The sequence below is a fragment of the Microcoleus sp. EPA2 genome, from assembly GCA_020882975.1.
Lineage (GTDB): Bacteria > Cyanobacteriota > Cyanobacteriia > Cyanobacteriales > Microcoleaceae > Microcoleus.
Map to the genome: position 1 here is coordinate 1 of JAHRFD010000030.1, position 54952 is coordinate 54952.

Here is a 54952-nt window from a genome sequence, read left to right on the forward strand (position 1 = left end):
GGTGATGTGGTTGGGGATGGGGATGTGGTTGGGGATGGGGATGTGGTTGGGGATGGGGATGTGGTTGGGGATGGGGATGTGGTTGGGGATGGTGATGTGGTGGGTGATGGGGTGGATGGAGTTGTAGCCGTTTCCGATCGCACTAAAGCTACACCTAATAATAGCGGGCCTTGTCGATCGGTCTTGGGATCGAATTCCAATTTCCGGGTTGTCAAATCACTTTCGGCCCAACTTTCCTGACTGGTCCAAATCAGGGGTTTTTCCTCGATTCCTTCTACGGCTTGGACTTCCAAAGGACGGGCAAAAGGATAAAATGAAATACCAGTGGCGAAACTTTGAGTAATGGGATGTTGGCCGTAACGTCGGACTGTAGGAACCGTCGGTCCCAGGCCGAATCTTTGGCCAGTCCCGGAAGCATCGATAGCCAAACGACTGTCTAATTTTACGCCCCATTCTTGCAGAAATTTGTCCAATCCGATATTAATGGCTGGGTCTACCATTAAAAATAAACTGCCGCCGCGATCGAGATAAGCTTTAAGTGCTGTAATTTCTGTATCTGAAAATGGTTTGTCTGGACCTGCAACTACTAAAGCATCTGCATCTTCTGGTATCTGTTTGCTTTCTGCCAAGTTTAGCGTTTTGGTGTTATAGTATTTGTCTTTCAGAGCTTTTTCAGCTTGCTGAATTCCACCTTGACCTTCTTTTGGCTGGCGTTCTCCTTTACCTTGTAAAAAGTAAACTGTAGGAATGCGAGTGCTGAGTATTTCTTCTAAGCCATTGGTAAGTTTGATTTCAGAAAGCCCTTGATTTGGGTCACTACCAAAAGTAGTACCACCTTTTTGCAACAACTGTTTTCGGTCTCCTGATTGCAGGTAAACTTCTCCGATGGTAGAAATGTTAAATTCCCTGGCTTTTCCCGGTTGGGCGAGGGGGTCTACAAACTCGTATTCAAAATTTTTGCCTCCCTGACGTTTATAGGTTTGCAGCAATTCTTTGGTTTGGGGGTTTTGGGTTGGGTCAAATACCCAAACTTTGACTGGTTTTTGCAGATTTTGCAATATTTGTTGAGTCTGGGGTGCGAGGGTAAATTGTTTGCTTTCGGTTAAGTCGATGCGGGTTGGATACCGAAAGGCTACGAAGTTAATTACTCCGAGAATGAGGAAGACAGCTATGGTGGAAATCAGGGCGTTGGTGCTGGCTTGAGTAGAACGCCGTCCCCAAAAGCCTTGTTCGTAAGTTAAATATAGCAGCCATAGTGCGATCGTCACTGTTCCGCTAATCACCAGACCAACTGTCAGGGGTTCCCAGGCTGCGGAGACAAAGGCTGCTGTTAATCCCGCTGCTATCAGGAGAGGGCCAAGCCAAAAAATGTATTTGAAATTGTTTTTTCTGGTTTTCATAAAATTGATATTGAAGAATGTTATTTTATCCTAAATAAGTAGGCAACCAATCGGTTAAATCTGACATTTTTTTGAACTCAAGCACAGCCTCTCCTAACTTTTCTAAGTCTTCTAGGGATAATTGACGAATCCGGTTTTCGGTTTCGGGTTCAATTGTTCCTAAACCTTTCACTATTTGACGCAAAATCAACGAAAGTTGAGCATTTTTTGTCGCCTCTTCTCTTGCCACATTTACTGCACCATGTAGGTTTTGAATCCACATTTCCTGTTTTTCTAATTCTTTTAATTCTTGAGTATCAAAATTGTCCTCTATTGCTAATTCAAAAGCTTTATAAATTTCGCTATTTTTGTTTATATCTTCAGGTAATCTATCCAGGCTGCTGCTGTTTTTTATGAAGTATATCCATTGGTCTGCTGCTGTTGTTAATTCCGACCACTGTTTGTTGAATTTTGGCATTTCGACAAATACTAACTCTATTTCTGTATCGGGATCGTCGGTTTTTTGTTCTTTTTGTTTGAATACAAATCGTGAAATGACTTCTGTTTGATTGGCAAACATTTCAAAATCGGCAATTTTTAAAGAAATTACTGTTTTTAGTCTTTCGTGGCGTTCTTCTCCTGTTAATTCCCGGCTGTAAGTTTTGCCACCATTGTACAAAACTCTGTTTCCGAAGGAGGATAAGTGGAGTAATTGAAGTTCGATGAGAGCGATTTTGTCGCCCTTAATTTTAGCTTTGATATCTAGGTAGGTGTCTGTGACTCCCAAGGTTGCGACTCCTTCCTGGGGGTGGATGATGTCTAAATCTTGGATGACTGGCTGTGCTTCATAGAGAATTGCGTTTAAAAAATTAATCAGAATGTCTTTGTTTTCGGTGGTCCCGAATATTTTTTTGAATGCCAAGTCTATTTTGGGATTGATGAATTTCATGGCTTGAGGTAATTGGTAGAATGAACTCGGAAAAAAAATCACCTTTAAGTAACTATACTACTTGGGAAATAGTGCCTGTTTTAAATTCTGGCAATCCTATGTTTGCTGGCTATTTTGTTTTTTTTAAGAACGCTGATAGCGCAAGGTATCGATGGATTGGGCGGTGAGAAATACTCCTAAAATAATGTATGTGGCAAACATGATTAAACTACTGGTATCGAAAACTCCCTTGACAAGATTGGTGTAATGTGTTAGGAGCGAAAGTTGTCCTAATGCTGCTCCAAAGGGCCCACCGATACCGACTGCTGCTGCATCAATCACCCAGAGAAATAATACTAGAGCGAAGGTGAGGATGGCGGATAAAATTGTGCTGTCTGTGAGGGAGGAAATAAACATTCCTAGGGACAATACTCCGGCTGCTAGCAAGATTAAGCCGCCGTGTCCTAGGAGAAGAACGGCGGGGGGTACGGGAGGGGTTGAGGAACTGAGGGCGATCGCCTCGCAAGAGAGCAGGGGCAGCAACATGGTGGTATAAAATGTTAAAACGCCGAGGAGTTTGCCCGTAGCAACGGCCCAGTTGGTTAAGGGTGATGTGGCTAATAGTTCTAAGGTGCCTCGTTTGCGTTCTTCGGCGTAAAGTCCCATGGAGAGTGCGGGTAATACGAATAATGAAAGGGAACCCATGATTCGCAGAAATAGTTGCAGGAATTCGTAAGCTACATCTATGGGAGGTTCGGTAATTCCCATTTGATCTCGCTGGGTGACTTGGGGAATTAATCCGTCGGGGGCGAGGAGGATTGCTATTAAAAAATAGCCGGTGATTAACCAAAAGACGGCGGCGATGGCATAAGCTAATGGCGATGCAAAGTAGCTTTGTAGTTCCTTGCGGTAAATCGCGACAATATTACTAATCATTACTAACATTGGGAATGGGGAATGGGTAATTGGGAATTGGGAATTGGGAATGGGTAATTGGGAATTGGGAATGGGGAATTGGGAATTGGGAATGGGTTTATTCTGTGTCACTAGCGGGGGGTGTTTCGCTGTTGTCACTAGCTTTTTGTTTTTTTTCTATTTGTCGTTTTTTGGTAAGTGGTGGTTGTTCGGGTGAAGCATCCCTAGGGGGTTGCTTTTTTTTCAATTGTCGATTTGTGACAACTGGTTTCGATTCAGATTGAGGGTGTGAACTAGATTTTTCGGTGTCTATAACAGATTCTCTTTCTACAACTGGTTTAGGTTCATCATGTTCTAGGGATTCTTCTGTCTCTCTAATAGGTTCATGATGGGCGATCGCATTTTCTGTCTGTTTAATAGGTTCATCATGTTCTAGGGATTCTTCTGTCTCTCTAATAGGTTCATGATGGGCGATCGCATTTTCTGTCTGTTTAATAGGTTCATCATGTTCTAGGGATTCTTCTGTCTCTCTAATAGGTTCATGATGGGCGATCGCATTTTCTGTCTGTTTAATAGGTTCATCATGTTCTAGGGATTCTTCTGTCTCTCTAATAGGTTCGTGATGGGCGATCGCATTTTCTGTCTGTTTAATAGGTTCATCATGTTCTAGGGATTCTTCTGTCTCTCTAATAGGTTCATGATGGGCGATCGCATTTTCTGTCTCTCTAACTGATTCTGGTTCAGAATCTGCGATTAATTCTTGCTTTTCTACAATTTCCAGAAAATCTGCTACTGATTGCAGTTCGGGTTCCACATCACTATCACTTATCGACTCTTCTGTTGCTAAAACAGGTTCAGAATCTACGATTAATTCTGAGGTTTCTCTAACAGGTTCAGAATCTACGATTAATTCTGAGGTTTCTACCACAGGTTCAGTCTCTGGGATTAATTCTGAGGTTTCTCTAACAGGTTCAGAATCTACGATTAATTCTGAGGTTTCTACCACAGGTTCAGTCTCTGGGATTAATTCTGAGGTTTCTACCACAGGTTCAGTCTCTGGGATTAATTCTGAGGTTTCTACCACAGGTTCAGTCTCTGGGATTAATTCTGAGGTTTCTACCACAGGTTCAGTCTCTGGGATTAATTCTGAGGTTTCTACAACAGGTTCAGTCTCTGGGATTAATTCTGAGGTTTCTACAACAGGTTCAGAATCTACGATTAATTCTGAGGTTTCTACCACAGGTTCAGAATCTACGATTAATGCTGAGGTTTCTCTAACAGGTTCAGAATCTACGATTAATTCTGAGGTTTCTCTAACAGGTTCAGAATCTACGATTAATTCTGAGGTTTCTACAACAGGTTCAGTCTCTGGGATTAATTCTGAGGTTTCTCTAACAGGTTCAGTCTCTGGGATTAATTCTGAGGTTTCTACCACAGGTTCAGTCTCTGGGATTAATTCTGAGGTTTCTACCACAGGTTCAGTCTCTGGGATTAATTCTGAGGTTTCTCTAACAGGTTCAGTCTCTGGGATTAATGCTGAGGTTTCTCTAACAGGTTCAGAATCTACGATTAATGCTGAGGTTTCTCTAACAGGTTCAGAATCTACGATTAATTCTGAGGTTTCTACAACAGGTTCAGTCTCTGGGATTAATTCTGAGGTTTCTACAACAGGTTCAGTCTCTGGGATTAATTGTGAGGTTTCTACAACAGGTTCAGAATCTACGATTAATTGTGAGGTTTCTCTAACAGGTTCAGAATCTGGGATTAATTGTGAGGTTTCTACAACAGGTTCAGTCTCTGGGATTAATTGTGAGGTTTCTACAACAGGTTCAGAATCTGGGATTAATTGTGAGGTTTCTACACTCGATTCCGATGCAGATTGAGAATCAGTTATTTCCTGTAATGTTTCTGCAACTGCCAAAGTTTTCGCTACTTCCGGTTCAGTTTCAATTAAAACATCTCCCTGCTTCTTTTGGGCCGTTGTCAGCTTTAAAAACACATCTTCCAAACTAGCGCGATTGCGACGCATTTCGCAGAGTCCAAAACCAGAGGCGATGATAGCTGCGGCAATTTCTCGTCCCGGTTCTCGATCGGGTTCGCACAGTGCCCGTAGGCGATAACGACCGGCTAAAGACTCTTGATTGGAGATTAATTCGATCGCTCGAACACCGGGTAAATTTTCTACCGCAGGTAACAACAGACTGTTCAATAACTCTGGTTCCCCTTCCACTTCCATTTCATAGCCAGAATTAGCCGCCAATTCACCAGTCAAATTTTCGGGACTACCTGCTGCGACAATTTGACCGCCATTGATGATGGTAACGCGGTTACAAGTCATACTGACTTCCGGCAAAATGTGGGTAGAAAGAATGATTGTGTGTTGTCCCCCAAGGCTTTTGATTAAATTGCGAACTTCGATGATTTGTCGGGGGTCAAGACCGACGGTTGGTTCGTCTAGGATAATTACCGGGGGGTCGTGGACGATCGCCTGAGCGATGCCTACTCGTTGCTTAAAGCCCTTGGAAAGTTTGCGGATTAAAACTTTCCGTTTTTCGACCAAGCCACAGCGTTCGATGGCTGAGGTGACGGAGCGCGCGCGATCGCCCGCGGGTACTTGTTTAATTCGGGCCACAAAAAACAGAAATCCTTCCACTGTCATTTCTGGATAGAGTGGGGGATTTTCTGGTAAATAGCCGATGCGCTGTCTGACAGCCATCGAATTTTCGTGAACATCGAGACCGGCGATACGGGCTGTACCGCTGGATGCTGGCAAATATCCCGACAAAATCCGCATGGTTGTGGTTTTGCCGGCACCATTAGGTCCCAAAAAACCCAGAATTTCCCCTGATTCGACCGAGAAAGACACATCCGCGATCGCTGCGGTGGAACCGTAAGTTTTGCTTAAGTGTTCTACTTCAATCATTTTTCAGAAGTCAAGCGATGTTAGATTTGAGATTTTCCAAGTTACCCCACGGACTAATCCGGGGGATTGTGAGTTTAGTCCAGTCAGAACCAAATCTATCACAACAGGCGATCGTACTCGGAAGTGGGAGGATGGTTTTAGGCATCTCCCAGAAGTATAATGCCTAAGTCCTGACAAAAAAACTCAACTCCGTTTCCAAATCTTAATCTCCCCCAACCAACCAGCACTCACAATCATCTTCCCATCCCCACTAATCGCCACAGCACTAACATAGCCAGAATGCCCGGTCAAAGTACCCCTCAAATCCCCCGATCGCACATCCCAAAGCCTAATACTCTTATCCCAACTCCCACTAAGGAGTGTACTACCATCGCGACTAATTGCCACCGACCAAACCCCATCCGTATGGCCACTCAAACGCCGAATTAACTGCCCATTCCCCACATTCCACAAACCAATTGTACCGTTGCCATTTCCCGCAGCCAAACTCTTGCCATCGGGACTAAAAGCTACGGACAAAACCGATAAATTCTTGCCGCTAATCGTGCGAATTAATTGACCAGTAGCTAAATCCCATAACTTAATCGAACCATCTTTGCTACCGCTAGCTAATACCCCCCCTAGCCCCCCCTTGCTAAGGGGGGGGATTTGAGCAGTCGGACTGAGGGCAACAGTATTTACTAAGCCAGAATGCCCGGTCAAAGTCCGTAGCAACTCCCCGGTTTTGAGATTCCAAATTTTAATCGTTTTGTCCCAACTACCGCTAACTAAAAACTCACCATTGGCACTAATTGTCACACTCGAAACCGCATCGGAATGCCCGCTAAAAGTTTGTAAAATAGCACCATTTGCTAAATTCCAAATCTTGACAGTTTTGTCATCGCTACCACTAGCTAAAATCTTGCGATCGGGACTGATAGCTACGGCATTTACTGCTTCCCGGTGACTCCGCAGGGTAGTTTTCAATTCCCCACCGGGAAAATTCCAAACAGAGATAGTGCCGTTACTATTTCCCGTGGCAAAATAATCAGTTGCCAAGGAAACGGAACTGACTACTTCCGCAGGGGCTTTGAGAGTATTTGTAGCAGCAAAGGCGATCGCACTTGCAGACTTGCGGGGCGAATTATTAATGGGATTTGAGGGTGTTCTGGCCGTGGGAGATTCAGGGACTACTGGCAGCGAAATAGTCGATCGCCATTTCATGAAAGTATTTATTTCTATCCCCGCCGCCACGATTTTATCAGAATTATTCTCAAGCTTCACAATGCCATTAATTGCGATCAATTTCCCCCCATCGTCGAGCACCGGACCGCCACTCATCCCCGCTCTCACCAAGTTATTGTATACTAATGTATAACCGTTCCAGGCAGTCTGACGGCCAGTCAGCAAGCCTTCTGTGGCAATGAAAATCGGCTGTTGGAGGGAACCACCAGATCTCGGCCAGCCCGCCACAATCGCCTTTTTTCCCGCAGTTGCTGGGGAATTGGCTAATTGAGCCAGGGGATAGCTTTCAGGGCTGCTGAAGGGGACGATCGCCAAATCCGCACCGGGCATTCGCCGGATTAAAGTATAATATATAGAGTGAGATTTACCATCGGGAGTAATCACCCGATAATCACCGGCTTTGTCTACAACGTGCCAGTTAGTCAGAATATAGTAGGTGTTACCTTTTTTTTCTAGGATGACTCCCGAACCGCCTTTTGGCCCTTCAATGCGGACAGTGACAGCTTTAGCAACGGTTTTAACTTGGTCGGCGGTTAAGGCTAGGGCGATTTGAGGTAAGGTGAAGGGGAGAAGAGAGATGGTGCTTAGGGCGATCGTCGCACTCAAAACAGCCGGGATTGTTTTGCTGTAATTCATTTTTTTTTAAATTTAACATACCAATATCTCAACTGACGAAAAAGTTTTCCGGGTTGTGCTATATTTTGACACAAATTGCAGGTATGGGAATCCTAGTTATTTACTAAACGCTGTTAAGCAAATGGAAATAAATACATGGCATTTAAAAACTGGGACAAAGAATTAAGCGAGGAAAATCTCCGAGAGCAAATAGTCCAAGCAAAAGAAGCATGGAAACAAGCCAAAGCTACAGAGCCTCGCGCCGAATCTGTGTATTATAATCAGTCTGAAGATTTAATTACTATCAAACTGAAAAATGGCGCCATTTTTTCTTTTCCTCCAAAGCTGGGACAAGGCTTAGAAGGCGCTTCACCAGAACAACTTGCTGATGTTTGGCTACCCCCTTCTGGTAGCAGCGTACACTGGGAAAGTTTAGATGTTGATTTTGGTATTCCCGAACTTATCCCAGGTATTTTTGGGACAAAATCTTGGATGGCTGAATTAGGTCGGAAGGGAGGAAAGGCAACTTCAACCTCTAAATCTGCCGCAGCAAGGCAAAATGGCAAAAAAGGCGGGCGACCTAAAAAGAATATTTCCGTTAATTCTTGAAATCAATTTTTAGCAGTCAGATGTCATCGACTAAAATCCCCGACTTCTCAAAGAAGTCGGGGATTTCGCATTCAATTTCATGCCAAATCAAACAGCAAAAATTCAGCATCTGCTGTAGCTTCAATCACCAACTCAGACTCATCACTAACCGCAGCACCATCCCCCTGTTCCAAAGCCAAACCATTTAGCAAAACTGAGCCTCGCGCTACTTGCACCCAACCATGCCGATTTGACTGTAAAACATGACAAACCCGCGCATCCTTATCCAAAACAGCCGCATACAAATCCACATCTTGATGAATTTTCACAGCGCCATCTCTAGCATCTCGCGCCGCCACTAACCGCAACCTTCCCTGTCTTTCCGCTAAGGGAAAATCCCGCTGTTCGTAACTTGGTGTCAATCCATTCCTATCGGGTAACAGCCAAATTTGCAGTAAATGAACCGGGTCAGTTGGCGAGTGATTGAACTCGCTATGCTTGATACCCGTACCAGCACTCATCCGCTGCACTTCACCAGGTTTAATCACCGCACCAGTACCCAAACTGTCCTTATGTTCTAATGCTCCTTCCAACACATAAGTAATAATTTCCATGTCCGTGTGACCGTGAGTACCGAAACCTTTGCCACCGTTAATGACATCCTCATTAATCACCCGCAAAGAGCGAAAATTCATATACTTGGGGTCGTAATAATTGGCAAAGGAAAATGTGTGATAACTGTCCAGCCAACCGTGATTTGCGTGTCCTCTTGCTTCACTTTTGCGAATAGCAATCATTTTCCGAATCCTCTGTGAAACCTATAGGGGTGTTTTTGTTATATTTCAAGTTTAGACCAAGTAAAGCTATTATGGGAAGTACGCACTTTTAAGTTAGGTACTACCCAAAAAGTTACTACCAAAAAATACTCTGCAACTGAAAGCAAGTATCTAGCTCCCGACAGATTTCAATATTTCCACCGAATTCAACAATCATAAAATGAACTACACAGAGCGTCTTGCCACTCTCAACCGCATCCGCAAATTCAGCCGTTTGATGGATACCGCCATTGGCATCCCTGGCACCAAATTTCGCATTGGCTTAGATCCGATTATCGGTTTAGTACCAGGTGCGGGCGACTTAGTAGATACCGCATTTTCCGCTTACTTAATTTATTTAGCAACTAGATTCAAACTGCCACCCAAAACTCTCGGAAAAATGATTTATAATATAAGTCTAGAAGCAGTCATCGGCTCCATACCTTTAATCGGAGATATCTTCGATGCTTTTTATAAATCCAACATCAGAAATCTGGCTCTTTTAGAAGAACACCTCGCAGTAGTTGAACCGGAATTAACCGCAGTTGCAGAACCGATTTCTGAATCGATCAAAATGTAGCAGCGGGTTCCACCAATAAAAATTGCCAGGAATCATCCCGATTTTGTAAGGGCGAAGCATGACCGCCGACAATTTATGAGTAATAACCAGAGATTTACAGCGGTCATGTTTCGCCCCATAGGTATCAATTTAAGCCTGAAAGCCTTGATAAATCTCGTTTTTCCCTAAGTCTAGATCCCCCTCGCATCCCCAAGGGGGACGAAAGAGAAGACTCCTGTCCCCCCCTTCTTAAGGGGGGCTAGGGGGGATCTGGGCCTAGTCGTCAAACAACAGTCTCTGACAGAGTTTGACGTTAAGTTGACACAAATGGCTTCGCCCCTACGAATATATTTGCCAAACAAAGATGCACCCAATTGCCAATAACCAACAATCTCTCAAACCCGCCCAACCCAATTGTCGTGTCCTGATTTCGGGTTATATTAATTCCGATGCCATCGGAATTAATCTTAGATATTATTAAAACCGCCCCTATCAAATAATTACAGATAGCGCTTAACAGCTTCCACCAAAGCAATAACATCTTCTTCTTTAGTATTAAAAGCCGTGACCAGTCTCACAGTAGATTTATCCCAGCGATAAAACTGGAATCCTTCAGCTAAAACCGCCACAATTACCGACTCAGGAAGTTGAATAAAAATTTCATTCGCTTCTACCGGATGACAAAAAATTACTCCCTCAACTCCCGCCAAACCTTGCGCTAACTTAGCCGCCATCTGATTTGCACGAGCAGCATTTTTTAGCCACAAATCATCAGTTATATAGGCTGACAACTGGGCAGACAAAAAGCGCATTTTAGAGAACAAATGCCCACTACGCTTGCGGTAAAAAGGGAAATTATTGGCCAATTTTTCATTAAAAAAAACCACTGCTTCCACCGCCATTGCACCATTTTTAGTCGCTCCAAAAGAGAGAATATCGACCCCAGCCCGCCAAGTCACATCTGCTGGAGAACAGCCAAGACTGGCGACAGCATTAGCAAAGCGAGCTCCATCCATATGCAGGTGTAAATTATGGTGGCGAACCACTTCTGAAATCTGGGAAATTTCCACCGGAGTGTAGATAGTTCCAGCTTCCGTTGCTTGAGTGATGCTGACGGCGGCTGGCTGTACGTGGTGGACGACTCCTACACCCGCGCGCGCGAGACTTTTTTCTAAAGTTCCTGCATCAATTTTAGCATGATTTCCTGTTATTGTCACCAACTTTGCACCACCGCTAAAAAACTCCGGCGCGCCACATTCATCCAGATTAATATGAGATTCCCCATGACAATAAACAGCACCGTAAGGAGGTGTCACAACCGCAAGACTCAGAGCATTAGCAGCGGAACCAGTGGCTACGGGAAAAACCGTCACCGATGTCTCAAATAGTTCAGAAAACTTAACTTGCAAACCTTTTGTATATTCATCATCCCCATAGGATGAAACACTACCATAATTAGCTGCTGCGATCGCAGCCATGATTTCTGGGGAAACACCCGTTGCATTGTCGCTACAAAAATTCATAAGAATATTCGGTAAACACAATCTATAATATAACTCAAACACCACCTAGTTGTCGTCATAAATTTTTTATATTAAACTTTTAAAGTTAGTGAAATTAAATTTATTTAAATATGAAAAAACAGCAAAACAAATTCAGTCACCTCACGGCGATGGAAAGAATTTACCTATCATTTCCGGCGAAATATTTATGGGAGCAAAACCTGCTGCAAGGTAAACTTTTAGACTTTGGTTGTGGCTTTGGCAACGATGTGAAATTATTGCATCAAAAAGGATTTGATATTGCAGGGTATGACCCTTACTATTTTCCAGTATATCCCGAAAACAAATTCGATACAATCCTTTGTTTTTATGTTTTGAATGTTTTGTTTCCTGAAGAACAAGCTAAGGTCATCATGGAAGTATCGCATTTGCTGAAACCAGGAGGTAAAGCATATTTTGCTGTGAGAAGAGACCTCAAAAAAGAAGGTTTTAGAGAACATTATATCCACAAAAAGCCTACCTATCAGTGTATAGTAAAACTTCCCTTTAAGTCAGCACATTTAGACGAGTCTTGTGAAATATATGAATACGTCCATTATAATCATCAAAGAAATTCAACTAATCATTGTATTTTTTGCAATCCACATAAACAGCTCACTTTACTAACTGAATCAGCAACAGCCTATGCCATGTTTGATGGTTATCCTGCCAGCAAAGGTCATGTTTTAATTATCCCGAAGCGTCATGTGGCTAATTATTTTGAACTGCCGTTTCGAGAACAATCAGCTTGTTGGTTCATGGCTAATATAGTGCAAGATATTTTAAATAAAGAATTTCAGCCTGACGGTTTTAATGTGGGAATAAATATTCATAAAGATGCTGGTCAAAGTAGAAGTCATGCTGCGATTCATATTATTCCCCGCTACCGAGGTGATGCGAAGGGACATAAAGGCGGGATTAGATATGTGATTCCCAAGAGGGAAAAATAAAAGTTAGTAAATTGTGACAGGGATTTTTTTTTAAACCGCAGAGGCGCAGAGAACACAGAGGAATGGAGAAGAGTGGGAGTTATAATTTTTGTAAGGATTGTTATCTTGGAGTAAAGGGGGAACAAAAAAGGGTTAAAATGTGTTTACTAAGTCTGATACTACACCTTAGCAGCAGTTTTGTATTCTGTTTATGTCTAAGCGCAAAAAGCAAGAATGGCTCAAGGAAACCCTAGAGCTCAAGGAAAATCATAACTGGAAATCAAAACCGGGAACTCGCATCTTTGTCGCCGGAAGAGGTGCTGTCCGTTTTGATGTACCCAATAATTGGCATTTTGAACCTGATGTAAATTCGTTCCGGTTTACGGATAAAAAACCGCCGGATAATGATTGTGGTTTGGAAGTATCGTTTAATTTACTTCCCCCTGGAGAATGGTCGGAATTTCCGTTGATTCCGCTATTAAAGCAAGTGGTAGATGAGGACAGTCGAAACCCTATAGATAAGGGAGAAATCATCCAATTGAAGCGACAAACTGCCCGAATTGTCTGGACTGAATTCAACTTTATCGACCCTCAAGAACAGCGGGAAGCTTATTCGCGGATTTGTATTGGATTGGGTTCTAACGTTCAGTGTTTGATTACTTTTGAATATTGGGCGGATGATGGAGAGCGTTTTACTCCTGTGTGGGACACGGTGATGGAAACGTTGGTTTTAGGGTTGTTTATTAGCGACCCTCGAACTGGATTTGCACGGCCAGATTAGATGTATGCAGAGTTGGAAAGTACGGGTTTTATGGGTCTATACTCCCGACTTCTTCATGAAGTCGGGGTTCTAATTTGATATCGGGTACGGGCGCTCCCTCTGCTGCGGAAATAGTTGACGATCGCACTTTTTGCTAGATTTGAGTCGATCGGGCGATCGTGAAAATGCTATAATTATTAACAAGTTGTGCTTAGGGAGACTACGGAAATGCAGCTTGCACCATTTGAACAAAAAATGTGGGAGAGTTCGCCACAAAACACACCTGAACATCGCAGATTCGATCGCGATATCCACCAGCTCTACGACTTCAAAGAAACACCAATCGTTACCGAAATTAACCGTGAAAAGCTTCCTCGGTTTGTCGAATCATTAAGGATGTCTGATTATATAGAAAGGCAATCGAGCTACCAAAGAAGAGGTCGTTGGACGGCAACGATGAAATCCAGATTAATTGAGTCATTTATACTCAATATTCCAGTTCCTCCAATAACTTTGTACAAACAAGATTTAGCTCGTTATGAAATCTTAGATGGTCAGCAACGAATCTCTGCTATTCAAGAGTTTTATAAGAACAATCTCGAACTAACAGGGCTGGAAATTTTGCCTCAATTTAACGGACATATCTACAATAAACTACCTCAAAAAATTAGGGCTACTATCGATAGACGCTCTATATCATCAGTAGCAATTCTTGCCGAATCAACCTCTAATGCCGAATCAGCTAAGTTTCTCAAACAGAAAGCATTTGAACGTCTGAATACGGGAAGAATAGAGTTCAGCCAGCAGGAAGTGAGAAATATTTTTTATGGTGGAAAGTTCAATGAACTCTTGCTAAAATTAGTGCGCCATCCTATATTTGCTGAGGCTTGGAGAATTCCGACAGACGATAGCAGTGCAGAATTAAAAGAAAATGCTCTTTATAGAAACATGGAAGACGCCGAGTTAGTGCTGCGTTTTTTTGCTTTGAGGAATGTCGAGCATTTCCGGCTGGAAATGAAAGGTTTTTTAGATTTGTACATGATGAAAAGTTTGGATTTCACTGATGGAGAACTCAATTACTTAAAAGAGCTTTTCGTCAAAACACTTGCAATAGCTCACCAAATTTACGGAGAACATTTATTTAAACCATTTGACCCTAAATCTCAAAATTGGTCTAAAAATCCTGATAAAGCATATTATGATGCCATTATGGTTGGTTTGAGTAGGTACTTGGCAGATGAACCAAAAATAATTGCTAGAAAAGATCAGATTTTTGAAGAAACAAAAAACCTCTTTAACAAACCGGAATATCGTTTTTCGATCGCAGGTGGAACAACTAAGGCAGAAATTCAGCAGCGGATTGGGATATTTGAAAAAATGCTTTCGCAAGTTATCGGAGAGTAACTTGCGATGTTTGAGGAGCTTCTTCAGAAAGTTAGTGTCAAAATTTCAACAGTCCGTGGGATCGTCGAGACTAGCCATCGACTTAGAATCATCGTATTTCGAGACAGTTTAAACAAACAAAAGTTGGAAGACAATCCTGAATTGGCTATATTAATAGAGATAATGCCTAGCGAAGAGGAGTGGGAAATTTACGATCGCTCTGCTGTGGTAACTAGATTGTATGCTATTTACGAGCGCTTCGTTGAGGATTTAATTTCGGATTGGCTGCGACTTCTGCCGGATTTGGTTCCGCGCTATTCAGACTTGGAAGAAAAAATCCAAAATACCCACCGAGAGGGTATAGGGCGTTTGTTGATTGATATCAAAAAGAATAGGTTTCAACATCTTAAAATTACTGAGTGGTTCAAAAAGCCGCAAGCAGGCGTAGCCAAAGTTAAGAAAGTTACATTAACTTTAGGAGAATGTGTTTTTCTAGTTTTAGTTAACGATAACTTGTCCTACTGCTACGCTGCTAAAGTTGAGAGCATTCAGCTTAATGATATTTCCCACGATCGCCTGGAAATAACCTCGGAAGCAGAAGTAGGGTTAAAGTTCGATCGCGATGCCAGAAAGGGATTGACTATTTATGTAACTAAATCAAACCAAGTTGACTGAATCTTTCGTTAACTGCGAACTGCGATCGCCATTCCCCGCAAAATACTAACACAAATGCAGTAAAATTATCCCACCATCCTGCATCTACTCACCCCTCAGCCCATGCTTTGCGATTACCTAGTACAAATCCTCACCGCCCGCGTCTACGATGTCGCCCAAGAAACACCGCTAGAAGTCGCCCCCAATCTATCAGCGCGACTCAACAATCAACTGCTGCTGAAGCGAGAGGATATGCAGTCTGTGTTTTCCTTTAAACTGCGCGGTGCCTATAACAAAATGGCGCAACTTTCGCCGGAGTTGCTAGCAAAAGGGGCGATCGCAGCTTCTGCGGGAAATCACGCCCAAGGAGTAGCCCTCGCCGCCAGCCACCTGGGAACTCGCGCCATCATAGTCATGCCCGTAACTACGCCCCAGGTCAAGGTTAATGCGGTGATAGCCCGTGGTGGAGAGGTAGTCTTGCATGGGGATACTTACGATGATGCTTACGCTTTTGCGCGCCAATTAGAGGCGGAAACAGGCATGACTTTTGTTCACCCTTTTGATGACCCCCATGTGATTGCGGGCCAGGGTACGATCGGCATGGAAATTCTCCGACAGCATCAGAAACCAATTCATGCAATTTTTGTAGCAATTGGCGGCGGTGGATTGATTTCGGGAATTAGTGCTTATGTGAAACGGTTGCGGCCGGAAATTAAAATTATTGGTGTGGAACCTGTCGATTCTGATGCGATGAATCAGTCTTTGAAAGCGGGGAAACGGGTGCGTTTGTCCCAGGTGGGTTTGTTTGCTGACGGCGTGGCGGTGCGGGAAGTTGGCGAAGAAACTTTTCGGCTTTGTCAGGAATATGTCGATGAGATTATTTTGGTGGATACGGATGATGTTTGTGCGGCGATTAAGGATGTGTTTGAGGATACGCGATCGATCTTAGAACCGGCCGGTGCATTGGCGATCGCAGGTGCGAAAGCTTACGTGGAACGGGAACAAATCGCAGGGGAAACTCTAATTGCGGTTGCTTGCGGTGCAAACATGAATTTCGATCGCCTGCGGTTTGTAGCAGAAAGGGCCGAGTTTGGCGAACGCCGGGAAGCTATTTTTGCAGTGACAATTCCCGAACAACCGGGAAGTCTCCGCAAGTTTTGCGAATGTTTGGGTAAACGCAATTTAACTGAGTTTAGCTATCGTATTGCGGATGAAAAAGCAGCGCATATTTTTATCGGCGTGCAAATTCAAAACCGCGCTGATGCGGTAAAAATAGCGGCTAGTTTTGAGGATTGTGGTTTTAAAACGTTGGATTTAACTGATGATGAATTAACTAAATTGCATTTGCGGCATATGGTGGGCGGCCGTTCGATGCTGGCGGATAATGAGTTGTTTTATCGCTTTGAATTTCCCGAACGTCCTGGTGCGTTGATGAAGTTTGTGGGTTCCATGAGTCCTAACTGGAATATTAGCGTTTTTCACTATCGAAATAATGGGGCTGATTACGGGCGAATTGTGGTGGGAATTCAAGTGCCGCCTGATGAGATGAAGGAATGGCAGGCTTTTTTGGATACGCTGGGTTATCAGTATGGGGATGAGAGTCAGAATCCGGCTTATAAGTTGTTTTTGAGGTAGTTTATCAGTTGAAACCAGGGCAACCACGGGGGGATTGCCCCTACAAAAACTTTCGTCCACTCCAAGCAGACTAAGAGATTGGACGAGAACAATGTCATGTCTGGTTTTTGACGCATCAAATTTCCGATCGCAAATTCTGCACATCCTGAACGCTAAGTCCGGTTATTTGGGCTATGGTTGCGTCATCTAGGCGATCGAGTAACTGCCGTGCGATCGCCTGTTTTTCTTCTTGTACAGCGTCTTCAACAGCTTTAATTATCGTGCCTTGCTGGTCGTAAATAAACATTTCTTGCCGTTCGATATTTGCTATTTCCTCCGCGCTTAAATTCACTCGATCGGCGATATCAAAAGCTTGATGGATTTCGGGGACGCTATCCATTACTGGCGGGATTTCCGTTATCGTTACCGCGTATTTCATGAAATAGAGCCATTTATCTGCTAGAGTTTCTAGTTGGTCTACTGTTTTGGTGAATTTCGGTAATTCTACAAATACTAACTTGAGATCGTTATCGGGATAGGATAAGTTAGAAATCTCTTCTTTGTAGACAAATTGCGAAATTAAGTTGTTCCTATTCTTAAACATCTCGAAATCAGTAATCGTCAAGGCAATCACTGGTTTGAGCATTCGATATCCTTGTCCTTTCTGCAATTGAGAGGCGTAAGTTTTGTTAGCCTTGTACAAAACTCTCTTATCAGGAGACTCTACGTTTAATATCTGGATTTCAATAATTACTATCGTACCGTCGGCAAGCTTGGCTTTGACATCTAAAGAGGAGTCTTTTAATCCTTCTACTTGTGGCGGGAGGTTGGGGTTGATAATTTATAAGTCTTGAATGGTAGGATTGCCATCGTAAATCATGGCGTTGAGAAAGCTGATGAGAATGTCTTTGCTTTCTGAGGAGCCAAATATCTTTTTGAAGGCGTAATCGGTTTTGGGGTTGATGAATGCCATGGTGGGAATCGGGAATAAAGTTTTAAACTAAATGCTAAATTAGACAATTAAAATTTATCATAAAGGGAGATACTGAATTTGTCCTGCCAATTCTCCCTCAAAGCTGCACTCCAAAAGTATCAGAATATCATCAATTACCCTACCAATTGGTGCGTCGAAGGTAACTTCAACAACTCCTGACATTGGCTTACCTGCGGCCATACGTTCATAGGCATAGCGCGTAATCGTCGCCGCATCATGAGTCAGCAAAACCCGGTCTTCTTGGGCTGCCCATTCCAGCACTATTGGGTCATCTTCACCGGATAAGCCCACATCTTGGACGCGAACAATATCAATATCTGGTTTGCGACGCATCAAACCTCTAACAATTGTATTGTCAAAGTTTTCATCAGCTAGGAATTTCATGCGATCGCTCTTGTTTGCGGGCCATTAATCTGTCGCGCAATCCCTGGGGGTCAAATCTTGCTTCATTCGTCTTGCGAATCTCTTGTGCTTGTTGCTGTCGAAGCTGCAAATATGTTTCGACTTCCTGCTGGTGATTGAGGTAAAAAGCGATCGCGGCATACACATCAGCCAACCTGAGTGAAGGATAACGATAAACTATTTCCTCTGCTGTACTTCCCTGCTTAAACACTGCAATGACGGTATCCAAAGTCACGCGAGTTTTACCCACTCGCACCACACCGTCAGCATTAGTTTCTAGGGGTGCAGGTTCAGCTACAACTACTAATGTCATGGCAACCTCAACGTTCGCTGTCTTAATTGTATTAGAAGGTCGATGGCTACGCCACGGCTTGCGCCTACGAACTTGACGGGCGATCGCGCGATTCCCAAACATCAGGTTTATGAAATGCGATCGCCCGAATCGTCAGTTGCTTCAATTCTTTTGCAACCATTTTGTCAGCACGCGCATCCACTGGCCCGTATTCGGTGCGCGCTGCAAGTCGCTCCAATCTGCCATTTGGGCAAAACCCAGTCGCACCAGCCAATTTACTACGGCGGTTATGCCTTCGCGTGAGCCAACAACCATGATACGCACGGGTTCCCGGTTTGCTCGATCGTCCGTGGGATCTGGGTATTGTTGGGTGTCGTTGGGCGGTTCGGTTAGAAAGTCTTTAGCCATTGGGAAGTCCTCATCTTCAAAATCAACCAATCACTACATATATGTAGTTACCAGTATCATAGCGCAATAACTACATATGTGTAGTGATTTACGGCTGGGACTTCCCTTGGCATCATGGGGTGCATGGGGAAAGCTGGTCGGGTTTTGAGAGATGTGCTGAACACCTATGGGATTAGCCAAAACAAATTGGCGATCGCAATGGGCGTGCGAAGTTCTGTTGTCTATCGTTGGTTTAATGAGCTCATCGATCCAACGGGAGACTCGCTTGTGAAGATAGTTGTGGCCTTAAAGTTGCTAGATATAGATGCAGCGCGGGAGTTTGTGCAGCGCTATTTGGGTGAAGTTTTGGAGGATGAGGGTGAGGCTGAGGTCGATCGATCTACAGATACAGAATCGAGTTAATGATAAAATTATGGCAGAGTGACAATGACACCGAAGTTCAAAGCGATGACAGCAGCACTTCCAATTTCTCTGACTCTCGAAGCTTTCCTCAAACTACCGGAAACTCAACCTGCGAGTGAATTTATTAACGGACGCATTCACCAAAAGATTATGCCTCAAGGCAAACATTCTCGATTGCAACTCAAGTTTTGCAATAGTGTCAATCTGGTTGCGGAAACGGAAAAAATTGCTCTGGCTTTTCCCGAATTGCGGTGTACTTTTGGCGGGCGTTCTATTGTACCTGATGCTACAGTGTTTGCTTGGGATAGAATCGCTTTTGACGCAGATGGCGAAGTTCCAAATTCCTTTGCAATTCCTCCCGACTGGACAGTAGAAATTTTATCGCCAGACCAAAAAGCAACTAAGGTGATTAGTAATATTTTACACTGCTTGAAATACGGGACTCAGATCGGATGGTTGATCGATCCAGAGGAACGGTTGATTTTAGCATTTATTCCCGGAGGAGAACCCGTTGAGTTAACGGAACAAGATCGGTTGCCCGTGCCAAGTTTTTTAACATTAGATTTGACAGTAGAGCAGGTTTTTGGGTGGTTGAAAGCAGGTAGATAACTTTGCTCTAATTTCGAGCCGATCGCAAATTCCGCACATCCTTATATACAACGTTAAATTTTGATATTTTATGCAAACACCAAAAGTCGAACAAACACCGGAAAACTTAATGCAAAGTCTTTATGAAACTGATTTTTACGCTTGGACTGAGGAACAAGCAAAACTCCTCAAACATCAAAAATGGAGTCAACTTGACCTACCTAATTTAATCGAGGAGATTGAGTCATTGGGAAAACAACAACGCGCTGAATTAAGAAATCGGTTGAGTATTTTGATTGGACATTTGCTTAAATGGGAATATCAAATATCGAAACGAAGTCGCAGTTGGGTGAATACTATTTGCATCCAGCGTATCGATATATTAGAATTACTCAAAGAAAATCCCAGTCTCAAACCTTACCTAGAAGAAGCTCTCCAGACAGCTTACAGCAAAGGAATCGCATTAGCTTCGGGAGAAACAAACCTGCCACGAAAAACCTTTCCAGAGAATTGTTCGTATACGCTAGAAGATATTTTTAGCGATCGCTTTTATCCTGGTGAACCTGTAACAGATGATGTGATGGAATGAGGCGATTGTGCAATGGATAAACTAGAATTATACCGTCAGTCAATTCGATCGCTATTAACGGAATATGCGGCAACTCCAATTTCTCATGGTGAGATCGAAACCCAAACAATTTTTGATATTCAGCAAGATCGCTATCAAGTTGTTAACGTTGGTTGGAATGGGAATCGGCGAGTGCATGGATGCGTGCTGCATTTAAATATTAAGGATGGTAAAATTTGGGTGGAGCACAATACAACGGAGATGCGAATTGCCCATGAGTTGGTAGCAATGGGTGTGGCTAAGGAGGATATTATTTTGGGTTTTCAAGCGCCTTACGTGCGCGAGTATACGGGCTTTGGAGTGGCTTAGCGCGATCGTCCAAAAATGTGGCAATATTTTTTTCAAAGTTATACAATGAAAAAAACCTAAGTTTTGATATATTTATGCAATCACCAAAAGTCGAACCAATACCGGGAGATTTAAGAGAAAGTCTGTATGAAACAGATTTTTTTGCTTGGACTTATGCTCAAGCAAAATTATTGAAAGAACGAGAATGGAATCAACTAGATTTACCGAATTTAATCGAGGAGATTGAGTCATTGGGCAAACAACAACGTGCCGAACTAAGAAATCGATTAAAGGTGTTAATTGGACATTTATTAAAATGGGAATATCAAGGAAAACGACGCAGCCGTAGTTGGTTAATGACGATTCGCATTCAGCGTCGCGATACTCAAGAATTGCTGTCAGAAAACCCTAGTCTTAAACCCTATCTTCAGGAAGCATTACAAAAGATATATGAAAGCGGTAGAGATTTGGCAACAGGAGAAACCAACTTGCCACTAAAAACTTTCCCAGAAAATTGCCCGTATACCTTAGAAGACATTTTTAGCGATCGCTTTTATCCGGGCGAACCTGCAACAGATGATGTGATGGAATGAGAGCGAACTTAGTTTTTGGGTTAGGGCGTACTTCTCACCAAAGAAACCGGGTTTTTTTACGAATACTTCGTTGTAACCCGCAGATTTGGGAAAAAACCCGGTTTCTGGGCCCCATGCGCTAGGACTAATTTCTTTAAACGGTAATGTCACCAGCAGCGATTTCCTGACGTACTATCTCAGCTAGACTATCCCACTGAGCGTCTGTTGTAGCTTCCAATTTATCGCTCCACACCTCTTCATCACTCATATCCTCTTCTTCCATGAGAATGCGGATTAATTCTCGTTTCTCGATCGCAGACAGTTGTCTAATGGTAGGGAGTAATTCTGTTAGTGTCATCGGTTGTTTTCCTACGATGCGTCTATGTTAACGGTAGCAGGTGAACGTAGTAATTGCAACTTCCACGGGAGTTTGACAAAAAATGCTCAAAAATTGCTATAATAAAAACTCTTAAAAACTTAACACTAAAGGCTGAGGTTAACGTCGTGACAATAACTTCACAAGAAACGGATGTAGAGATTCAACAATTCCCGATTCTTCTGGGACAGGGAGGGGAAATTACTATTCCCCAGTTATTACAAGATGCTCTCAAAGTCGATCGGGGAGATATGTTGGTGCTGCTCCAAATAGGTAATTTGATTGTGCTTGCTCCCAAACAACCTCAAGCTCCGCAACGAATCGATCGGATTGTCACGATTATGGAAAATGAAAATGTGGGTTTAAATGATTTATTGGCGGGTTTAGAAGCGGAAAGAGAGGCGATTTGGCAGGAGAAACAGTCTTGATGCGTAGGGTATTGAAATCGCATAATAATCAGTTTTCGTTGTGGTTCGCCAGATTCATTGCCTGCATCAAAGCTATATCAGCACCAAAAGTATTGTAGGTGGTGGGATGGCATAAAGTTCCACTGGGATATAATGGTTAATGAGGTCTAGCAAGGAGAATGTGCGATAGTGACACTCCGAGAAGAATTAATCAATGAGATCGATCGAGCATCAGATGATGTACTTCAGGTGCTATTGAGTTTTTTGCGTCAGACGCGATTGTCGCAGTCTGAGCCTTCTGTGTCGATCGATTTGGCTGAGATTTCGAGTGCTGGATTGACCGCGCAAAAGCATTATCCTCTGCGCGGGATGCCGTTGGTAATTGCCGAGGATTTTGATGAGCCGATGTCAGATTTATGGGATGCGCTGGGTACATGATTTTACTGGATACACATATTTGGCTTTGGCTGCTGCACGATCCGAGTAATTTGTCTGTGGTGGCAAATCGTGCGATCGAGGCTGAGGAAAGCCAAAGCGGTTTATTGGTTTCTGCAATTTCCGTTTGGGAAATAGCCGTGAAATCGAGTCTGGGAAAGCTTACTTTACCTTTGCCGATCGCACAGTGGTACGCACAAGCGAGAACTCATTCAGGTATAGTTATTGAGCCATTAAATCCGCTGGATGCGATCGACAGTACGCAACTTCCAGGGGATTTTCACAAAGATCCAGCAGATCGTATTTTAGTAGCGATCGCGCGGCGGTATGATATTCCTTTGGTTACTTGTGATGAAAAGATTCTGAGCTATCCTCACGTTGAAACGATTTGGTAGTTGCGGGCGATCGCACTTAGTTTTTTGGTAAGGGCGATCGCACTTCGCACACCACAATCTATTCTGGTTTCATCCAACCTTTAACTATCGCTTTCCCAACATTGACATAGGGATTGTCTAAAAACTCTTCGATCGCAGCTTCACCGCCAGCCTGCAATGCACCAACCGCACGACGCTTGAAACTGGGAGTAGTTTCATCATTAACATGAGCAATCTTTTCCTCATCAGTCGCCGTAGGATTAGTTACCTCTAACTGTTTGAGAAGTTCTTGAATTTCTTTTGCTGAAGCAGCAAGATTTTGTTTCTGTTCTGATTGCTGGACAAAAATGTTATTGTCAGAGCTGGCTTTCTCACCCATAGCTCCAACCTGACCATGATTATTATAGGAGTTTTCTGACATTAATTTACTCTCCGATACGGGTTTATACTCTACATTTCCACCGACGTTTCCTTGAACCAAATTGCCCTTAAAGCTACTGTTATTCATGTCTACAGATTTCCGCTCCATAGCTGATAGCATCCTCAATTGCTAATGTTTACTTTTAGTGTCATTTTCGCTCAATCGTCAGAAAGATACGAAGTGTCTCCTCCAGCATTTCCCTGTATAAAATTACCACTCACCTTACTATTACTAATGGATATTTGATAAGTTGCTTCTTTTTCAGTTTCAATGAAATCATATACTTGTCCAATGATTTCCTTGAGACTGTCCGTTTTATTTGTAGTAAACAGCGTCTTATCACCAGAATTGAGACTTATTAATAAACCGTAGTGTTTGGGCTTATAAAAGTTCCATATTACGCCAGCCATCCCAGGAAAAAAGTAATACCAGCCTAGGTAGTTGTTATTCATAGCGTTTAGTGATGAAAATAAAAAAGCAACTACAATAATCCACCAAGGAATCGTTCCCACATCTACCTCTCCTTCACTAAAACTTGTAATATTGTGAGTCTGGTAAACATTTTTTGAAAAGCGAACTGTTCTTTTAGTTAGAGTGATAACTCCATTCCTTACTAAAGTAATACCCTTATTACTTTTAAATGGGTTTAGTGTTGCCATTGATTATACCTATAGAATAATTGACGGTTGAGGTTATGTAGTGGCACCCTTTTCAGCTCTTAGGCGCAACTATGCACCTGTCAATCAACACTCTAGTAAGATATTTGTGTCGGACTCATCCATGCTAGACCGATCGCACAAAAACTGTCAAGGAAAAAAAAGTGGGAAAAAGTTGGAACTTCCTAAAAATTCGATCCGAAGCCAAAAAAGTGGGAAAAAGTGGGAAAAAGTTTGCTATAGTAACTAAAATTATCCCACCATCCCACCTATGGACAGTCCTCAGATAGTGCAATTTGTCGATGATGCTGTCTGCGCCAAGACAGGCAAACATCTAAACAACTTGCAGCGCAAAATTATCGCTGGAATACTGAATCGTAAAAAGTATTCTGACGTTGCAGAAACTTATGGTTATAGTTCCCAGCACGTTAAAAAAGCCAGTCACGAGCTTTTGCAAATGTTATCTGAGGTGTTTGGCGAACCAGTTAAAAAAAGTAATCTTGAATCCGTCTTAGAACGGCATATAAATCAGAATATAACAACTCTCGGTAATAAAAATAATCAAAAAATTATTGGTATTAGCTACATTAACAATTGTTCTAATCCCTCCACTCCTACCCCAGATGAAAGTCAGCAGGAAACTCCCGACTTGCAGGAGGAAAGCAAAAATCAAACTAAGATTGAAACAATAGATAAATTACGGCAGTTTGGCTTAAGCGACGAGCAAATTGCCGAAGCGCTAGATATACCTTTAGAGCAGGTTAAACAGGTGGACTTGGAGGAGTAAAGTCTGCTACAGTAATAAAGAGATAAGTTTTGAGAATAAATTAGGAGAATAAATTGAAAATCAAAATTATCATCCACGAAGCAGAAGAAGGCGGATACTGGGCAGAAGTTCCTGCTATTCCTGGCTGTGCAACTGAGGGAGAAACCTTTGAGGAACTGCTGCAAAACCTCTATGAAGCGATCGAAGGTTGCTTAAGTGTAGATATTGAATCTATCGAGACAAATGAGCGAGACAAAATTATGGAGATTGCGATATGAACTCCATGTCTGGCAAAGAGTTAGCCAAGCTGCTAGAACGTAATGACTGGATATTATTAAGAGTTCAAGGCAGTCATCATATCTACGGGAAAGCTGGAAGCTCAATCCGAATTTCTGTGCCAATTCACGGCAATAAATCTTTAAAATTTGGATTACTCAGACACTTGTTAAAACAGGCGGATTTATTGGAAAATACCCCTCAAAATACCAGCACATTTGAAGATTCAAATAGTGACAATAAGGCGGCGAATGAATCTAATTCGATCGATGAATAACAACGATATTCGACAGAAAATTCAGGGGTTGTAAGATGCTTCAAATTTCCCTGCACTTTCCTTCACTAAATGCTTGTTCTGCTTGTCGCATCAAGGTGTCAAATTTGCTTGCTTTCAAATTATCTTCAATTTGCCTATCCCAAAGAGATTCTTGGAACTCTTCAAACCATTCGACAAACTCTGCAAGTTCATTCTGTAGAAGTTGCTTTACTGCTGTCTTGAGTTCTGTAATTTTCATGGGTAAGTATTTTTTTTCCTAATATTGATTTACCCGTTTGTTTTAATTATATCGCGTCGATCGATCTTTGAAACCAGCGAGCGGCAAAATTTGGATTTCGCGATCGACACCATCGACGGTAAATTACGGCTGTTTTGCTTTTCGCGGTACTCAATTACTCACCGGCAGCAAATACCTGTTCTGCCCGCAAATTTAAATTGGGAAATGTTGGCGAAATTATAGGCTCGCTTCCTCGAAATTGTTCTCTTTGATAAACTCCTGCAATTAACTGATAAACTGTAACTACAGGCTGTTTGGGCGAACCGATATAGCGCTTGCCTCCCAGACCTAAATAATCGGCAATCCAATATTCAGGAATGCCTAAAGCTTCGTAGTCTTCCACTTTCCGCGCGTAGTCATTTTGCCAATTGGTACTGACTACTTCTACTACTAATTTAACGGAATTACCGAGAGTAATGACTGGCTCGGTTTTCCATAACGGTTCATTTATCAAAATAGCGCGATCGAGAATTGCAATATCTGGCCTAAAAGCTGAATTACCACCTAACGGTTTAATCAAGCATTTCATCGGAATGAACCAAGGTAAATTTAGCAAATCAATTGCCACGTTAAGCTTGCGATTGATTAATCCAGTAACTTGTTCGTGGGGGCCAGTCGGTTCCAAATCGATTAATTCTCCATCGATTAATTCGTAGCAGACTTCATCTAGATAGTTAGCAATGAATGCCTGAAAGCTTAGGACACCTGTATCGATCGCGGAAACCATAGATCTTTTTCCTAGCTCCGTTTGCTTTAATTATATCATATCTCTTATTGTTCAAATAAAGATGGCATATCTCGGCGACCGCATTGACTCTCGCGTGCTTGCCGCAAACGCTCCAGAATCCCTGCGATAGCTGACTAACCCATTTTTCCGAAAAAACAAATCAGATCTCTACAGTAAAGTATAAAATGTTCAGTGGGTGCTTTCCCAGCCACGGAGAAATCATGATTACATCTCACGGCTGAAGAAGAAATTTGCTATAAATTGCAAAACTCAACTCTATTGGAGCAAAACCTGTGGGCCAGTTCGATCAAATATTCAATTCCGAAGATACGTCCGAAGTAAGTTTGAGTTCCGAGGAATCTTTAGCAGCAGTAGCATTTGTTGCAGCTTTGGCCAATTCTCCTGACACTGATGCAGATATCTTAGAAAGCGTACTTTGGGAATCGGAAATCTTTGCTGAATATTCCGAAGATGATATGTCAGCCATCCTCAAAAAACTCGCAGGCATTTCTACCCAAGATGGTGTGGGAGCATTATTTAATACCGCTTGGGAGTCCATTCCAGATGAATTAGTCTTAGATGCTTTTGCTGTCACCGTAGCTATGTTTGTCGTAGATGGCGAAGTCTCTGACAAATACCAGCATTTTTTGCAGGAGTTCCAGCAAGCATTAGGTTTGGAAGATGAGGAAGCTCAAGAAATTATCGAGGAGGTAATTGTTGCTTATTCACAATCTGATGAGGAAGTTTCTGATTTTGATGCGGGATTGTACGAGTCTCCAGAAGGCAATTTTACTGTCCCTATTCCAGTTGACCCCCAACAGGGCGGTAAAATTGATGAACAAGAAGGTAGTGTTACTTTTTCTGATGACTTTGGCGTTTTGCTGAAAATTGATTATTTCCCGATTGGTGGTGAAGTGGCAGAATTCATCGAGTCTGTTGGGGAAGCAGCTTATCTTAGTTCGTTTCTCAACAATTTTATTGATGGCGCAATTCTTGGTACTTTTCCTCAGTCCAAGTTACTGCACGCCGAATCCTTAGAAAATGAAGAAGCTTATTTTGCGGTTGTTGATATACCTGGTGGTGCAACTATCAGTGTCCAGAAAAACTTGGGTTCTAGGACTCGGCTGAATGCCTATCGAGGATTTTTGTCTTTTATCGCTGAGGGTGTTTGTTATACGATCAGTTCTCAGATAGTTTATCAGGAAGCGGATGAAGACGGTTCTCTGGAATCTGAAGTAGAGGTAATTATGGACAAAATTTTAGACTTTATTGAGACTATCGAATTTGCAGAACCTGTATAAAATTGTACGATCGAGCACTGGGTAAAAAAACCAGTTCTCGATCGCACTTCCCGATTTTTCTAGTCAACCAAACTCGATCGACAGCAGCAATCAGCCACAATCTGAGGTAACATAGTCTCCTAGTTAGTAGTCTGAGCTTCCTGCAACCTTTGCTTGAGTTCTTCCAGAGCGCTTGCCCAGCGTGGATCTGGCTGCACCGAACCGGAATCAGCGCTAGAGGAAGTTGTGGTGGCTGGATTGCGACGAGACTTGTTGTTATCCCGACGGCGACTGCTTTTACCAGAACCTCCGCCACCAGTGCTAGGGGAAGCATCGCGCCGCTGTTGCTGTGGCTGACCCTGGGAAGGTGCCGAGGCTAACTGTGGCGATTGAGGTGACTGCTGTTGATCGTCATCACCCTTGTCCGATTTACCTTTAGAGCGTGGCAGTGCCTTCTCTATTTTCAGCGGGTTTTCCTTGAACATCAAGCCATTGTATTTTTCAATAACTTGGTCTGCTTGTTCATCAGTCAACACCGTTACAAAACCGAATCCTCTGCATTTACCAGTTTTACGGTCTGTAATTACCTTTGTGGTTACAGATTCACCCTCTGGTGCAAAAACATCTTGCAGTTCTTGGCGATCGAGTTCTTTTGGTAGATTGCCAACATATAGACGAATAGACATGAAAAATTCCTCCAGACTTGGATTTTAATTAGTTTGATCGAACAGCATTACCCGAAGTCAACTGAATATTGACCGCAGAGAAAGACGACTTTACCGCAGAATCTGCGCGTTCTTCCGACCAACCTTGACAGCTTCCGCCACCTTTTAGAAAAAGATAATCTACTCTCCTGAAGCCGCAACTTGGCAGCCTATGCAGAGAGATCTTAAATCTAAGGTTGTTCTGTAAACTTTTAGTCATCACTCAAATGTTGAGGCTTTTGGCTATTCTGTATTATTTGCTTCCGGTTTTGATTCAGAATGTTTATAGCCAGCGGCGTGTAGAAATTTATTTCCCAGGATGTCAATTGTAAGCGATCGGAATGCCAGTATTCAGTTTAATACGGTGATGGGTAAAATCCCTAACATTTTTTCAGCCAGTAATTTTACCTCGCTCCTAATGCTGAGGACTATTTACCCCAATCTCCCTTGAATCGGGTTGGGGAGTTTCTGACCATCATTTAAAGGTATCACAGCCTTGGCAACCCCAGCTAGTTATTTAGGAAGATTCACGATCAATTTAACCGAAACCATCTCTGAATCACTTTTGTGAATTCATCTCCTACAGCGAAAGTGGCTGTAGAAAAAAACAGCCGACAAGCGGCTGGCTCAATTTGCTGTGTTGGGAGGTTGACAACTTTTACGCAATACCTTTGCGGTTTTAGTCACTGAAGTGATTGCGATCGGTCGGCCAATCAAATTTATGTAACTAAATGTAACAGGATGTCGGTAAAAAAGCAACTTTTCTTTACACTGAAGTTCCCCTCCCACAGCTCACCCACCCCCCCCAAGGGGATGCCGCCTATCGATACATTTCTCCCTGAAAAATGATATATGCTCCCCAAATAGCACCAGCAAAGGCTAAAATCGCAGACCAGATAGGATGTCCGCTGTGGCTAACTCTGCCACCTTGACTGCGGAGGGTTTCGAGATCGATCGCCACAGTAGCTCCCCGTCGCAGCCAACCAGTCGCCACCACCGATTGTCCTACCAAATCACTAGGACGAGTAGGTTGTGGCCACAAAGAGCCGATCGGACCAAACCTCGAAACATAGTGTAACCTCACCAACCCAGTCTCCGTCTGCAAAATCAAATCCTGTCCCAGCCAATTAGCCATACCCGATCGCCCCAAAAGTTTCCCCTGCAACCCCACTGGTTGAGCATCCAAGGGCAAACTATCCGAATTTGACAAAATTTGAGGTAAACTCGGTGCAGTGACTGCTCTCGGCACAAGATCAGGGAAAAAATCATTAATCCGCATCAAAGTACCAAGACAAAAGCCGATCGGCAAACAGCCCCACAGAATAGATCGATCGCCCCAAAGCCAATCCAACCACCAGATACTCGTCCTGGACAAAATCCCCCCAATCAGCCACAGCACCCCCACAATCGCCAAACTCATGGGAATTCCAAAAAAAGGCGCACCTTGTAAAAGTAGGGGCGGTGGATGGCGCCGCCAAAATTTTGAATTAAATAGATCGGAAACCTGGAATTTGCCCTTAGTAGACTCCAAAGTTCCGAGATTCGCCAAATCCAACTCAGTTTCAAGTTGCCAGAATTGAGCATAAAGAGCCAACAACTTTAAACGTTCACCCATTAAAGGATGCGTGCTGTTAACCGTCAACCAATTGCGACAAGGATTGCTGACATCCCACAGCAAAATCTGTTCCAGAGGCGCGTGTAATCCAGCCGAACCAATAGTTACAGCTTGTCCCAGCCCCACAGGAAATAGCAGCTCGAAACCTTCGAGGAAAAAGCTAGTTTGCTGCTGCTGCTCAATATTTTTCGCCATCCCGATCGCAATTTTAGCCAGAGCCCGCGTCAAACCATTGGGATTCCCCGTAATTTCTGCCGCGGTGCGATCGCTAAAATATACTCGACGGCGCGACACCCACAACATCGGCCATCTCAGCAACTTATAAATCCCGTAACTTCCAGCAGAAATCCCAGCCGCCAAAACTTTGACAACAGAACGAAAAAACTCGATCGAAATTAAACCAGATAACCGCTCCTCCCAGTGCACCACCAGCCCATAAATCAGGTAAGGAATCTGAATTACCAAAACCGCCAAGGACAGCGGTGCAAAATCCCAGTGAGCGATGTGCGCCAATTCCCGCGCCAAAATAGTCGCAATTTCATCCTCCGTCAATTGGTCCAAAAGTCCCTGACTCACAGCAATCCGAGCAAATCTCGGCAAACAGCCATAACTGAAAGCTACTGGTACATCAATCGGTAACAATTGGAGCACTGGGGCCGGCATATTCTGCTGTTTACAAAAATTTCGCACTACCCGATTAGCTTCTTTGCTGGACTTCAATAAAGTTACCCCCCCCAGAGGTTCCATCCCACAAATCAGTTTCAACACTGCATCTATCAACCAGGGAGAGGAAGCTAGTAGCAATCCGAACATAAATTGCACAAAAGCAGTCGGATCTCGATAAAAAATCTGAATCGGCGCAAACACCGGCAGTCTAGTAAATATGTATAACTGAACCAACAGAGCATTAACATTGGTCAGCAGGAATTCCAGGATGAATCGCGCCATCAAAAATAGTGCGATCGTACAGGCGAGTGTCTCCACCCGAAAACGCGCCAATTTCAGCAGTTTGAGCTTGCGCCACCCGGAAGCAGCACGCCCCGAATTGCGCCAAATCAGTTCGTAAGTATCTCGATTTACAACTCCGGGGACATCTGTGGGAGCATCTGAGTCGGCGACGGTGGTGGTGGAGGTTTCTGGTTCTGAAGTCTTGACCAGAGGTGGTTTGGGGGGTGCAGGTACTGGCGGAATCTGTGGCGATTTAACGTTTTTTTGCCTGCTAGTCTGCTCAAAACCCACCAAATCTGTTTTTTGGTCGGTTGATGGTCGATCGCCTGTGGGCGATATTTTCGGTGGTGAATTGCCAACATCAAAGGGGACGAAGCCAGTTTTTGGGGGAGTGGCTGGAATTTTTAGTGGATTTTCCGGTGGTTTTGGGGGGCGACGATCGCTCAATGTGGTTAAAGTGCGATCGGCCCAAGTTTTGACTTGAGTATGGGGATGTTTGGTGAGGGAAGTGCACAGGGCGATGGATTTTTGAAGATTACCAGTCGCTTTATAGGCCATCACCAACCCCATTTCGGCCCGCGTACCCAGTGGCTGATTGGTGGCGGATTCAGCAACAGATTCTAAAAGGGCGATCGCCCGATCGTAATCCTGTTGTTTCAAAGCAGCCAAACCAGCATCTAGAGACTGTTTCATAGATGAATCCGATTGATTGGGATTAGGTGGAGGTACCATGACAGTGCCGGCGATCGCGTCTTGTCTAAGATAGCCTAAGCTTGAAAAATAGATAACTGGGTTTCAATGTTTAAATATTATAAATAACTGGCTCTTCTGCCATTTCCACAACCAAATAGATTCCCGTTCCACAAGAATATTGATTTTTTGCGGAACGGATTCCCAGCCTACTTAGTCTTATCCAAATTCCGCGACTCCAACCAAATAGGAATTGCAATCCAAGCCACTGCTAACAGTAAAGCCACTACCGCAAATTGAGCAGCCCAAGCTACCAATTTCTCTAAAGACACAACTTGTCCTAAAAAGTAGGATAAACTTACCATTACAGAGGCCCAACTGGCGGCACCGAGAATGTTGAACAGCGAAAATTTCCAAAAAGGCATTTCGGCTATTCCTGCTAGGGGGCTGGCAAAAATTCGCAGCAGTGCGATGAACCTGCCTAAAAAAACAGCCTTAGCTGCATTTTCGCTAAACTTTTCTTTCAAGTCAAACAGTTGTTCTTCTCGAAAACGAAAGATTTTTCCTAGCTTCAGCAACAGTGGCCAGCCACCGTATCTGCCGATCGCATAACCAAAATTCCCCCCCAATGTAGCACCGGCGATCGCACTTCCGAGTACAAACCAATAGTTCAGTTCCCCACTGCCGGCTAAAAAGCCACCAGCAATCGTAATCGTCTCCCCAGGGAGAGGAATTCCCAGATTTTCCAGTAAAATTCCCAGAAATATTGCCCAGTAGCCGTAATCCTGAGCAAATTTCTGAATAGTCTCTAGCGATAAAAACTCAAAAGACATTCGATACTGCCTTCGTAAACTTTTGCAAAGCTCAATACTTTTATATATTGGCTTGATTCAGCCAATAGTGCAATCTTTCATTGTGATGACAAACACAAGAGATTAGCGATCGATCGCTCAAAAAAAAACTATCCTTTCACAGATGATAAGTCTATCCGCCATGATTCGGATTCCATTCCGGGCGATCGCCAACCAGCCCAGAGTCTCTTGAAAGCGCTACCCCACCAATTTTTGGGTCTAAGACGGGCTAGCAGTCAAGCAAAAATAGGTATTAAAGCAGGATTTGGTATTATTCCTAGGCTCCAATCCCAAAGTAACACTTATGGCCTTTCCCAACTACCAACAACGCATCGTCCTCCAACCACAAAACTGCCTCGACTCTCAAGCCAGCACTATCCTGCAACAACAGCTAGCAGCCATAGCACCCGATCGCCACAAACTCTGGGTGATTGACATGAGCGACGTAGACTTTATTGACAGTTCCGGGCTCTGCGCCTTAGTAGGCGGACTCAATATCGCCCGCCAGCGGGGATGTCGCCTCGTCATCTGTAACTTATCAGCCACAGTCAGGCTGATCTTTGAAATCACTCAACTAGACCAACTTTTTGAAATCTTCGACTCTTTTGATTGACATATCCAGAGCTAATTTGAATATCATAAATTGGCATATTTGTCAAGCACAACCAATGACAAACAAATAAATCCGGCAGTTGAACCCCCACAGAAGCGATCGCCGGTGCAGCGGGAAAAGGCCAAAGTCGATCGAAACAAATCCTGTCCCCAGCCAACCCGAACTGCATCAAATAAGTGGCTGGCGGTGCATTTAACAGAGCCAGCAAACGGTAAGCCAAGTCATACAACTCTTGTCGCCAAACATCGGACAAATGCAGGGGTTGAAAATAGCTCAACTCCCCAGACTGCTGGTTGGCCTCAACAGCGATCGCCTCAGCATACAGAGGGCCCTTCGCCGTCCACACCACAGGCAACCAGAAATCGCCCTCCCCAGTCGGAACTTGCAACTCCTGTTGTGCCCGCACCCGCGCCGCGGAGACATCGCGACAAAATTTAAACAAATCTTGAGCGGGAAACACCAGATGGGACGGCACATCCAGTGTCAAAGCACAAATCATGGCATCTTTGTGAGCGATCGCCCCACCGTCTAGGTCCGCAACTCCACAGATCTTCACATCAGTGGCAGAATTAACATTGGCGATCGCAGCCGACAGAGCCAAGGCTGCTGTCCTATTGGCATCCGCCACAATCAAAACCCTAGACATTGCCAAAGCTCGGCATCTGAATGCCCCGATTGTCATCAGACTCTACAGTTGGCAAATCCAAACCTTTAGCCTTGCGGCTGCGCACGGCGAGACGGTAAGTTACGCTCTGCAATTCAGTATGCAGTTGGCGGTTTTCCTTTTGTAGTTGTTCCAATTTTTCCTTAATCGGCTCGATCCGCTCGGCAAACTTCTGGCGGTAAACTCCGGGTAATTCCTGAACTACCTGTTCCAGCATCCGAGAGCGATCGGTCAATTCTTGCACAGACTGCCGCAGTTGGTAAACTTCAGCATCCCGCTCGGCAATTTGTTCTTGATAAAAACCGACCTGTTCTTCAACAGCTTGGAGTTGTTCCCGCATCGCCTGCATTTGAGCGATTTGGCGATCGGAAACCGACGGTGCCGGCACAAAACTGGTATTTCCCTTCACCAGTCTGAACAGCTCTTGAGACAACTGCTGCACCAATTGGTCGCGCATTTGCAGTTCTTCGTTGAGACGAGACACTTCCGATTGCAGTTCTTTGGTGCTTACAAGTTTACTGGGGTTCATCATCACCAATCCTTTTGGGCTAACATTTGCCAATAAATCAAATAGTTTACAGAATTATTTAACTAGGTACTAGCTCACTGAGACTGTGCAATGCAGCAGTCCCGCTGATTTTCTGTCACCACAGTAAACCAGACGTGAGTTTTTTTTAACAAAGTATCTAATTTTATTGTATTTTCTGCTTCCAAGATCCGATCGGCCAATCAAAACTCTACCAATCAAGCCGATCTAATTAATTACAGCCGAAAGCACCAGCCCTGCTTCATCCAAGCAGCCCCCAAAACAAATAATCCCGTCCTCATGGCCCGCCATCGCCAGAATTTTGCGATCGCCCAAATTCTCTTCCTCAAACAGCCTAAACATTTCCCATGCCATCCCAGGAGTCCCGTAAGGTATCTCTTTTCTAGTAGTCGGAATCTGGAACAGCAGTTGCTGCCACAGTTGAGGGTTATGAACGTGAATGATACCACCGACATCATCCCGATGAAGGTACAGCGCCGCGTGAGTCAGAGACTCCGAAGAAGCTGGTACCGGCCCGCGACAGCCCAGGAAATTTTTTTCCAAGTTAAATTCGGTGACAGTACAGTAGAATTCAGGCCCTAGATTTGACAAGTGTGCTGTCTGGGTACCTGAAATTATGAACTGGCAAGAATTACCGAGTCTGACGCTCACGTTACCAAAGCCGATGCCATTGTCATAGACCCCTATTAGTCCCCAAGAGTGGAGGCGATCGCGCCATGCCATCAAATCTACTATGGTCTCGACAGATACAGGTTCTGCAAAAGTCCAGTCACAGTGGTACTTAACGACTCCTTCATCCATAAATTTTTGCCAATCAAAACAGTGGATTCAAGGCTGCATTAGCCTACATTCCAGTATCGCCGTAATTGGCTATTGACATTAACAAAAAATAAAATATTACAGAACCACACAGTATTAAAAACATGATCTTTTCGCCTCAATATATGGTGACAAAATTTCCCTAGGGCTAGCCGCTGTTGGATCGCGCGATGCTGATTTCAGGATGTTGCTTCAACAGCTTGTGATGTCTAACCTGCTTAGTTAGCTGATTTATTTCTCTGTCACCAATCAAGTGTTTATACCGATTGTGCAGACTTGAGCCGCCATGTTCTCCAAGGTAATATACTTAATTTTGGCTATTTTGATAAAAAACAACCGTATTTTTACGTATTTGTCTTCATTATACATATCTGGAGCTAAACCGTCAAAAACTTAATATTTTTTAACAAATGAGGTGGCTGATGGGCTGATTCCTGTTTCCCAAGGAGCCAATCCCGATCGCAAATCCGGTGAAAGCTACCCACTTTAGGGTCGATCGCTAATTTCTCTCTCTCCTGGCCCCTCTCCTCCCCCCAGATGGGTTTTTGACGCGGATTGGCACAGGTTTCGCTGGGTCTAGATCCGATAAGCAAGCCGATCGAGCAATCCGAAAACTCGATCGGCTAAGGTATTCAATAGAGGGCGATCGCCCGCCATCCTTTAAATGTGAAAGTGATAAAAGATACTACCGTCGTCTTTAATTTCACAATGAGCATTAAAGACTTCCGCTTGTTCGTTCAAAAAACGCTGGGCGACATCCGGCGACAGTCGCGTCTCCATCGCAAATCGCACCAGAGTGATTTCCCCATTACCTTCTTTGATCAGTCGGTACAAAGCACTTTGGAGGCGATCGCTTTCTTCTCGTTGAAAAGCTGCTTTATACCTCCAATCCGCCACCGTGGGAATCAAACCACGACTGACTAAAATAGACAGCAGCAAGCCAAGTCCCAAAATCAAAGGCACTGTGGGATCGGAAGTTGGTGTCGCCACAATTTGTGGCGTTTGGGAAGGGGCCAAACTACTCACCATTTCTTTCTCCGACGCTTGCGTATCGGCCATTGCAAGCTGAGTTTTATTGTAAAAGTCTTGCTGAACCTTGATTTGTTGCAACAGGCGAGCTCGCTCTCTTTCATATTGGTCGAGCTTTTGCTGAGCTTGTTTCAGTTCTTGAGTGACTTGTGCCAAGCGTTGATTGAGGGATTGATTGACGGATTGCCACCGATATTGGTTAATCAGGCGGCTCTTTTCCACCATCCCCTTCATCAACATATCCGCTGTTTTGATGGCTTGCTGCTGATCGAGCGATCGATACCCAACAGCAATCTCTAGCGGTTGTTCCGGCTTAGAAATCTTGACGCTAGCATTTTCTCTCACCTGTTGAGGCGACAACTTCACGGCATCTGCCACTGCTTTGACAACATTATCTGCCAACAGAACATCCGGTGTCAGTTGTTCCCCTTGCTTGAGAATAGTCGTACCGGTGCTGGAAAATTTGACTGGCGGACTATTAGAAGTGAGAGTGCCTTGAGCCATGAATCCGGGAGGCGGGGCTAGACGGTAGGCAAGGGCCCCTGAAATGCCCATAATTACAGCAAAACTGCCTAAAGCAATCCATCTGTATCGATTAGCTGGTGATTTAAAACGTAAATTTGCCATTTTGATAGTCAAGTCATAACATTCGCTTGCCGCAGCTACTGGTAAACCAAATAGCGATCGTCTCTTTCTTGTGAGTTAAATTGACTGCTGAAAAAGCTCTCAGCTTGTAGCGAAAAGCTCTGAGCTTTTCAGATTTGTCAATATCCAGGAGCAGAAACAGCCGATCGCGCTTGTATTTTATCAGAGCCATAACCTCAGCTTTTGTCCTTAAGAATAAATCTGTTACCAGGATTTGGGAAGTCTATGGACTGCCAACTGGTACTTTTGACCGATCGCCTCGCAGTGTTTGTTGACATTTAAAACTGTCAGCTTTTCACCGCTTGGCGGTCATCCAATTATCTGACATCTTGGCTGGAAGCGGACGCAGTTCCACCAGGAAAAAATCTTAAATACTCTGTCCAAAAAGTTATCGAACAAAGATTATACCACTTACCTATGAGTTTGCTAGAAATTTAAAAAATTGTGGAGCCGATCGATCTGACCAACTCCACATCATCATGTTGATTAGCAATGGACACAGGAGCAACATCTCAGATGCCGATGGGTAAAATCAAGCCTTCCCGCGCCATTACCGCCTTGGGGAAAGCCACTTGCACTTCCAGAGCAATGCGATCGAGAAAATCGTCAGTATGAGCCGGATCATGGTGGAAAATCACCACACGCTTCACCCTAGCCTCCTTACCCATTCTCACCGCTTCCTGCCAAGTCGAGTGTCCCCAGCCTATCTTAGGAGACTTGGGGTTGTGATATTCCTCGTCCGTGTACATCGCGTCATAAATCAGCACATCAGCATCAAGGGCGAGATTATAAATATTTTCATCCAGTCGATCGGGAAAATGCTCGGTATCCGAACAATAAACCACGGATCTTCCCTGCCAAGTCACCCGATATCCCATAGCAGTATTGGGGTGATTCAGAGAACCAGTCCGAATCTCAATATCATCCAGCATCATAGTCTGGTTGTGAAACAGTTCGTTGAAATTCAAGTCTGCCTGCAAACCCATCAGTGGCACCGGGGAATTGGAGTGTAGCACCCGTTCCACAAAGTGCCTTTTCAGGCAATCTCCATCCGGTGGAGTCGCCCCGTAAATATCAAATCTATTCCCACGGATAAAAGCGGGAGCAAACAGAGGAAACCCTTGGATGTGATCCCAATGATAGTGAGTAAAAAACATATAAGCTTGGACCGGCATTTCTTGCAGCAACTGGTCTCCCAGCATCCGCAAACCAGTACCGCCGTCAAAAATCAGGCGTTTTCCACCCACGCGCATTTCCAAACAAGAAGTATTACCGCCATAGCGAACAGTTTCTACTCCCGGTGTCGGAACACTGCCCCGCACACCCCAGAACTGCACTACAAAATCATCTATACCTTCCATTGCTTCAGACTGTTGAGGGCAATCATCAAAGGGAGTTGCCGCTACAGAGGACAAGCTGATTTCCATTTTAAAATTCAGACTTTAAGGTTTCACATTGTCCGTGATGGCGCAGGAGATGGTCGCACAACACTAAAGCTACCATCGCTTCCACCATTGGCACTGCTCTTGGCAAAACGCAAGGGTCGTGCCGTCCTTTTGCAGCCAGCAGCGTTTCTTCTCCCTCGCGGGTTACTGTACGTTGCTGCTGACGAATGGTCGCAGTGGGCTTGAAGGCTGCCCGCAGAATTATATTTTCGCCGTTAGCAATTCCACCCTGAATTCCACCAGAACGGTTTGTTACTGTACGAATCACACCCTGTTCATCAGTATAGTATTCATCATTGTGTTGGCTGCCTGTCAGGAGAGTTCCTGCGAAGCCCGATCCAATTTCAAACCCTTTGCTAGCTGGTAACGACATGATAGCTTTTGCCAAGTCAGCTTCTAGTTTGTCGAATACCGGCATTCCCAGACCTTTGGGTACGTTGCGGGCGACACATTCAACCACACCCCCGATGGAATCACCACTATCGCGAACTTTTTCAATAAGTTCAATCATTCTTTCGGCACATTCAGCATCTGGACACCGAACTATGTTGCTTTCTACTTGTTCTAAGGTGACAGTATCCGGGTCTGTAACACCTTCTAAGTCTTTGATGCGTTTGACATAGCCGACTATTTCGACTCCGGCTACTTGTTTGAGAATTTTTTTGGCGATCGCCCCTGCTGCTACTCTACCAATAGTTTCCCTTGCCGAACTGCGACCACCGCCTTGCCAGTTACGAATTCCGTATTTAGCATCGTAGGTGGCATCAGCGTGGGAAGGGCGATAGGTAGTCGCCATTTCGCCATAGTCTTGGGGACGAGTGTCTTGATTGCGGACTAAAATGGCGATCGGCGTTCCCAGAGTTTTACCTTCAAACACCCCGGACAGGATCTCGCAACTATCAGCCTCTTTACGGGGAGTCGTAATTTTGCTTTGGCCCGGACGGCGGCGATCGAGTTCCGCTTGAATTTCCGATGCGTCAATGGACAGGAGTGGGGGGCAACCGTCAATTACCACTCCCACCCCACCGCCATGAGATTCGCCAAAGGTCGAAATCCGAAACAAATGCCCAAATATGTTGCCCATGATGCTTTAGCTTGAAACCTAATAATTTTTAACTTAAATCGAATATAGATTTACTGTATTTCTGAAAAATATACCATTGACGAGTATGCCACAGGCGATCGCCCCACAGAATCACTCCCTTCCCGGTAGAAGAATATCTACCAGGGAGAGGGGGATGGGGCATAAAAGCATTAATCTGACTGATGACTACTGACTAATGACTAATCTTCGTGTTCTTCAAAAGGATCTCTCAATTCCTTAGCGGGAGGGCCAAAGGCGGTGTATATCGAAAAGCCGGTGATTGCCACCAGACACACGCCCAGGGAAATGCCTAGAACTGCTGCAGGTTCCATAGTTTTGATCGATTATGAGTGCTCCTCCTCATAATATTACAAAAAATAACATTTTGTGTAATATTATATTGATTTGAGACGCCATAGGATATGGAGGCGACACAGGGGTAAAAACCTGGTGGGGAGAAGCAGTGTCTGCAAGCTCAATTGTATTTTTTACTTAGGTTGTGGCAAACACGTCAAATCCTCTCTAGTAAAGCATTTTTCTCATCTTTTGCCACAGACTGACTATCCCCCAATTCCGATCGCCGACTCGATCCCGAAATTGCGATCGTCATTAGCGGTGGAAATATGTCAAACTTTTCTGTAGAGATTCATTGCAGGTGACTTATGGCACAACGGACTTGGTTAGGAGATATACTCAAACCCCTTAACTCTGAATACGGCAAGGTAGCCCCCGGTTGGGGAACTACTCTATTGATGAGTACGTTTATTGGACTGTTTTTTGTGTTCTTGTTGATTATTTTGCAAATCTACAACTCTTCTCTCATTCTAGAGAATGTAGATGTAGATTGGTCGAGTCTTGGCCGCTAAAAATTGAGCCCGCAAAAGTCAGGCTACGAGTAAAAGCTGAGGGTAGAGGAGAAAGGATAAAAATTAATTTTTCCCATTTTTCCTTTTTTCCTTGCCCTTTTCGATTACTTTCTCCCTAAATAAATGGTAACTAATTAAATCGATCGCAGGAGCAACAAATGAATATTTTTGGCATTGGTTTGCCGGAAATGGCAGTAATTTTTACGATCGCCCTATTGGTATTTGGTCCGAAAAAATTGCCCGAAATTGGTCGCAGTATCGGCAAGGCACTTCGCGGATTTCAGGATGCCTCGCGGGATTTTGAGTCCGAGTTCAACCGGGAAGCCAAGCAATTAGAAGAAGCCGTCGCCAGTAGCAGCAAACCAGAAACAGAAAAACTCGCGGCCGCTAATCCCAAGGAAGATAGCACAAACAGTTAGATGAATAAGACTCAGAAGTCAGAAACACCAGCCGAGTTAGTGATTCCGCAGTTAATAGTTGGCCTAGGAAATCCCGAACCTAAATACGATCGCACCCGACACAACATCGGCTTCAATGCTGTCGATGCCTTGGCACAATCTTGGCAAATTTCTTTGTCGGAAAATCGTAAATTTCAAGGCATCTTTGGTGAAGGAAATCGGCCGCGAGGACAAAAAATTCGCTTGCTGAAACCGCTGACCTATATGAATCTTTCCGGTCAATCAATTCGTGCGGTGGCGGATTGGTACAAAATACCTGCCGAATCGGTGTTAGTAGTATACGACGATATGGATTTGCCGATCGGGAAAATCAGAATGCGACTTTCCGGTTCCGCAGGCGGGCATAATGGAATGAAATCAGCGATCGCTCATTTGGGTACAGACAAGTTTCCCCGCTTACGCATCGGCATTGGTAAACCTCAAAACGAAGTTTCTCAGAAGGAGAAAGATACCATTTCCTTCGTTTTAGGAAAATTTTCCTCAGAGGAAACCCAGTTATTAGAAAATGTGCTTAAACTGGTTAGAGAAGCTGTGGAACTTAGCCTCCATCAGGGAGTGGAAAAGTCCATGAGCCTTTACAATAGTCGCACGATCGCAGCAATAAATGCGGAAACAAAAAGGTGAGTTCGAGACGTTTACCTGAAACTACTGCATATGTCCGGGTTACTGGTCAATCTTGGCAAAAAGGCACGATTGAAGGTGAAGTAAGTGCCGGCAGTTTCGAGTGGCAGTTTCAGTGGCGTTTCAGGGAAGAAAAAACACTGATACTTGAGCCTTCTCAAGGTAGGGCTTTGATTCAAGAACCCCTACATCGTTTTCTAGAAAAGTGGGATTATCAATTAGAACCGGGTGGGGATTATTCGTTTACGGTTCGGGCTGAGTTTTAATAGTCAGAAAGCGGATTTTTTACGCAATACTTCGTTACCATACCCTAAGAGTCTCAAAAACCCGGTTTCTTTGGCGTTGATGCTACGAACTAAAAAACTGGTTTTTTTCGATATTTATGATTTTCAACAACTATTATCGTAAAAAACCAGGTTTCTGGCCCCTGATGAAATGCGGGATAGTCAATTTGTTTGTGTTGATTTCAGCAATTCTTGAATTAAAGCAGGCGGCGTTGCTTCTCGGTAAGCGCCGCAATAATACATCGTCAAAACGGCTTTGTAAGCCCAGTGATTTGATGGCACATCGGTAAAAGGATTTGGCAGAGTTTCCGCGCGATTGATCACGCAAGCATTGAGGATTTGTTCGCGGGTTGGCTGGACTTGAACTAAAGAGTTATTTTGCTTTGTTTGTGCAGGATTTTGTGCTTGTGCGGGAGATGAACAACAGGCACTAATTAGCAGTATAAATGCGGCAACGATTCTGATTTTAAGCATCTCATTACTTTTTGTGCGACAATATATCGTAACTTCCACTGCATTTCCTGAAAACTATGCCGAGTCCTATTCTCCGCAATCGTTATCAAATTATCAAAGACTTGGGACAAGGCGGTTTTGGCGACACATACCTAGCCAAAGATTTAGACTTACCCGGACATCCCCACTGCGTTGTCAAACATCTTCAGCCGAAAGACCCCAATCCTGCCATTTTACCAATTGCTAAACGCTTATTCGACTTTTTATGGGAAAATATGAGGTGACTCAGGCTCAATGGCTTGCTGTGGCAGGTTTACCAAAAGTCAAGATTGACCTCAAGGGTAATCCTTCTAATTTTAAAGGTGATGATTTGCCTGTTGAGCAAGTAAATTGGCATGATGCTAGAGAATTTTGTGCGAGGTTATCTCAACTAACTAAACGCAATTATAGATTGCCTAGTGAGGCCGAATGGGAATATGCTTGTCGTGCAGGAACGACGACACCTTTTTATTTTGGAGATACTATTACTGCGGATTTAGCTAATTATGACGGCAATTCTCGCTACGGTTCTGCACCGAAGGGAACATATCGTAAAAAAACAACTGCTGTGGGTAGTTTTCCGCCGAATAGCTTTGGACTCTACGATATGCACGGGAATGTCTGGGAATGGTGTCAAGATGTTTGGCACGGTAATTATAACGGTGCGCCGACTGATGGTAGTGCTTGGGAAAGTGGTGGAAATAGTCAAAGCCGGCTCTTGCGCGGTGGTTCGTGGCTCTACTATTCGTGGTACTGTTTTTACTTCCCGTTGTGCTAGAAGCACCCGTTCAGATTAGCCATTATTTTCCCGAACAAAGACTATTACTTCAAGTCATCAATGACCCGGAAATCCCTAACTATGTTCATCTGGTTGTCTCAATCATCTTAACAGACCTCGCTCCTGATGAAGCAATGGATAGAGAAGATGAATTGCGTAAAAATTGGTCTAGGGGATTATCCCATGAAATTCGGGAGCATTTTTATACAATTTTGGAATATAGTGATGAGTTTTGATTGGTCGCAATACCTAAATTTAGCAAAAGAACTTGCTGGTCAAGCAACTATTCCTGCTGAACAGGAGGCGCGATTGAGGGATGCTATCAGTCGTTCCTATTATGCTGCTTTTATCTTAGCGCGGAACTATTTGCGAGATAAACAAGGTCATTCCCTGCCAAAAACTAGCGATATTCACCGCTATGTTTGGCAATAATTTGATATTAATCCTGACTCAAGATATCAATTAATCGCCGATAATTTAGCAGTGTTGCGCCGATATCGAAATCAAGCAGACTATGACGATAATTTTCCCTTATTATCTGCGATTGCTAGTATTGCTATCAAGCGTTGTCAAGAAATAATTTCTAACTTAAGTAGTCTCTAAATATCAATATATTCCACAAACTATTTTGCCAATCTGCGATCGATACACTCATCCAATATCAACTTCATTTTATGCCACCATCTCAATCAATTGTTTTCTAATAACTTCCAAGAGAACAATTACTTGCTCCCTAGTTACAGTGGGAAATCCCTCTAAAAAATCATCAATTGACTCTCCGGCTTTTAAATAATAATCAAAAAGTGTTTGGACAGGAACCCTAGTGCCAATAAAAACAGGTATTCCCCCCATGATTTCACCAGAAATGCTAATTATCTGAAAATTCTGAGACATAAGCCTAAGTAGTTGTAGGGTGTGTCGCCTGCGATAAATTCCTAACTCAATCCCAACAATCTGATAGCGACGCACCTGATGGATATCTTACAAACCTTTGGACTGTTCAGAAATTTTTCGCATTCCTAAAACCAATGTACCTAAAAACAATAGCCCGATCGCACCAGCTAGCGGATTGCCGTTAACTCCCGTCACCCAATCCGGTACAGAACCCGAATATATAATTAATTTCCCGACATTAATCATATAATATCCCCAAACTAAACCTGCATGAAAGCCGATCGGCAAACCGAGTCGATTTTGGCGCGATCGCTTTCCCCCAACCAATATCAAACCCAACAGCAACAACCCCGGAAACTGCGGCCAACTCCGCAGCATGGGAACCACAGGTTTGATAAAATGGGATAGGGCAAATAAAATGCTATTCGCCCACAAAGATACTCGATCGCTGTAATCCCGTTGCAACTCCTCCAGCAACCAACCACGGAATACCAACTCCTCTGCAAAACCCACTCCTAAAGCACTTAATAGCCCTTCTGCAATGATTCTGGGCAAATTATCTGATTTTTGCCATGAGACAAAGCCGAGCAGTCCTTGCACCCCAAATAAGCTGAAAGTGAGCAAAAGCCCGATCGCCAATCCGATTAAAAACTCGAAACCATTCTGTCTAGTATTGATCAAACCATAGCTTTTGAGCACTTGGCTGTTTCCGTAAACTTTTTTTCCCCAGAGTCGCACCAAGAACAGAAACTCACTAAACAACAGCGCCATAGTTAGAATAGTGGCGAGGTTGCTGTCTTTAACTAATAAGTAAATGGGTGCTGCTAGGGGCAACCAGATGGATAATAAAGCTAACAGAAAAATCAGGATTCGCCCCAAGAATGGATAACTGGCTATTTTAATTAATTTAGTCATTAACCCTCAAATAACACGCGATTTGTTCGGAATTATTTAACCACAGAGGACACAGAGTACGCAGAGAGAGATTTGAGAGAGATTAATCATTCTGCTTTTTATCTGTTTGGAATTATTTAACCACAGAGGACACAGAGTACGCAGAGAGAAATTTGAGACAGATTAATCATTGTACGAAGCAGGCACAGAAAGCTAGAATAGCATTGTAGTGGTTGAAACTTTAAATAAAACAAAGCTATCAAATCAAGGAACAATGACTGAAGCCTCGGATTTCTCCAATGTCGATCGAGAATTAGATGACACAATTTTAAGCTTCGCAGATATTCAGGCAGAACTCAACCTCCGCCATGCTACAGATGCTCTGCGAGATATCGTAGAAAATCTCGACTTGACTCCCAGCGAGCGAACTGGACTAGAGCCGGAAATTAGGGGGTTGGAGAAAATGCTCGATAAGCTAGAGCGCGCTTGTGTCCAAATCGCTGTGTTTGGAATGGTGGGGAGGGGCAAATCTTCGGTTTTGAACGCGCTTTTGGGTCAAAATGTGTTTGAAACAGGCCCGACTCACGGCGTGACTCGCACCACAACGATTGGACAGTGGGATGTTGGTGATGGAGTTAATCAAAATTTGCCCGATGGCTTACGCCCCGCTACGCTACGATTTTCGCCGATTATTTACCGTTTGTCGCAAGTTGAATTAATCGATACTCCGGGAATAGATGAAGTTGATGGCGAAACTCGCGAACTTTTGGCTAGGCGCGTTGCTACACAAGCAGATTTGATTTTGTTTGTGGTGGCTGGCGACATTACGAAAGTGGAATATCAAGCACTTTCGCAATTGCGAGAAGCCGGAAAACCGATGTTATTAGTATTTAATAAAATTGACCAATATCCTGATGCAGACAGATTGGCAATTTATCACAAAATTCGGGACGATCGCGTGAAAGAATTGTTATCTCCTGATGAAATTGTGATGGCTGCTGCATCACCTTTGACGGCGAATGCAGTGCGCCGTCCCGATGGCAGTATGGGCGTGAAAATGACTCGCGGTTTGCCGCAAGTTGAGGATTTAAAATTAAAGATTTTGGAGATTTTAGACCGGGAAGGTAAGTCTTTGGTCGCTTTGAATACGATGCTCTGTGCAGGGGATATTAACGAGCAGTTGGTGCAGCGGAAAATGGAAATTCGAGAGGATGCTGCTAATCGGATTATCTGGAATGCGGTAATGACTAAAGCAGTGGCGATCGCCCTTAATCCAATTACTGTAATTGATATCCTCAGCGGTGCTGTAATTGATGTGGTGATGATCTTAACTCTGTCTAAAGTTTACGGCATTGCCATGACGGAAGCGGGAGCCGTGGAGTTGTTACAAAAAATTGCCATTAGTATGGGGGGAATTACAGCAGGGGAATTGGTGGCGAATTTTGGTTTGAGTTCTTTGAAAGGATTGTTGGGTTTAGCGACACCGGCAACCGGGGGTTTAGCTTTAGGACCTTATGTTTCAGTAGCTATGACGCAAGCTGCGATTGGGGGAGTTTCTTGCTACGGAATCGGTCAAGTTACCAAGGCTTATTTGGCTAATGGTGCTTCTTGGGGAGATGATGGGCCCAAGGCTGTTGTCACCAAGATTTTGTCTTCTTTGGATGATGATTCTATTTTAAATAGGATTAAGGAGGAGTTGCGGGCAAAGCTGGATTTGAGGGAAGAAGCAAGAAGGATCAAAGTTGACACTCCTGGGCCTTAAGCCATGGGGATTCTGGAATCTACCTCCCGTTATACTGAAGGTTAACGGGAGTGCTGTTGAGATGGGATGGAGTTTATTCCACCGATTCGACGATCGATACTGTCGATCGCACCACCGTCGGCAGTACAATTTTCTCCACCGCAGGAGTACAGCCTAGCCACTGCACAGACACTTCGGCAAACTGCTCTGGCTGGCCACTCACGCAAAAACGAGTAGGCAAAGCAGTACCTGAATTCCGCAGCCCTAAAAGCTCTAATTCCTGAGCAGCAGCAGCCACTACCCGCACCGCCGGATCGATTAAATTGACCCCAGCAGGTAACAGCGATCGCAACACTGGAGCCAACAGCGGATAATGAGTGCAGCCGTAAATCAGCGTATCGATACGCTGCTGAATCAAAGGAGCTAAATATTCCCGCGCTACCTCCGTAGTGTAAGGATCGTAAATGCGGTTTTGCTCCACCAGTGGCACAAAAGCCGGACAGCTAACTTGCCACACTCGGCAAGAATTTTCCATTTCCAAAATCGCATTGCGATAAGCATTGCTAGCGGCTGTAGCAGGAGTGGCGATGACTCCAATCCGCTTCCCTTGCTGTACCGCAGCTTGGGCCCCTGGCAGAATTACTCCCAGCACCGGAATATCAAATTCAGCCTGCACCATTTCCATCGCCAAAGCCGAACTGGTGTTGCAGGCCATAATCACCATTTTCACATCCTGTTCCACCAGCCAAGTCATAATTTCCCGCACAAACTGCACAATCTCCGCAGCAGTACGAGTGCCATAGGGAACCCTCGCCGTATCTCCAAAATAAAGTATTGATTCCTTGGGTAATTGTCGGTACAACTCCCTCAAGACAGTTAAACCACCTACCCCACTATCAAAAATACCGATTCTTTGTTGTCCAGAGTCTGTTGTCATTTGTTAATTATTAGTAGTTAGTTGGCACTTGGCAGTTGCTGTGCCCTGAGCGTAGTCGAAGGGTTAGTTGGCAGTTGGCAGTTGTTAGTTGTTAGTTGTTACCAATAACCAATAACCAATAACCAATTACCCTCTCTCCGGCAATATATTATCTTTGCTGAAGATACAGCAAAATGCCACGGGCGATCGAAGCAGCCATTTGACTGCGGTAAGCTGGATCGGAAAGCTTGGCAGCATCCTCCGCACCAGTTACAAACCCAACTTCCAGCAACACAGAAGGCATAGTAGTCTTTCTGAGAACATAAAACCTACCCTGTCGCACTCGGCGGTCATCTGCCCCCGTCCCCTCCAAAATACTGGCGTGAATAGTCCTGGCCAAATCTAGTCCATTGTCGAAATAGTACGTTTCAATCCCGTTGACATCCGGCCGACTCATGCTAATGGCATTGGCGTGAATGCTCACGAATAAAGTAGCATTTAGTCGCTCGGCCAAAGAAACTCTTGGTTGCAGGTCAATTTCGCTGTCGTCAGTTCTACTCATCACCGCTTGTACCCCTTGCTGTTCCAGGATGCGGGCTACTTGAAAGGAGATATCCAAAACGATATCCTTTTCCTGAATTCCGCCAATCCCTACAGCACCGGGATCGCGGCCTCCGTGGCCAGGATCGATGACTACTACTGAGCGGCGGTTAGAAACTGGGGGCAAATCGGTAGATCCGGTCATGTTTCTCGGCAACGGTTGGGGGTTGCGAGTTCCATCGACTGGTGGCTGCATACTAGGATAGGAGCGCACAGGAGGTTCTACCGTCAGCCGACGAGGGGTGGTGGGTGTCCTTGTACCCGCAGGTAGTAGGGCAATGGAGCCCAAACTGGTTACAGATGCTCCCCACTGTGTATTAGAACTATTCATCCGCAAAGTGACGCGGGTAACGGGGGGTTCCGTTGGCAGTTGCCGGACTTCAATCCGTTCTACGCCGTGTTTGCCGTTAGTCTGGGGCTGTTGGCTGTTAAGGCCGGGAGCGAGAGTTGCGCCTTCAATATCTAGGGTGGCGATGTCCCCTGCGCGACTTTGTTGAAAGTTAATTTGGGGGCGGCCACCTAGGGTGCGGACTAAAAAACCGTCTGCTGTTACCTGAACGTTCTGAACTACAGTCGTTTCAGTGGTATTGGATGCCGTTGCGGATGGATCGACGGACAATCTTTCCCCACCTAATTGGGAACTGGAATTGGGATTTTCGGCGCGTGTTGGCGTTGGCAAATCCACTGTCCACTCGCTCGGAGAAATACCTCGAAATTTTATTTGAGCAGGGTCGATCGTAAATCCGTCTTTTAACTCAACCACTATTCTGGTGGTATCGTTGTCAAACTGCCCTAAACGCACGGATTCGATCGCCCCTGAGAAGGGCTGATTTAGGGATTGACGGCCCAGACTGGTCCCTGGTAAATCGATCACCAATCGGGTTGGGTTGAATATCAGTTGAGCCTTGGGTTGTACTCCCCCATCGGTTGTAATGTAAAGCCGATTCTCAGAAGCATCAAACCGCCAAGATTGCAGTCTTGCTGCTTCGGCGGCTCCGGTGAGCAAAAATACACCTAAGAAACTCGGTAGTAGCCAGTGGAATTTCACGACAGTTTTTCCTCGTTTGCGTTGCTGCTTTTATCTGGAAGGGTGATGCTTTGCCCAAAGTATTTCAGGATTTGGCTGAAAGATGATGATTGGGGCGATCGCCGCTTCTCAGTTTTGGGCTAAATTGACTTTTTTATGCCTTAAGAGACTCACTGATGCCAGATTTTGGCACATGGTCGCCCTGTGACAGGCTGGTGGCGCATCAGTCCAAAGTTGATAGAAAGATTGCCGTACAAGGGAACATATTTATTTTTGGCAGCATAAAACGAGCTATTTCTGGAAGCTCGAAGGTAGAAGTTAGAAGGTAGAATTTTACGGTTATTCAAAGGAGCAATTTCAGGCATCGGATGCGATCTAGAGACGCGGGCTCAGTGAAATAGAATATCACCATTATTGACAACTGGCATTTTGGGCAGGTCTGGCTAGTGCCATTAGGATCTACCTTGGCAAAGTATCCACCTCGCTTAAAACTTACATGACCCAGAATATTAACTAATGACCACTGACTAATGACCACTGACTAATGACTACTGACTACTGACTTAAGTTCAAACTTCCCGGCGATCCAGTTCAAAATTTCTTGATTTACTTGTTCGGGGCATTCATCCTGGGGACAGTGACCAGCATTATCTAATTCAACTAACTCTACATAATCGGGGCTGCATTCGACAAATTGATGAGGCTTCGCAAACTGGGGGGGAATCATCCGGTCTTGCCGACCCCAAATTAATAACATCGGAATTTTTAAGTTTCGTAACACACTCTTGACACTAGGTCCGAACTGTGAACTACCCACAGCTTTAAATAAAGCACAGAAGGCTCTGGCGGCACCTCGATCGCCAGCCGGGCCCGAAAGAATGTCTACTAATTCATCGGTGATGGCATCGGGGCCCGAATAGGCAAAGGCGACCCAGCGACGCACAAAAGAAGGCTTGCGGACTAGGTAGAACAGGGGCCTGAGTATGAGGGGGGAAACAAAGATACTTTCAACGAGTTCGATCGCGGGTAACAGCCACGACGGGACGGCCTCGGCTCGCACAGAGGGGTCTGGGAGGCTAATCATCACGATGCCAGCCACCATATCGGGGTGAGCCGCCGCCGCCGCCAGACAAATCAGGGAACCGATGGAATTTCCCACCAAAATTACCGGCTTTCGGACAAAAGTCAACCAAAAGTCATAAACTTGATCGACCCATACAGATACAGAATAATTCACGGGTGCTTTTTGGGAAGCTCCAAAGCCCAACAAATCCAAGGCGTAAACTGTGTGACTTTCGGCGAGGGCAGCGAGATTGTGTCGCCAATGACCGATGGAAGCCCCAAACCCGTGCAGTAAAATTATGGGCGTGGTGAAATCGGCAATTGCGATCGTGCCTTGATTTGGCTGCGAAGAGGAACGAGAGGGACGCAAATAAGTATAGCGAGTTTGCCAACCCCGCCATACCCAGTCTCTTTGAGTGCCAACCCGTTGATGCCAGTGAAGAGAATTTGTCAATTTTGTCTACTCTCGCAACATAAATTTACAATCTACAATATCTATTCTACAGGCCTGGGGAGAAGGAATTGGGGACTTGCTCAAGCGCATGGCCAGAGAGGAGAGGTAAAGGGGTTTTAGTTAGTTCTGGAGGTTTTACCCTAAATTATTGACCATAGTGTCATGCTTCAGGGGCAAGCGGGAGTCGCGCGTGTGAAGTTAAAATAAAACTAAGCAGAAACTCAACCAGACTGAGTAGAATGGCAAGTATAATGTTTACCCCTGCCCAAAAGCAAGGGGCTTCAGGCTTTACTGCTTCTGGAGTCGTTGACGGGCCTCTTATGTTCTAGATCAATTAGATCAATGGTGTTTGCGAGATTTTTCTGCTGACATCGGTTGATACGCCTTGGTTGAGAACTGATCTCAACTAATAAATTTGTTAGCAAAAGTTAGCAAAAAAGTATCGAAAGCCTCACTATTAAACTATTGCTTGCACAACAATTCATGCCTGTGATTGAAAGAAGACAAAATCGTAACCTCCCCCAGATTAATGAAAATATTCGATACCCCAAAATCCGGGTGATCGATACCGATGGCGCGCAACTAGGGATATTGACTCCCTCAGAAGCATTGCGCCTGGCTGAGGAAAAAGAACTCGACCTCGTACTTGTCAGCGACAAAGCTGACCCGCCGGTATGCCGGGTGATGGACTACGGGAAGTACAAATTCGAGCAAGAGAAAAAAGCGCGCGAAGCAAAACGGAAGCAGCACACTGCCGACGTCAAGGAAGTGAAGATGCGCTACAAAATTGAAGAACACGACTATCAAGTGCGCCTCAAACTAGCAGACCGCTTTATCAAATCTGGAGACAAAGTAAAAGCCACGATCATGTTCAGAGGTCGGGAAATCCAACACAGTAACCTAGCAGAGGACTTGCTCAAACGCATGGCCACGGATTTGCAAGAAATTGCCGAAGTGCAGCAAGCCCCGAAAAAAGAGGGCCGCAGTATGATGATGCTGCTGTCGCCGAAGAAAGTATAGATATATAGTTAGTCATCAGTCATCAGTCTTTAGACATCTCCCAAAAAGCCTGTTCTCCACAGGCCCGATGCTTGTTCCACAATAACTATGGGAGATGTCTATTAGTCCTTAGTTCATCAACAGGTGACTGATAGCTGATGACTTCCGTAGTAACTCAGGAATAAGCTACCACACAGGAAAATCAACGCTGCATGGACAATTTTCAAATCAGCGGTTCAGGGGGTGTCAGACAAGGGATGCTACGATCGCTAAACCTGCGATCGGAAGAAGTAGAGCGAACCGCACTGATGTTCCTTGTCTACAGTTTAACTTCCGTAGGGCTAATCTGGCTGGAACTGAGCACAGTAGGTCTGTTTCTAGACGAATTTGGTGCCGACAAAATGCCCTGGATTTACATAGCCAGCGCCTTCATCGGTTCCGGTTTAGGCTTTGTCTACTCCTGGCTGCAAAAAATCCTGCCCTTGCGGCGCACCGTCGTAGTCGTTCTGGGAATGATGTCGGTACCGCTATTCCTGTTTCGATTCGGCATCGGCTACGAAGATACTAAGATAGCTGGAATCAGCATCGCCTTCATTACAATATTCCTGATGTGGCTGTGGGTGGAAGCTTGTTATGTGCTCAATGACCTCAACACTTCCATCACATCCAACCAACTCTTCAACATCAGAGAAATTAAACGCACCTATCCCCTCGTCAGCAGTGGATATTTAGTAGCTGGAGTAGTCAGCGGATTTTCTCTACCGGTGTTGCTGCACGTAGTGGGTTTGAAAAATGTGACCCTGGTATCGGGGTTAATGGTTGCCACAGGCTCGATATTGCTGTATTACCTCACGGAAAAATACCGCCAAGCATTCCCAGAAACAGCTCATTGGACAGATGACGAAGACGAAGACGACAATCAAGAATTTACCGCCCGCAAAGTTACAGGCCCGCTGCAAAAATACGCCATACCTCTAGTTAGCTTTTTCGTACTGGCAGAAGTCCTCTACGTCTTAGTAGATTTCCAATTTTATAGCCAGCTAGAATACCAAAACCCTGGGGATGGGGCTAGTTGGATAGCTAGCTTCCTGGGCATTTATGAAGGGATTCAAGGGTTGTTTCAAGTGGGGACTCAGTGGTTTGCATCCAGCCGCTTGGTGGAAAGAATTGGAGTATTCGTGACAGCGATGATTCTACCGGCGGGGATAGCGATACTGGGAGTGCTGACTTTGGGAGTTTCTTTGGGAAACTTAGTGCCAGTTTTTATCGGACTGGTATTTCTGAGGTTTCTAGACGAACTGCTGCACTACACGCTGTTGGAAACGGTGAGTCCGGTGTTGTTCCAACCAATCCCGGATAATATTCGATCGGGAATCCAAACTTTGGTCAACGGTGTTGGCGAACCTTTGTCCTGCGGAGTCACTGGTGTCGGCATCCTGATTCTACTGTGGGTGACAAATTACATACTCCCTCACGAAAGCGAAAAGCAGTTTCACGACGATCAAAGCTTGGTGTTTATTGCTGTCATCATTCTGCTGTCCCTGGTGTGGCTGTTCGTGGTCTGGCTGATCCGTTCTCAATACGTCGGTTTGTTGGTCAAAAGTGCAGAACGGGGACGCTTGGGTGTCTCTGATGTGGACTTGAAAGCCTTGAAACGGGCAGTAGTAGAAACTTTGGAACAGCCGGGAGGGGAAGATGACAAGCGTTCTTGTATAGAACTGTTGACCCAAATTGACCCCAAAAATGTGGGTGAAGTCTTGGCCCCGATTCTGGAATCTTTGCCGCCATCCTTGCAGCGCCAAAGCCTGGAAACGATGCTGCAACACCCGAACCCGGCTTATTTGGAGGCTGTTCGTAACCTGAGCGACCAATCTCTGCCCCCGGAAGTGCTGGCTTTGGCCCTACGGTACATCTGGCTGACAGATGCAGAACCGAATATCGACAGTTTGCGATCTTATTTGCAGCCGACTGTGGACCCGGTAGTTCGGGGGACTGCTGCTGCTTTAATTATGAGAAGGGGCGATCGCCAGCAAAAAGCAGAAGCTACTAATACTCTGCGACAAATGCTGACTCATAAGCAAGAGCGGGAACGTGTGATGGGGACGCGGGCTCTGGGAGAGGCTGACTATCTCCAAGGACTGCGTTTGTATATACCAAATCTGTTGCAAGATGAATCTTTGCGGGTGCGGTGCGCTCTGTTGGATGTGATTTCTTCTACTCATTCGGAAGAGTATTATCCTTCTCTGATCCGCGGACTCGGTTACAAATCGACCAGGGAATCTGCTTTGCAGGCGATAGTCAAACTTCACAATGATGCGATTGGGCTACTGGTTCATTTAGCAGAAGATATCCACAAATCGGATTTGGTGAGGTTGCAGGCCTGGACGGCTTTGGGTCAAATTGGGACTGTAGAGGCGATCGACATTCTGGTTGGTAATTTAATCACTGCTTGGGGAACGACCAGGCGCAATATCCTCCGCATTCTGTTGAAAATGCCCTCAGAAACGGGGATAGAAGGGGTTCTAGACCGCATCGGACGCAGTGGGGTCGAAACTCTCATTGAACAGGAGTTAATGTTTATCGGTCAAATTTACGCAGGTATGGTGGATTTGTCTGGGGTAACAACCTACGGCAACTTGTCCATGGAAGATGTCAACAGCGGCTCGGAACCTGCGGCGGATACGGCTCAATTATTGAGGCGTGCCCTGGCGGGTTTAGAGGCTGATGCTACAGATCGGTGTTTCTTGCTGATGAAGTTTCTGTATCCCCTAGATACTGTGCAAGCGGCGGCTTTTAATATCGCTTCTGGTCAACCTTCTCTGGTTGCTAGGGGATTGGAAATTTTGGACAATACTGTTGATATAGCCAGTAAGCGATCGCTCATCAACTTATTGGATCAACATTCGGAAAGAGAAAAACTGAGCAATCTCTCGGAATTGATGGTATACAAACCTCTAGCTCCTAGCGATCGTTTGCGGCGCTTGCTAGAATTGCGTCACTTCCTTTCGGATTGGACATTGGCTTGTTGTTTTCATTTGGCGAGGGAAGCCCGCTGGACTCTCACCGCTCAACAAACTTTGGTCTGTCTGCGCCATCCTACAGGTTTTGTGCGCGAAGCAGTGTTAGCCTATTTGAAAATAGCCTCGCCCAGGGCTTTGCTGGAATTGCTACCTAGGCTGCAAAATGACCCGGATCGTCTAGTATCAGGTCAAGTCGAAGAGATGATGACCCAGTTGGGCGCTGGAGGAAGAAGGTAATATTGGTCAATTGGCAGTTGGTAGTTGGCAGTTGGCAGTTGTTAGTTAACAGTCAACAGTCAACAGTCAACAGTCCACTGTTTTTATTCTTCTCATTTTTAAGTTTAAATCAATCATTGCATTGCACTATGTTAACCAGCGTTGAACGCCTATTATTTGTGAGGGCGGTTCCGATTTTTAAGGAACTGCGGGATGATTTTCTCGTGCGTCTAGCATCGGTAATGGATGAACTTTCCTTTCCTTCTAAACACACAATTTTTACGGAAGGACAGGAAGGTCGAT

Annotated in this window: 65 protein-coding genes and 3 pseudogenes (1 of these 68 cut by a window edge); 33 read left to right on the plus strand and 35 right to left on the minus strand. The window is 44.6% G+C overall.

Going from position 1 to position 54952, the window contains the following annotated elements; genetic code table 11:
• The 4 genes and pseudogenes from AAFP14_RS21645 to AAFP14_RS21660 all read right to left on the minus strand — a co-directional run.
• A partial coding sequence (locus tag AAFP14_RS21645; RefSeq protein WP_341734274.1) for a GldG family protein occupies positions 1-1400 on the minus strand: 1400 nt, incomplete at its 3' end.
• Positions 1401-1425: 25 nt separating this feature from the next.
• Positions 1426-2328 (minus strand): Rpn family recombination-promoting nuclease/putative transposase, encoded by a 903-nt coding sequence (locus tag AAFP14_RS21650; RefSeq protein ID WP_341734275.1) that lies wholly within the window; start codon positions 2326-2328, stop codon positions 1426-1428.
• Between the two features lie 123 nt (positions 2329-2451).
• Positions 2452-3252: an ABC transporter permease gene (locus AAFP14_RS21655; RefSeq protein ID WP_341734332.1), complete on the minus strand. Its 801-nt coding sequence runs from the start codon at positions 3250-3252 to the stop codon at positions 2452-2454.
• A gap of 1786 nt (positions 3253-5038) precedes the next feature.
• Positions 5039-6145: pseudogene (locus AAFP14_RS21660) on the minus strand (ABC transporter ATP-binding protein); the annotation flags it as partial.
• A 17-nt stretch (positions 6146-6162) separates the two neighbouring features.
• Here AAFP14_RS21660 and AAFP14_RS21665 point away from each other — a divergent pair.
• Positions 6163-6312 carry a hypothetical protein gene (locus tag AAFP14_RS21665; RefSeq protein WP_341734276.1) on the plus strand — a complete coding sequence of 50 codons (150 nt, stop codon included), beginning with the start codon at positions 6163-6165 and terminating at the stop codon, positions 6310-6312.
• Positions 6313-6328: 16 nt separating this feature from the next.
• Here AAFP14_RS21665 and AAFP14_RS21670 read toward each other — a convergent pair whose 3' ends face one another.
• A complete protein-coding gene (locus tag AAFP14_RS21670; protein ID WP_341734277.1) occupies positions 6329-8005 on the minus strand; it encodes a trypsin-like peptidase domain-containing protein in 1677 nt (558 codons plus the stop codon).
• Positions 8006-8140: 135 nt separating this feature from the next.
• Here AAFP14_RS21670 and AAFP14_RS21675 point away from each other — a divergent pair, with 135 nt between their 5' ends.
• Positions 8141-8593: a DUF2442 domain-containing protein gene (locus AAFP14_RS21675; protein WP_341734278.1), complete on the plus strand. Its 453-nt coding sequence runs from the start codon at positions 8141-8143 to the stop codon at positions 8591-8593.
• A gap of 77 nt (positions 8594-8670) precedes the next feature.
• On the opposite strand, the gene AAFP14_RS21680 is transcribed toward AAFP14_RS21675, so the two are convergent.
• Positions 8671-9369: a pirin family protein gene (locus tag AAFP14_RS21680; RefSeq protein ID WP_341734279.1), complete on the minus strand. Its 699-nt coding sequence runs from the start codon at positions 9367-9369 to the stop codon at positions 8671-8673.
• A 199-nt stretch (positions 9370-9568) separates the two neighbouring features.
• Here AAFP14_RS21680 and AAFP14_RS21685 point away from each other — a divergent pair, with 199 nt between their 5' ends.
• Positions 9569-9967: a DUF4112 domain-containing protein gene (locus tag AAFP14_RS21685; RefSeq protein WP_341734280.1), complete on the plus strand. Its 399-nt coding sequence runs from the start codon at positions 9569-9571 to the stop codon at positions 9965-9967.
• Between the two features lie 479 nt (positions 9968-10446).
• Here the strand turns inward: AAFP14_RS21685 and AAFP14_RS21690 are convergent, their stop codons facing one another.
• Positions 10447-11469 (minus strand): threonine aldolase family protein, encoded by a 1023-nt coding sequence (locus AAFP14_RS21690; protein WP_341734281.1) that lies wholly within the window; start codon positions 11467-11469, stop codon positions 10447-10449.
• 110 nt (positions 11470-11579) lie between these two features.
• Here AAFP14_RS21690 and AAFP14_RS21695 point away from each other — a divergent pair, with 110 nt between their 5' ends.
• The 5 genes from AAFP14_RS21695 to ilvA all read left to right on the plus strand — a co-directional run bounded on the left by AAFP14_RS21695 (position 11580) and on the right by ilvA (position 16848).
• Complete coding sequence (locus tag AAFP14_RS21695) at positions 11580-12437, plus strand: HIT domain-containing protein (protein ID WP_341734282.1); 858 nt, start codon at positions 11580-11582, stop codon at positions 12435-12437.
• A 190-nt stretch (positions 12438-12627) separates the two neighbouring features.
• Positions 12628-13197, plus strand: a complete 570-nt coding sequence (locus AAFP14_RS21700) for a hypothetical protein (RefSeq protein WP_341734283.1) — start codon at positions 12628-12630, stop codon at positions 13195-13197.
• A gap of 207 nt (positions 13198-13404) precedes the next feature.
• Entirely contained in the window at positions 13405-14580 is a 1176-nt protein-coding gene (locus tag AAFP14_RS21705) for a DUF262 domain-containing protein (protein ID WP_341734284.1), read from the plus strand.
• 6 nt (positions 14581-14586) lie between these two features.
• The gene (locus AAFP14_RS21710; RefSeq protein WP_341734285.1) at positions 14587-15234 is read left to right on the plus strand and encodes an MAE_28990/MAE_18760 family HEPN-like nuclease; all 648 of its coding nucleotides are present in this window, start codon (positions 14587-14589) and stop codon (positions 15232-15234) included.
• Positions 15235-15336: 102 nt separating this feature from the next.
• Entirely contained in the window at positions 15337-16848 is a 1512-nt protein-coding gene (gene ilvA / locus AAFP14_RS21715; protein ID WP_341734286.1) for a threonine ammonia-lyase, biosynthetic, read from the plus strand.
• A 115-nt stretch (positions 16849-16963) separates the two neighbouring features.
• Here the strand turns inward: ilvA and AAFP14_RS21720 are convergent.
• The 4 genes and pseudogenes from AAFP14_RS21720 to AAFP14_RS21735 all read right to left on the minus strand — a co-directional run bounded on the left by AAFP14_RS21720 (position 16964) and on the right by AAFP14_RS21735 (position 18923).
• Positions 16964-17800, minus strand: a pseudogene (locus AAFP14_RS21720) (Rpn family recombination-promoting nuclease/putative transposase).
• Positions 17801-17857: 57 nt separating this feature from the next.
• Positions 17858-18205, minus strand: a complete 348-nt coding sequence (locus tag AAFP14_RS21725; protein WP_341734287.1) for a DUF5615 family PIN-like protein — start codon at positions 18203-18205, stop codon at positions 17858-17860.
• Positions 18189-18638, minus strand: coding sequence for a DUF433 domain-containing protein (locus AAFP14_RS21730; RefSeq protein WP_341734288.1), 450 nt, complete (start codon positions 18636-18638; stop codon positions 18189-18191). Before AAFP14_RS21730 ends, AAFP14_RS21725 begins: the two co-directional genes overlap by 17 nt.
• A gap of 39 nt (positions 18639-18677) precedes the next feature.
• Positions 18678-18923, minus strand: coding sequence for a hypothetical protein (locus AAFP14_RS21735; RefSeq protein ID WP_341734289.1), 246 nt, complete (start codon positions 18921-18923; stop codon positions 18678-18680).
• Positions 18924-19046: 123 nt separating this feature from the next.
• Between AAFP14_RS21735 and AAFP14_RS21740 the strand changes: the two genes are divergently transcribed.
• The 5 genes from AAFP14_RS21740 to AAFP14_RS21760 all read left to right on the plus strand — a co-directional run bounded on the left by AAFP14_RS21740 (position 19047) and on the right by AAFP14_RS21760 (position 21422).
• On the plus strand, positions 19047-19325 hold the full coding sequence (locus AAFP14_RS21740; protein WP_341734290.1) for a helix-turn-helix domain-containing protein: 279 nt from the start codon (positions 19047-19049) through the stop codon (positions 19323-19325).
• A gap of 45 nt (positions 19326-19370) precedes the next feature.
• The gene (locus tag AAFP14_RS21745; protein ID WP_341734291.1) at positions 19371-19934 is read left to right on the plus strand and encodes a Uma2 family endonuclease; all 564 of its coding nucleotides are present in this window, start codon (positions 19371-19373) and stop codon (positions 19932-19934) included.
• Between the two features lie 70 nt (positions 19935-20004).
• Positions 20005-20502, plus strand: coding sequence for a DUF29 domain-containing protein (locus AAFP14_RS21750; RefSeq protein ID WP_341734292.1), 498 nt, complete (start codon positions 20005-20007; stop codon positions 20500-20502).
• Positions 20503-20514: 12 nt separating this feature from the next.
• Positions 20515-20850, plus strand: coding sequence for a XisI protein (locus AAFP14_RS21755; RefSeq protein WP_341734293.1), 336 nt, complete (start codon positions 20515-20517; stop codon positions 20848-20850).
• A 74-nt stretch (positions 20851-20924) separates the two neighbouring features.
• Positions 20925-21422 carry a DUF29 domain-containing protein gene (locus AAFP14_RS21760; RefSeq protein ID WP_341734294.1) on the plus strand — a complete coding sequence of 166 codons (498 nt, stop codon included), beginning with the start codon at positions 20925-20927 and terminating at the stop codon, positions 21420-21422.
• A 133-nt stretch (positions 21423-21555) separates the two neighbouring features.
• On the opposite strand, the gene AAFP14_RS21765 is transcribed toward AAFP14_RS21760, so the two are convergent.
• Positions 21556-21759 (minus strand): hypothetical protein, encoded by a 204-nt coding sequence (locus tag AAFP14_RS21765; RefSeq protein WP_341734295.1) that lies wholly within the window; start codon positions 21757-21759, stop codon positions 21556-21558.
• Between the two features lie 146 nt (positions 21760-21905).
• Here AAFP14_RS21765 and AAFP14_RS21770 point away from each other — a divergent pair, with 146 nt between their 5' ends.
• The 3 genes from AAFP14_RS21770 to AAFP14_RS21780 all read left to right on the plus strand — a co-directional run bounded on the left by AAFP14_RS21770 (position 21906) and on the right by AAFP14_RS21780 (position 23014).
• Positions 21906-22205, plus strand: a complete 300-nt coding sequence (locus tag AAFP14_RS21770) for a hypothetical protein (RefSeq protein ID WP_341734296.1) — start codon at positions 21906-21908, stop codon at positions 22203-22205.
• Positions 22206-22373: 168 nt separating this feature from the next.
• Positions 22374-22622 carry a hypothetical protein gene (locus AAFP14_RS21775; protein ID WP_341734297.1) on the plus strand — a complete coding sequence of 83 codons (249 nt, stop codon included), beginning with the start codon at positions 22374-22376 and terminating at the stop codon, positions 22620-22622.
• Positions 22619-23014, plus strand: a complete 396-nt coding sequence (locus tag AAFP14_RS21780) for a type II toxin-antitoxin system VapC family toxin (protein ID WP_341734298.1) — start codon at positions 22619-22621, stop codon at positions 23012-23014. Before AAFP14_RS21775 ends, AAFP14_RS21780 begins: the two co-directional genes overlap by 4 nt.
• A gap of 58 nt (positions 23015-23072) precedes the next feature.
• Here AAFP14_RS21780 and AAFP14_RS21785 read toward each other — a convergent pair whose 3' ends face one another.
• Together AAFP14_RS21785 and AAFP14_RS21790 are read right to left on the minus strand one after the other, a co-directional pair.
• Complete coding sequence (locus AAFP14_RS21785) at positions 23073-23501, minus strand: hypothetical protein (RefSeq protein WP_341734299.1); 429 nt, start codon at positions 23499-23501, stop codon at positions 23073-23075.
• 71 nt (positions 23502-23572) lie between these two features.
• Positions 23573-24073 (minus strand): hypothetical protein, encoded by a 501-nt coding sequence (locus AAFP14_RS21790; protein ID WP_341734300.1) that lies wholly within the window; start codon positions 24071-24073, stop codon positions 23573-23575.
• 268 nt (positions 24074-24341) lie between these two features.
• Here AAFP14_RS21790 and AAFP14_RS21795 point away from each other — a divergent pair, with 268 nt between their 5' ends.
• Genes AAFP14_RS21795 through AAFP14_RS21805 form a run of 3 tightly spaced genes read left to right on the plus strand, consistent with a single transcriptional unit; the run spans position 24342 to position 25389 of the window.
• The gene (locus AAFP14_RS21795) at positions 24342-24857 is read left to right on the plus strand and encodes a helix-turn-helix domain-containing protein (protein WP_341734301.1); all 516 of its coding nucleotides are present in this window, start codon (positions 24342-24344) and stop codon (positions 24855-24857) included.
• Positions 24858-24910: 53 nt separating this feature from the next.
• Positions 24911-25114 (plus strand): type II toxin-antitoxin system HicB family antitoxin, encoded by a 204-nt coding sequence (locus AAFP14_RS21800; protein WP_332960085.1) that lies wholly within the window; start codon positions 24911-24913, stop codon positions 25112-25114.
• Entirely contained in the window at positions 25111-25389 is a 279-nt protein-coding gene (locus AAFP14_RS21805) for a type II toxin-antitoxin system HicA family toxin (protein WP_341734302.1), read from the plus strand. The genes AAFP14_RS21800 and AAFP14_RS21805 overlap by 4 nt, the downstream gene beginning before the upstream one ends.
• Before the next feature lie 40 nt (positions 25390-25429).
• Here the strand turns inward: AAFP14_RS21805 and AAFP14_RS21810 are convergent, their stop codons facing one another.
• Together AAFP14_RS21810 and AAFP14_RS21815 are read right to left on the minus strand one after the other, a co-directional pair.
• Positions 25430-25627 carry a hypothetical protein gene (locus tag AAFP14_RS21810; protein WP_341734303.1) on the minus strand — a complete coding sequence of 66 codons (198 nt, stop codon included), beginning with the start codon at positions 25625-25627 and terminating at the stop codon, positions 25430-25432.
• A gap of 154 nt (positions 25628-25781) precedes the next feature.
• Positions 25782-26393: a Uma2 family endonuclease gene (locus AAFP14_RS21815; protein WP_341734304.1), complete on the minus strand. Its 612-nt coding sequence runs from the start codon at positions 26391-26393 to the stop codon at positions 25782-25784.
• Positions 26394-26686: 293 nt separating this feature from the next.
• Here AAFP14_RS21815 and AAFP14_RS21820 point away from each other — a divergent pair, with 293 nt between their 5' ends.
• Entirely contained in the window at positions 26687-27694 is a 1008-nt protein-coding gene (locus AAFP14_RS21820; RefSeq protein WP_341734305.1) for a tellurite resistance TerB family protein, read from the plus strand.
• A gap of 119 nt (positions 27695-27813) precedes the next feature.
• Here the strand turns inward: AAFP14_RS21820 and AAFP14_RS21825 are convergent, their stop codons facing one another.
• From AAFP14_RS21825 to AAFP14_RS21835, 3 genes are all read right to left on the minus strand, one after another.
• The gene (locus AAFP14_RS21825; protein WP_341734306.1) at positions 27814-28359 is read right to left on the minus strand and encodes an RNA recognition motif domain-containing protein; all 546 of its coding nucleotides are present in this window, start codon (positions 28357-28359) and stop codon (positions 27814-27816) included.
• Between the two features lie 838 nt (positions 28360-29197).
• Positions 29198-31633 (minus strand): zinc metalloprotease HtpX, encoded by a 2436-nt coding sequence (locus AAFP14_RS21830; protein ID WP_341734307.1) that lies wholly within the window; start codon positions 31631-31633, stop codon positions 29198-29200.
• A gap of 206 nt (positions 31634-31839) precedes the next feature.
• Entirely contained in the window at positions 31840-32463 is a 624-nt protein-coding gene (locus AAFP14_RS21835) for a DedA family protein (protein ID WP_341734308.1), read from the minus strand.
• A 322-nt stretch (positions 32464-32785) separates the two neighbouring features.
• On the opposite strand from AAFP14_RS21835, the gene AAFP14_RS21840 reads away from it, so the two are divergent.
• Complete coding sequence (locus tag AAFP14_RS21840; RefSeq protein WP_341734309.1) at positions 32786-33094, plus strand: STAS domain-containing protein; 309 nt, start codon at positions 32786-32788, stop codon at positions 33092-33094.
• Here AAFP14_RS21840 and AAFP14_RS21845 read toward each other — a convergent pair.
• The 9 genes from AAFP14_RS21845 to psbN form a co-directional block, all read right to left on the minus strand.
• Positions 33048-33740, minus strand: coding sequence for a hypothetical protein (locus AAFP14_RS21845; RefSeq protein WP_341734310.1), 693 nt, complete (start codon positions 33738-33740; stop codon positions 33048-33050). The genes AAFP14_RS21840 and AAFP14_RS21845 overlap by 47 nt on opposite strands.
• Complete coding sequence (locus tag AAFP14_RS21850; RefSeq protein ID WP_341734333.1) at positions 33733-34287, minus strand: Npun_F5560 family protein; 555 nt, start codon at positions 34285-34287, stop codon at positions 33733-33735. The genes AAFP14_RS21845 and AAFP14_RS21850 overlap by 8 nt, the downstream gene beginning before the upstream one ends.
• A gap of 225 nt (positions 34288-34512) precedes the next feature.
• Positions 34513-35106, minus strand: a complete 594-nt coding sequence (locus AAFP14_RS21855) for a class II aldolase/adducin family protein (RefSeq protein WP_341734311.1) — start codon at positions 35104-35106, stop codon at positions 34513-34515.
• Positions 35107-35784: 678 nt separating this feature from the next.
• The gene (locus AAFP14_RS21860; RefSeq protein ID WP_340521496.1) at positions 35785-36780 is read right to left on the minus strand and encodes a GumC domain-containing protein; all 996 of its coding nucleotides are present in this window, start codon (positions 36778-36780) and stop codon (positions 35785-35787) included.
• A gap of 13 nt (positions 36781-36793) precedes the next feature.
• Positions 36794-36970, minus strand: coding sequence for a hypothetical protein (locus AAFP14_RS21865; RefSeq protein WP_341734312.1), 177 nt, complete (start codon positions 36968-36970; stop codon positions 36794-36796).
• A gap of 340 nt (positions 36971-37310) precedes the next feature.
• Complete coding sequence (locus AAFP14_RS21870) at positions 37311-38225, minus strand: MBL fold metallo-hydrolase (protein ID WP_341734313.1); 915 nt, start codon at positions 38223-38225, stop codon at positions 37311-37313.
• A gap of 1 nt (position 38226) precedes the next feature.
• Positions 38227-39327, minus strand: coding sequence for a chorismate synthase (gene aroC / locus AAFP14_RS21875; RefSeq protein WP_341734314.1), 1101 nt, complete (start codon positions 39325-39327; stop codon positions 38227-38229).
• A 28-nt stretch (positions 39328-39355) separates the two neighbouring features.
• Positions 39356-39490 carry a hypothetical protein gene (locus AAFP14_RS21880; protein ID WP_341734315.1) on the minus strand — a complete coding sequence of 45 codons (135 nt, stop codon included), beginning with the start codon at positions 39488-39490 and terminating at the stop codon, positions 39356-39358.
• Between the two features lie 37 nt (positions 39491-39527).
• Positions 39528-39659 (minus strand): photosystem II reaction center protein PsbN, encoded by a 132-nt coding sequence (gene psbN, locus AAFP14_RS21885; RefSeq protein WP_190742515.1) that lies wholly within the window; start codon positions 39657-39659, stop codon positions 39528-39530.
• 330 nt (positions 39660-39989) lie between these two features.
• Here psbN and psbH point away from each other — a divergent pair, with 330 nt between their 5' ends.
• The 4 genes from psbH (at position 39990) to AAFP14_RS21905 (ending at position 41538) form a co-directional block, all read left to right on the plus strand.
• Positions 39990-40193: a photosystem II reaction center phosphoprotein PsbH gene (gene psbH, locus AAFP14_RS21890; protein WP_340521490.1), complete on the plus strand. Its 204-nt coding sequence runs from the start codon at positions 39990-39992 to the stop codon at positions 40191-40193.
• Positions 40194-40351: 158 nt separating this feature from the next.
• The gene (locus AAFP14_RS21895) at positions 40352-40612 is read left to right on the plus strand and encodes a TatA/E family twin arginine-targeting protein translocase (RefSeq protein ID WP_341734316.1); all 261 of its coding nucleotides are present in this window, start codon (positions 40352-40354) and stop codon (positions 40610-40612) included.
• On the plus strand, positions 40613-41275 hold the full coding sequence (gene pth / locus AAFP14_RS21900) for an aminoacyl-tRNA hydrolase (protein ID WP_340521485.1): 663 nt from the start codon (positions 40613-40615) through the stop codon (positions 41273-41275). It abuts the gene before it with no gap.
• A complete protein-coding gene (locus AAFP14_RS21905; protein WP_340521483.1) occupies positions 41272-41538 on the plus strand; it encodes a DUF3146 family protein in 267 nt (88 codons plus the stop codon). The genes pth and AAFP14_RS21905 overlap by 4 nt, the downstream gene beginning before the upstream one ends.
• A gap of 180 nt (positions 41539-41718) precedes the next feature.
• On the opposite strand, the gene AAFP14_RS21910 is transcribed toward AAFP14_RS21905, so the two are convergent.
• A complete protein-coding gene (locus AAFP14_RS21910; protein WP_341734317.1) occupies positions 41719-42030 on the minus strand; it encodes an S-layer protein in 312 nt (103 codons plus the stop codon).
• 56 nt (positions 42031-42086) lie between these two features.
• Between AAFP14_RS21910 and AAFP14_RS21915 the strand changes: the two genes are divergently transcribed.
• The 4 genes and pseudogenes from AAFP14_RS21915 (at position 42087) to AAFP14_RS21930 (ending at position 43258) form a co-directional block, all read left to right on the plus strand.
• Positions 42087-42293 (plus strand): hypothetical protein, encoded by a 207-nt coding sequence (locus AAFP14_RS21915; protein WP_341734318.1) that lies wholly within the window; start codon positions 42087-42089, stop codon positions 42291-42293.
• A pseudogene (locus AAFP14_RS21920) lies at positions 42272-42805 on the plus strand (formylglycine-generating enzyme family protein); the annotation flags it as partial. The gene AAFP14_RS21915 and the pseudogene AAFP14_RS21920, both read left to right, overlap by 22 nt.
• 14 nt (positions 42806-42819) lie before the next feature.
• A complete protein-coding gene (locus AAFP14_RS21925; RefSeq protein ID WP_341734319.1) occupies positions 42820-43062 on the plus strand; it encodes a hypothetical protein in 243 nt (80 codons plus the stop codon).
• Entirely contained in the window at positions 43052-43258 is a 207-nt protein-coding gene (locus tag AAFP14_RS21930; RefSeq protein WP_341734320.1) for a hypothetical protein, read from the plus strand. Before AAFP14_RS21925 ends, AAFP14_RS21930 begins: the two co-directional genes overlap by 11 nt.
• A gap of 240 nt (positions 43259-43498) precedes the next feature.
• Here AAFP14_RS21930 and AAFP14_RS21935 read toward each other — a convergent pair whose 3' ends face one another.
• Together AAFP14_RS21935 and AAFP14_RS21940 are read right to left on the minus strand one after the other, a co-directional pair.
• Complete coding sequence (locus tag AAFP14_RS21935; RefSeq protein ID WP_341734321.1) at positions 43499-43720, minus strand: DUF433 domain-containing protein; 222 nt, start codon at positions 43718-43720, stop codon at positions 43499-43501.
• 87 nt (positions 43721-43807) lie between these two features.
• The gene (locus tag AAFP14_RS21940; protein ID WP_341734322.1) at positions 43808-44635 is read right to left on the minus strand and encodes a CPBP family intramembrane glutamic endopeptidase; all 828 of its coding nucleotides are present in this window, start codon (positions 44633-44635) and stop codon (positions 43808-43810) included.
• Positions 44636-44888: 253 nt separating this feature from the next.
• Here AAFP14_RS21940 and AAFP14_RS21945 point away from each other — a divergent pair, with 253 nt between their 5' ends.
• On the plus strand, positions 44889-46376 hold the full coding sequence (locus AAFP14_RS21945; protein ID WP_341734323.1) for a GTP-binding protein: 1488 nt from the start codon (positions 44889-44891) through the stop codon (positions 46374-46376).
• A 73-nt stretch (positions 46377-46449) separates the two neighbouring features.
• Here AAFP14_RS21945 and murI read toward each other — a convergent pair whose 3' ends face one another.
• The 4 genes from murI to AAFP14_RS21960 form a co-directional block, all read right to left on the minus strand.
• A complete protein-coding gene (murI, locus tag AAFP14_RS21950; RefSeq protein ID WP_340526117.1) occupies positions 46450-47292 on the minus strand; it encodes a glutamate racemase in 843 nt (280 codons plus the stop codon).
• 148 nt (positions 47293-47440) lie between these two features.
• Entirely contained in the window at positions 47441-48919 is a 1479-nt protein-coding gene (locus AAFP14_RS21955; RefSeq protein ID WP_341734324.1) for an N-acetylmuramoyl-L-alanine amidase, read from the minus strand.
• A gap of 322 nt (positions 48920-49241) precedes the next feature.
• Complete coding sequence (locus AAFP14_RS26740; protein ID WP_472851078.1) at positions 49242-49436, minus strand: zinc ribbon domain-containing protein; 195 nt, start codon at positions 49434-49436, stop codon at positions 49242-49244.
• A 3-nt stretch (positions 49437-49439) separates the two neighbouring features.
• Positions 49440-50414: an alpha/beta fold hydrolase gene (locus tag AAFP14_RS21960; protein WP_341734325.1), complete on the minus strand. Its 975-nt coding sequence runs from the start codon at positions 50412-50414 to the stop codon at positions 49440-49442.
• 483 nt (positions 50415-50897) lie between these two features.
• On the opposite strand from AAFP14_RS21960, the gene infC reads away from it, so the two are divergent.
• The 3 genes from infC to AAFP14_RS21975 all read left to right on the plus strand — a co-directional run.
• On the plus strand, positions 50898-51434 hold the full coding sequence (gene infC / locus AAFP14_RS21965; RefSeq protein WP_236508115.1) for a translation initiation factor IF-3: 537 nt from the start codon (positions 50898-50900) through the stop codon (positions 51432-51434).
• Positions 51435-51625: 191 nt separating this feature from the next.
• Positions 51626-54670, plus strand: a complete 3045-nt coding sequence (locus AAFP14_RS21970; protein WP_341734326.1) for a HEAT repeat domain-containing protein — start codon at positions 51626-51628, stop codon at positions 54668-54670.
• A gap of 128 nt (positions 54671-54798) precedes the next feature.
• Positions 54799-54952: the 5' end (the start) of a Crp/Fnr family transcriptional regulator gene (locus AAFP14_RS21975; RefSeq protein ID WP_341734327.1), read on the plus strand. Its footprint extends 323 nt past the window's final position; only the first 154 of its 477 coding nucleotides appear in the window; it begins with the start codon at positions 54799-54801; the stop codon falls past the right edge of the window.

Excerpts from the sequence above, each read along its gene's own strand:
- AAFP14_RS21650 (WP_341734275.1), bottom strand. The coding sequence starts at position 2,328 with ATGAAATTCATCAATCCCAAAATAGACTTGGCATTCAAAAAAATATTC.
- AAFP14_RS21655 (WP_341734332.1), bottom strand. The coding sequence starts at position 3,252 with ATGTTAGTAATGATTAGTAATATTGTCGCGATTTACCGCAAGGAACTA.
- AAFP14_RS21665 (WP_341734276.1), top strand. The coding sequence starts at position 6,163 with ATGTTAGATTTGAGATTTTCCAAGTTACCCCACGGACTAATCCGGGGG.
- AAFP14_RS21670 (WP_341734277.1), bottom strand. The coding sequence starts at position 8,005 with ATGAATTACAGCAAAACAATCCCGGCTGTTTTGAGTGCGACGATCGCC.
- AAFP14_RS21675 (WP_341734278.1), top strand. The coding sequence starts at position 8,141 with ATGGCATTTAAAAACTGGGACAAAGAATTAAGCGAGGAAAATCTCCGA.
- AAFP14_RS21680 (WP_341734279.1), bottom strand. The coding sequence starts at position 9,369 with ATGATTGCTATTCGCAAAAGTGAAGCAAGAGGACACGCAAATCACGGT.
- AAFP14_RS21685 (WP_341734280.1), top strand. The coding sequence starts at position 9,569 with ATGAACTACACAGAGCGTCTTGCCACTCTCAACCGCATCCGCAAATTC.
- AAFP14_RS21690 (WP_341734281.1), bottom strand. The coding sequence starts at position 11,469 with ATGAATTTTTGTAGCGACAATGCAACGGGTGTTTCCCCAGAAATCATG.
- AAFP14_RS21695 (WP_341734282.1), top strand. The coding sequence starts at position 11,580 with ATGAAAAAACAGCAAAACAAATTCAGTCACCTCACGGCGATGGAAAGA.
- AAFP14_RS21700 (WP_341734283.1), top strand. The coding sequence starts at position 12,628 with ATGTCTAAGCGCAAAAAGCAAGAATGGCTCAAGGAAACCCTAGAGCTC.
- AAFP14_RS21705 (WP_341734284.1), top strand. The coding sequence starts at position 13,405 with ATGCAGCTTGCACCATTTGAACAAAAAATGTGGGAGAGTTCGCCACAA.
- AAFP14_RS21710 (WP_341734285.1), top strand. The coding sequence starts at position 14,587 with ATGTTTGAGGAGCTTCTTCAGAAAGTTAGTGTCAAAATTTCAACAGTC.
- ilvA (WP_341734286.1), top strand. The coding sequence starts at position 15,337 with ATGCTTTGCGATTACCTAGTACAAATCCTCACCGCCCGCGTCTACGAT.
- AAFP14_RS21725 (WP_341734287.1), bottom strand. The coding sequence starts at position 18,205 with ATGAAATTCCTAGCTGATGAAAACTTTGACAATACAATTGTTAGAGGT.
- AAFP14_RS21730 (WP_341734288.1), bottom strand. The coding sequence starts at position 18,638 with ATGTTTGGGAATCGCGCGATCGCCCGTCAAGTTCGTAGGCGCAAGCCG.
- AAFP14_RS21735 (WP_341734289.1), bottom strand. The coding sequence starts at position 18,923 with ATGGCTAAAGACTTTCTAACCGAACCGCCCAACGACACCCAACAATAC.
- AAFP14_RS21740 (WP_341734290.1), top strand. The coding sequence starts at position 19,047 with ATGGGGAAAGCTGGTCGGGTTTTGAGAGATGTGCTGAACACCTATGGG.
- AAFP14_RS21745 (WP_341734291.1), top strand. The coding sequence starts at position 19,371 with ATGACAGCAGCACTTCCAATTTCTCTGACTCTCGAAGCTTTCCTCAAA.
- AAFP14_RS21750 (WP_341734292.1), top strand. The coding sequence starts at position 20,005 with ATGCAAACACCAAAAGTCGAACAAACACCGGAAAACTTAATGCAAAGT.
- AAFP14_RS21755 (WP_341734293.1), top strand. The coding sequence starts at position 20,515 with ATGGATAAACTAGAATTATACCGTCAGTCAATTCGATCGCTATTAACG.
- AAFP14_RS21760 (WP_341734294.1), top strand. The coding sequence starts at position 20,925 with ATGCAATCACCAAAAGTCGAACCAATACCGGGAGATTTAAGAGAAAGT.
- AAFP14_RS21765 (WP_341734295.1), bottom strand. The coding sequence starts at position 21,759 with ATGACACTAACAGAATTACTCCCTACCATTAGACAACTGTCTGCGATC.
- AAFP14_RS21780 (WP_341734298.1), top strand. The coding sequence starts at position 22,619 with ATGATTTTACTGGATACACATATTTGGCTTTGGCTGCTGCACGATCCG.
- AAFP14_RS21785 (WP_341734299.1), bottom strand. The coding sequence starts at position 23,501 with ATGAATAACAGTAGCTTTAAGGGCAATTTGGTTCAAGGAAACGTCGGT.
- AAFP14_RS21790 (WP_341734300.1), bottom strand. The coding sequence starts at position 24,073 with ATGGCAACACTAAACCCATTTAAAAGTAATAAGGGTATTACTTTAGTA.
- AAFP14_RS21795 (WP_341734301.1), top strand. The coding sequence starts at position 24,342 with ATGGACAGTCCTCAGATAGTGCAATTTGTCGATGATGCTGTCTGCGCC.
- AAFP14_RS21805 (WP_341734302.1), top strand. The coding sequence starts at position 25,111 with ATGAACTCCATGTCTGGCAAAGAGTTAGCCAAGCTGCTAGAACGTAAT.
- AAFP14_RS21810 (WP_341734303.1), bottom strand. The coding sequence starts at position 25,627 with ATGAAAATTACAGAACTCAAGACAGCAGTAAAGCAACTTCTACAGAAT.
- AAFP14_RS21815 (WP_341734304.1), bottom strand. The coding sequence starts at position 26,393 with ATGGTTTCCGCGATCGATACAGGTGTCCTAAGCTTTCAGGCATTCATT.
- AAFP14_RS21825 (WP_341734306.1), bottom strand. The coding sequence starts at position 28,359 with ATGTCTATTCGTCTATATGTTGGCAATCTACCAAAAGAACTCGATCGC.
- AAFP14_RS21830 (WP_341734307.1), bottom strand. The coding sequence starts at position 31,633 with ATGAAACAGTCTCTAGATGCTGGTTTGGCTGCTTTGAAACAACAGGAT.
- AAFP14_RS21835 (WP_341734308.1), bottom strand. The coding sequence starts at position 32,463 with ATGTCTTTTGAGTTTTTATCGCTAGAGACTATTCAGAAATTTGCTCAG.
- AAFP14_RS21840 (WP_341734309.1), top strand. The coding sequence starts at position 32,786 with ATGGCCTTTCCCAACTACCAACAACGCATCGTCCTCCAACCACAAAAC.
- AAFP14_RS21845 (WP_341734310.1), bottom strand. The coding sequence starts at position 33,740 with ATGTCTAGGGTTTTGATTGTGGCGGATGCCAATAGGACAGCAGCCTTG.
- AAFP14_RS21850 (WP_341734333.1), bottom strand. The coding sequence starts at position 34,287 with ATGAACCCCAGTAAACTTGTAAGCACCAAAGAACTGCAATCGGAAGTG.
- AAFP14_RS21855 (WP_341734311.1), bottom strand. The coding sequence starts at position 35,106 with ATGGATGAAGGAGTCGTTAAGTACCACTGTGACTGGACTTTTGCAGAA.
- AAFP14_RS21860 (WP_340521496.1), bottom strand. The coding sequence starts at position 36,780 with ATGGCAAATTTACGTTTTAAATCACCAGCTAATCGATACAGATGGATT.
- AAFP14_RS21865 (WP_341734312.1), bottom strand. The coding sequence starts at position 36,970 with ATGGCTCTGATAAAATACAAGCGCGATCGGCTGTTTCTGCTCCTGGAT.
- AAFP14_RS21870 (WP_341734313.1), bottom strand. The coding sequence starts at position 38,225 with ATGGAAATCAGCTTGTCCTCTGTAGCGGCAACTCCCTTTGATGATTGC.
- aroC (WP_341734314.1), bottom strand. The coding sequence starts at position 39,327 with ATGGGCAACATATTTGGGCATTTGTTTCGGATTTCGACCTTTGGCGAA.
- AAFP14_RS21880 (WP_341734315.1), bottom strand. The coding sequence starts at position 39,490 with ATGCCCCATCCCCCTCTCCCTGGTAGATATTCTTCTACCGGGAAGGGA.
- psbN (WP_190742515.1), bottom strand. The coding sequence starts at position 39,659 with ATGGAACCTGCAGCAGTTCTAGGCATTTCCCTGGGCGTGTGTCTGGTG.
- psbH (WP_340521490.1), top strand. The coding sequence starts at position 39,990 with ATGGCACAACGGACTTGGTTAGGAGATATACTCAAACCCCTTAACTCT.
- AAFP14_RS21895 (WP_341734316.1), top strand. The coding sequence starts at position 40,352 with ATGAATATTTTTGGCATTGGTTTGCCGGAAATGGCAGTAATTTTTACG.
- pth (WP_340521485.1), top strand. The coding sequence starts at position 40,613 with ATGAATAAGACTCAGAAGTCAGAAACACCAGCCGAGTTAGTGATTCCG.
- AAFP14_RS21910 (WP_341734317.1), bottom strand. The coding sequence starts at position 42,030 with ATGCTTAAAATCAGAATCGTTGCCGCATTTATACTGCTAATTAGTGCC.
- AAFP14_RS21915 (WP_341734318.1), top strand. The coding sequence starts at position 42,087 with ATGCCGAGTCCTATTCTCCGCAATCGTTATCAAATTATCAAAGACTTG.
- AAFP14_RS21930 (WP_341734320.1), top strand. The coding sequence starts at position 43,052 with ATGAGTTTTGATTGGTCGCAATACCTAAATTTAGCAAAAGAACTTGCT.
- AAFP14_RS21935 (WP_341734321.1), bottom strand. The coding sequence starts at position 43,720 with ATGTCTCAGAATTTTCAGATAATTAGCATTTCTGGTGAAATCATGGGG.
- AAFP14_RS21940 (WP_341734322.1), bottom strand. The coding sequence starts at position 44,635 with ATGACTAAATTAATTAAAATAGCCAGTTATCCATTCTTGGGGCGAATC.
- AAFP14_RS21945 (WP_341734323.1), top strand. The coding sequence starts at position 44,889 with ATGACTGAAGCCTCGGATTTCTCCAATGTCGATCGAGAATTAGATGAC.
- murI (WP_340526117.1), bottom strand. The coding sequence starts at position 47,292 with ATGACAACAGACTCTGGACAACAAAGAATCGGTATTTTTGATAGTGGG.
- infC (WP_236508115.1), top strand. The coding sequence starts at position 50,898 with ATGCCTGTGATTGAAAGAAGACAAAATCGTAACCTCCCCCAGATTAAT.
- AAFP14_RS21970 (WP_341734326.1), top strand. The coding sequence starts at position 51,626 with ATGGACAATTTTCAAATCAGCGGTTCAGGGGGTGTCAGACAAGGGATG.